The sequence below is a fragment of the Anianabacter salinae genome (genome assembly GCF_019061145.1).
Lineage (GTDB): Bacteria > Pseudomonadota > Alphaproteobacteria > Rhodobacterales > Rhodobacteraceae > Anianibacter > Anianibacter salinarum.
On the sequence record NZ_JAHQZS010000002.1, the window covers coordinates 507,641 to 563,097 of the forward strand.

Sequence of the window (55,457 nt, forward strand, 5' to 3'; positions counted from 1 at the left end):
CGCGGCGCTTTGATCCGGCCAGCCAGCGCACCACCGAGACGCTGCAGGCGGTCGAGTTCGCGCCGATGTCAGAGGTTATCCTCGACGATGCCGCGATCACGCGGTTCCGCCAGAGCTACCGGATAGAGTTTGGCGCGGCGGGCACCGACGATCCGCTGTACGAAGCGGTCAGCGCCGGGCGCAAGCATCAGGGCGTGGAGCACTGGCTGCCGTTTTTCCACGAGCGGCTGGAGACGCTGCTGGACTACCTGCCGGGCGCGACCGTGACGCAGGACGATCAGGTCACGCCCGCGCGCATCGCCCGCTGGGAGATGATTGAAGACCAGTACGAAACCCGCCAGCACGCCATGACGCAGAAGAACCGCGTCGACACCGTCTACAAGCCGTGCCCGCCGGGCCTTCTGTATCTGGACGAGGCGGCGTGGGACGCCGCCGTCGCGTCGCACCGGCTGCTGAAGTTCAATCCGCTGCCGCACGCCTCGGGCCCCGGCGTGATCGACGCCGGGGGGCGGATCGGGCGCAACTTTTCGCCAGAGCGGCAACAGGAATCGGTAAGCCTTTTCGGCTCGTTGGCCCAGCATATTGAGGCAATGCGCAAAGGCGGTCAGGTTGTAATCGCCAGCTATTCCGAAGGCGCGCGCGAACGGCTTTCGGGCCTGCTGGAGGATCAGGACATCGTCGGCGCGACCGAGATCTCCGACTGGCGCGATGTGCCAGACAGCAAGGGCGGTCTGTATCTGGCCGTCTGGGCGCTGGAGCATGGCTTTACCGCCAAGGGGCTGACGGTGATTTCGGAGCAGGACGTGCTGGGCGACCGGCTGATCCGGTCCACGAAAAAGCGCCGCCGCGCCGACAACTTCCTGACCGAGGCGCAATCGCTGTCGCAGGGCGACCTGATCGTCCACGTGGACCACGGCGTTGGGCGCTTCACCGGCCTCGAGGTCATCACGGCGATGGGCGCGGCGCATGAATGCCTTGTGCTGGAATACGCGGGCGGGGACCGGCTGTTCCTGCCGGTCGAGAACATCGAGCTTCTCAGCCGCTTCGGCCATGACGAGGGCCTTCTCGACAAGCTGGGCGGCGGCGCGTGGCAGGCCAAGAAGGCCCGCCTCAAGGAACGTATCAGGCAGGTCGCGGACAAGCTGATCCGCATCGCCGCCGAGCGCCTGTTGCGAAAGGGCGCGATCCTGGAGCCGCCCGATGGCATGTGGGACGCGTTCTCGGCCCGCTTTCCCTATCAGGAAACCGACGACCAGTTGCGTGCCATCGGCGATGTGCTGACCGATCTGGGGTCCGGCACCCCGATGGACCGGCTGATCTGCGGCGATGTGGGCTTTGGCAAGACCGAGGTTGCGATGCGCGCGGCCTTCGTGGCTGCAATGTCGGGCGCGCAGGTCGCCGTGATCGCGCCGACGACGCTTTTGGCCCGGCAACACCTGTCATCGTTCAGAGAGCGGTTTCGCGGCTTTCCCATCGAGGTGCGCGGGCTGTCGCGGTTCATCAGCCAGAAGGACGCCGCCGAGACCAAGAAGCGGATGGGCGACGGGTCTGTCGACATCGTCGTCGGCACCCATGCGCTTCTGGCCAAAGGCATCAGGTTCAAGAACCTGGGCCTTCTGGTCATCGACGAGGAACAGCATTTCGGCGTCACCCACAAGGAGCGCCTGAAGCAGCTGAGATCCGACATCCACGTGCTTACGCTGACCGCGACGCCGATCCCGCGCACGCTGCAACTGTCGCTGACGGGCGTGCGCGACCTGTCGATCATCGGCACGCCCCCGATCGACCGCCTGGCGATCCGCACCTACGTGTCCGAGTTCGACGCGATAACGGTGCGTGAGGCCCTGCTGCGCGAACATTATCGCGGCGGGCAGTCGTTCTATGTCGTGCCGCGCATCAGCGATCTGGCGGAAATACAGGACTTCCTGACCGAACAACTGCCGGAGCTGTCCTTTGTCACCGCGCACGGCCAGATGGCGGCGGGCGAGCTCGACGACCGGATGAACGCCTTCTACGACGGCAAGTATGACGTGCTTCTGGCGACGACCATCGTGGAATCCGGCCTCGACATTCCGACCGCCAACACCCTGATCGTGCACCGCGCCGACATGTTCGGGCTGGCGCAACTTTACCAGATCAGGGGCAGGGTGGGCCGGTCCAAGGCGCGCGCCTATGCCTACCTGACCACCAAGCCGCGCATGAAGCTGACGCCCGCCGCCGAAAAGCGCCTGCGCGTCCTCGGCTCGCTCGACACGCTGGGCGCGGGGTTCACCCTGGCCAGCCAGGATCTCGACATTCGCGGCGCCGGCAACCTTGTGGGCGAGGAACAGTCGGGCCACATCCGCGAGGTCGGATACGAGCTTTACCAATCCATGCTGGAAGAGGCGATCGCCAAGATCCGCTCGGGCGAGCTGGAGGGGCTGACCGACGATGACGGGCACTGGGCGCCGCAGATCAATCTTGGCGTTTCGGTCCTGATCCCAGAGGATTACGTCCCCGATCTTGATGTGCGCCTCGGACTCTATCGCCGCCTGTCGGACCTGCACACCAAGGTCGAGCTGGAAGGCTTCGCCGCCGAGTTGATCGACCGCTTCGGCAAGCTGCCGAAAGAGGTCAACACGCTGCTGCTGGTCGTGCGTATCAAGGAGATGTGCAAGCGCGCGGGGATCGCGCGGCTGGATGGCGGCCCGAAGGGCGCGACGATCCAGTTCCACAAGGACAAGTTCGCCAATCCCGCCGGTCTGGTCGAGTTCCTCCAGGATCAGAAGGGGCTGGCGAAGGTAAAGGACAACAAGATCATCGTGCGCCGCGACTGGGCCCGCGACAGCGACAAGATCAAGGGCGCCTTCGCCATTGCCCGCGACCTTGCCGAGAAGGTGAAGGAAGCAAAGGCGAAGGAGAAGGCCTAGGTGGCCTCGCTTTCAGTCTCGGGCACATCGCCGATCCGCCGCACCAGCAGCAGCGCCGCAAGGATCAGCACCGTCGTTCCGGCCATGATCGGCACTGGCGTTCCATCGAACAGCAGGCTGATCGGCGCGGCGAGGATCACCGCAACCACGGTCGAGATCGCGCCGATGATCGACGCGGCCATGCCTGCCAGATGTCCCAGCGGCTCCATCGCCAGAGCGTTGAGGTTCCCGACGGTCAGCTGCACCATGTAGAACAGGCACTGCGTCCAGACGATGTAGATCCAGAAGCTCCACGCGCCCGCCGCCGACCATGTCGCCGTGGCAACCACCGAGATCACCAGCGCGACGGTCAGCGAGATCGACACGACGCGGCGCATCCCCATCTTCTCGACGATCTGCGAGTTCAGGATCGATCCGGTCGCGGCTAGCAGGGCGATCCCCGCGAACCAGTAGGGAAAGACATCGTTCATGCCGTAAGTGCGGTCAAAGATCAGTTGCGTTGCCGAGATCGCGAGGAACAGAGCGGCGAAGACCATGGTGATGGCGATGATCGTCGTGACCGAGCGGCGGTTGGTGAGAACCTCGACGACGCCCTCGCGCAGGATCGCCGGGCGAAAGGCGCGGCGCTTGTCGGCGGGCAGCGTTTCGGCCTGGCGCAGCGTGATCCAGGTGACGGAAATCAGCGAGAAAACCAGGAACGCGCCGAAGATCGCACGCCAGGTGCCGGTGACGGCGATGATCCCCGACCCGATCAGCGGCGCAAAGGCGGGAAACAGGGTGAAGATCATCATGATGAACGAGACTATCTTGGCCATTTTCCGGCCCGAATACAGATCGCGCACGATGGCCAGCGCCACGACGCGCGGACCGGCGGCGCCCAGCCCCTGCAGGACACGGGCGACAAGGATCAATTCCAGCGATGGGGCGATCCAGGCCAGCGCGGCGCCAACGCAATAGACCAGCGCGCCGAAAATGATGATCGGCTTGCGGCCGAAGGTGTCGGACAAGGGCCCGGTGAACAGCGTGCCAACGCCCATCCCGAGGATGAAGCTGGTAATCATCAACTGCACCCGGTTGGGATCGTCGGGCGTCAATTCGGCGACGATGCCCGGAAAGGCGGGCAGCATCGCGTCGACGGAAAACGCGATCGTGGCGAACATCATCGCCATGACGGCGATGAATTCGGCCTGCGACAGTTGCTTTTTCGGCTGGGGCAGGGGCGAAGGGCTCATTGCTCGCCCGCCTGTTCACTCTCGGCGAGCATCTCGGCGATCACACCCGTCCAAAGCTCGGGTGGCTGCGCGCCGGGCACGGCATGGCGCTGGCCGACAACGAAGGTCGGCACGCCGGTGACGCCGCGCTCGCGCGCCCAGGCGTCGCGGGCGCGGATGTCCTCGATGTCGGCGTCCGATTCCAACAGGCGGTGGACCAGCGCCGCGTCCATCTCGATCCCGTCGGCGATGTCGGCCAGAACCTCGTGGGCGCCGATGTCGCGCCCGTCCTCGAAATACGCCTTGAACAGCGCCGAGACGGCGGCGGTCTGGCGCTGCTCGATCCCGGCCCAGTGGATCAGACGGTGTGCGTCAAGCGTGTTCGGCGTGCGCTCGATCTTGCTGAAATCTATCGACAGGCCAGCCTCTTGCGCGGCCTCCTCAATGCGGGCGTAGACCTGCACTGCCTGCGCCTTGCCGCCGAACTTGGCTTCCAGATAGGTGCGCCGGTCCATCCCTCCCGCAGGCATGTCGGGGTTAAGCTGGTAGGGATGCCATTCGATCACGAAGGGATGGTTCGGCTCTGCCATCAAGGCGGCATCAAGGTTGGCCTTGCCGATGTAGCACCACGGGCAGATCGGATCGGAGAGGATATCAAGCTTTGCCATGTTCGCATTCCCAGTTGTCCCGAAGCGCGCGGCGCAGGATCTTGTTGTTTGCGCCTTTGGGCAGCGCGTCGACCCGGCGATAGAGGCGCGGGCATTTGTAGCGGGCAAGGTTGCCGCCCGCGAATTCGTTCAACGCCGCCTCGCCCGGATCGGTTTGTGCGACATAGAACAGCGCGATCACCGTGGTGTCGGCCTTTACGGTCACTTCGGCGGCGGCGCATTCGGTGATGCCGGGATGGGCGGTCAGCACCTGTTCCACCTCGATCGGCGAGACGCGGTAGCCGCCGGCGTTCATCATGTCGTCGGCGCGGCCGAGATAGCTGATCGCGCCGTCCTCTGCCATCGACACGGTGTCGCCTGTCAGGAACCAGTCGCCGCTGAACCGCTCGGCGGTCGCCTCGGGGGCATTCCAGTAGCCCAGCATCAGGCCGGGATCGCTGCGCGCGACGGCAAGTGTTCCGGGGGTGCCACGCGGCACGATGCCGTCCTCGCCGATCACCGCAACGCGGCGGCCGGGCTGCGGATAGCCAAGGCTGCCGGGCGGCGCGGGCTGCGCCGGGCTGCCCGAGACGAAGGTCGAGCATTCGGACATGCCGAACGCCTCGAAGATCGGGGTTCCGGTGGCAGCCTGCCAGTCGCGGTGCAGGCGCTCGGGCAGCTTCTCGCCCGCCGACAGCCCGTGGCGCAGCTTGGGCAGGCCCGGCATCGGCGCGCGCAACATCTGCCGATAGACGCCCGGCGCAGCGGCAAAGATCGTCACGTCATGGCGGCGCAGCAGCAGCGGCAACTGGTCCGGCGTCACGCCCGCGCCGGGGATCAGCGCGGTAGCGCCCACCGACCACGGGTCCATCAGGCCGGTGCCCAGCGTGTAGGTCCAGTTGAAGGCGCCCGCGTGCAGCAGCCGGTCGCCTTCGCCAAGGCCGTACCATCCGTCCCACATCATCCGCCGCGCCCAGATCGCGCGGTGGGCATGGGTGACGGCGCGCGGCACGCCCGAGGTGCCGGAGGTATAGATGATATATCCGGGCCGTTCGGGGTCGCCCATGGCATACTCGGCGGGAGCAAGGGTTCGCATGGCGTGCAGGTCCGCCGTGGTCAGCACAGGCGCGGCGCAGTCCTCGGGCAGGGCGACGCCGTCACCGGACACGATCAGCGCCGGGGTGATCTCGGCCGCGATCTTGCCCACCTCGCGCACCGTCAGTTGTGCCGACGTCGGCACCGGGATCAGGTCGACAGCCAGCGCGGCGAGATAGGTGATCGGGAAGTCGACGGTGTTTCCAAGCCGCATGAGCACGCGCTCGCCCGGCTGTGCACCTGCGCGCAACAGGCCAGTGGCGGTGCCGCGCACGGCGGCCTCCAGCCGCCCATAGCTCCAGCGTTCGGCGCCCGCAGGCGTGACGACCGCCAGCGCGATCTTGTCGGCAAGCGCCTCTGCACGGCCAAGCACATGGGCTGCCATGTTGAACGGAGAGGGGCAGGCGGGCGGCGCGCCCGCATCGAATATCGCGTCCATGGCAGCGGGTTACGCCCGGCCCATGACAGTTGCAAGGCGCGGGGGCTTGTGCGTAGAAGAACGGCCATGTCCGACGACAACCAGCCCAGCCTGATCCGCCTTGCCCGCGCCAGCGACGGCAGCCCAGAGCCCGAGCCTCAGCCTCTCGATCTGGGTGTGCGGGTGCGCGAATTGCGCAAGGCGCGCAACTGGACGCTGGAACAGGCGGCAGGGCAGGCCGGTCTTGCCCGCTCGACCCTGTCCAAGATCGAGAACGGGCAGATGTCGCCAACCTACGAGGCGCTGAAGAAACTGGCGGTTGGGTTGGAAATTTCGGTCCCGCAGCTGTTCACCGCGCCGAAGAAACAGCAGGTCTCGGGCCGCCTGACCGTGACGCGGACGGGCGAGGGGCAGGCGCATCCAACGGCGACCTACGAGCACGAGTTGCTGGCCGGGGCGCTGACCAAGAAGGCGATGCTGCCCTACCGCGCCCGCGTGCGCGCCCGCCGGTTCGAGGAATTCGACGGCTGGGTGCGCCATGACGGCGAGGAATTCCTTTACGTGCTGACCGGCGCAATCCGGCTGATTACCGAATTCTACGAACCCATCGAGATGCGGCGCGGTGACAGCGCCTATTACGACGCGACGATGGGGCACAACGTGGTGTCGATCAGCGAGGATGACGCGACGATCCTGTGGGTGACAGCACTGGTCTGACGCGATCAGTCCCTTCGGCCTATGGGGGTTTCCGGCGTCTGGTCGTCACCGAACTTGGCGTCGTCGTCTGACGGGTCTTCGCCTTCCATCAGGTGCTTGCGGCTTTCGGCATAACCTTCGGCGTCCATTTCCTCGTCCATCCGAACGTCAGAGGGAATCGCTCCTTCCAGCCATTCCGCGATCTGTTCCTGCGCCTCGATCCGTTCGATCTGCTCGACGGTCGCGATGTAGTCGGTGAACGCCTCGCGGTCGCCGTCGATGCTGGCGATCTCGTCCTCGTCGGCATCGGGCCATGTCTGAAGGATCGGATCGACGAAGGCGGCCCAGTTGGCCTCGACACGGGTCCACTGCATCTGCGGTCTCCTGTTCATGCGGTTCTCGGTCAATGCGGGCGTGGCCAAGGGGTTCCCGCAGAATGAAAAAGGCCCGCCAGAAGGCGGGCCTTTCAGGGTCTCGGGGCAGGGGCGGTGCGCCCGGTCAGTCCTGCCACCACCAGACATTCGGCTGCCAGCCGATCCAGTCGCCGTAGATCGGGATCGTCTCGGGGAACTTCAGCTCTTTCGCGTGGGCGATCCGGCTGATGTTGAACTGGTAGATCGGGATCACGTAGCGCCCCGTGGTCAGCACCCGGTCAAGCGCCCGCGTCGCCGACACGAAATCCTCGTTCGAGCGCGAGTTGAGGATCTCGCCGATCAGCGCATCCGCGGCGGCGCTGTCGATCCCGGCAAGGTTGCGGCTGCCCGGTTCGGTCACGCCCGCCGAGTTCCAGTAGAGGTTCTGCTCGTTGCCCGGCGACAGCGACAGGCCGACCCGGTAATAGGTCATGTCGAAGTCGTAGGTCGTCGTGCGCTCCTTGTACTGGGCGCTGTCGATCACCGTCACTTCGGGGGCGATCCCGAGGCGCTTCAGGCTTTCGACATAGATGTCGATGATCGACTGGTTCTCGGACGATCCCTGTTGCAGCAGGATCTCGAACTCGAACGCTGCGCCGTCCGCGTTGCGCAAGACGCCGTCCTGTACCGTCCAGCCCGCGTCTTCCAGAAGCGCGGCGGCCTTGGCGACGTTGGCGCGGTTGCGCACCGTGCCGTCGCCGACCGGCAGGGCGTAGCCGTCCAGCGCCCCCGGCAGCAGCTCGTCTGCGAAGGGTTCGAGGTATTCGCGCACCCGGCCTTCGGCGGGACCGTCCCGCATCCCGAGGACGGAGTTCGAGAAATACGAGGTGATGCGCGGCTGCTCACCCCCCGTCTGGGTCTGGTTGATGAATTCGAAGTTGAAGGCGTGCAGCATCGCGTCGCGCACCCGCCAATCGGCGAAGATGTCCTTGCGGGTGTTCATCACAAAGCCGGTGATGCCGGACGGGCGCTGGTGAGCGATTACCGATTTCACGACATCGCCGCGGTCGATAGCAGGGAAGTCATACTGGCTGTCCCATGTCGCGGCGTTGAATTCGCGGTTCGAATTCAACTCGCCCGCCTTGAACGCCTCGAATTGCGCGGTGCCGTCGGCGTAGAATTCCAGCCGGATCTCGTCGAGGTTGGCCTGACCTTGCATGAATGGCAGGTCATTGCCCCAGTAGTCCGGATCACGCTTGAGCGACACGAAGCGGCCGGGCTGAAAGTCGTCGATGACGTAAGGCGCCGTGGTGATCGGGATGATGTCGAGGCCGGATTCGGCGAAATCCACGCCCTCCCACTGTGCCTTCTTGAGGATCGGGCGCAGGCCAAGGATCAGCGGCAATTCGCGGTCCTCGGTGTTGAAGGTGAAGCGCACGGTGCGCGGGCCGACCGCCTCGGCGGTTTCTACCTTTTGCCAGGCGCCCAGGTAACGCGGGTGGCCTTCGGTCCCCAGCGTCTCGTAGGACCACAGCACGTCCTCGACCGTCACAGGGCTGCCGTCCGAGAATCGGGCCTCTTCGCGCAGCGTGAATTCCACCCAGGTGCGGTCGTCATCCGTCTCGACCGATTCGGCCAGAAGGCCGTACAACGTGAACGGCTCGTCCCAGTTGCGGCCCATCAGGCTTTCCACCGCCAGATAGGGAAGCTGCCACGGCACGCTGCCCTTGCGGATGTAGGGATTGAGGCTGTCGAATCCCCCCACCTCGCCGGTAACGATTCGCCCGCCAGTGGGCGCATCGGGGTTGGCATAGGGAAGAGACACAAAATCAGGTGGAAGCGCAGGGTCTCCATACATAGCTATGCCATGCCGGGGCTCTGCCTGCGCCTGACACGCGACGAGTGCCGCCAGAAAAACAGCGATCATCCGCTGGATCGGGCCTGAACAGACTTGTTTCATTTCGGCAACAAACTCCCTGCGCCTTGTGTGGTTGACCCGAAGCGTAAGCGCGTTTGCCAACCTAATCAAACTTTTGGCTTGGACCCCGGCGCCGCACCGCGTATAAAGAGGGCACTGCTCGATAGGTTTCTTGCCTGTATGAAACCTGCCTCAATAACTTAACGCCCGCCTTGTGCGGGCGTTTTTTTTCGTCCCGGCGGAACCCCGCGTGTCATTGCTGCGCTTGCAGCATATATATCGGGCAGACGCAGCAACGGGGGCAGGCATGACGCTTTCAGGCAAGACGGCAATCATCACCGGATCGAACTCGGGCATTGGCCTTGGCGTGGCCGAGGAACTGGCGCGGCAGGGCGCAAACGTGGTCCTGAATTCCTACACCGACAGCAAGGATGACCACGCGCTCGCAGACAGGATCGCGCAGCAGTACGGCGTGACCGCGCGCTATATCAAGGCGGACCTGTCCAAGGGCGACGAGGCCCGCAAGCTGGTCGAGGACGCGGCCGCCTGCGACATCCTGGTGAACAACGCCGGCATCCAGCATGTCGCCCGGGTCGAGGATTTTCCTGCGGACAAGTGGGACGCGATCATCGCGATCAATATGTCGTCGAACTTTCACACCATCGCCGCCGCCATCCCGATGATGCGCAAGGCCGGGTGGGGGCGCATCATCAACGTCGCCTCCGCGCACGGGCTGCGCGCCTCGCCGTTCAAGTCGGCCTATGTCGCGGCCAAGCACGGGGTGCTGGGCCTGACCAAGACCGTCGCGCTGGAAACCGCAGAGGAAGACATCACCTGCAACGCGATCTGCCCCGGATATGTGCTGACCCCGCTGGTCGAGGCGCAGATCCCGGACCAGATGAAGACGCATGACATGGACCGCGATCAGGTGATCCGCGAGGTGATGCTGGCCAAGCAGCCGTCCAAGGACTTTGCGACCACCGGTCAGGTCGGCGGCATCGCGGCCTTCCTGTGCTCGCCCGCCGCAGACCAGATCACCGGCACGTCGATCAGCGTCGATGGCGGCTGGACGGCGCAGTAGCCCGGCATGACCAAGCGCATCAACCTCGCGCTTCAGGGCGGCGGCGCGCATGGCGCCTTCACCTGGGGCGCGCTCGACCGCATCCTTGAAGACGAGGATATCGAGATTGCCGCGATTTCCGGCACCTCGGCGGGCGCGCTGAACGGCGCGGCGCTGAAGGCGGGGCTGGTGCGCGGCGGGCGAACGGGCGCACGCGAAAACCTCGACTGGCTATGGGGCCGCGTCGGCGCGTCGAGCGGCGGCGTGTTCGGCGACTGGCTGCAATCGCTGGCTCCGACGCCCGCCATGTTCGCCTCTGCGCTCGGGAATTCCGCGCAATATGCGCTGGCGGATGCCACGATGCGGATGCTCAGCCCCTATGCCTACGGGCCGTTCTACCGCAATCCGCTGACATCCATCGTCGATCATTTCGACTTTGCCAGCATCTGCGCAGGCGAGGGGCCGCGTTTCTTTGTCGGGGCCACCAGCGTGCGGACCGGCAAGATCCGCGTCTTTTCCGGTGACGAGATCACCACCGACGCGATTCTCGCCTCGGCCTGCCTGCCGACGCTGTTCCAGGCGGTCGAGATCGACGGAGAGCCGTATTGGGACGGCGGCTATGCGGGCAACCCGCCACTGTTCCCGCTTTACGAGACCGACCTGCCCGACGACATCCTCGTCATCCAGATCAATCCGCTGGTCTATGAAGACACGCCTCGCTCGGCGATGGCGATCCAGAACCGGATCAACGAGATCAGCTTCAACGCCTCGCTCCTGCGCGATCTGCGGGCGATCAACTTCGTCAAACGCCTGATCGCGGACGGCACCATCCGCAAGGGCGCGATGAAGGATGTGCTGGTTCACATGATCGTCGACGACGCGTTGATGAACGCGTTGAACGTGGCAACCAAGGTGTCGCCGACGCCCGCCTTGCTGGGACAGCTCAAGGCGGCGGGGCGGCTGGCGGCGGATGCGTTCCTCGCGCGGCACAAGGACGATCTGAACGAACGCGCGACGGTCGATCTGCGGGCGATGTTCGCCTAGGCGCTGATCTTCTCGCGCAGCTTTGGTGGCAAATCCGCCGTGGGGATCGCGGGCGCGGTTCCGGTGGGATAGACCAGCCCCGCCGAGATCACCAGTTTCGCCGCATCCTCGATGGTCATGTCCAACTCGATCACGTCGCGCTTGGGCACGAACAGCAGAAAGCCGGACGTCGGGTTGGGCGTGGTCGGCAGGAACACCGTCATCACCTGATCGTCCTCGGGCAGCTTTTCCAGCACCTCGCCCTTGGCCGTGGTCGAGACAAAGGCGACGGCCCAGAGGCCGGGGCGCGGGTATTCGATCAGGCAGGCCTTTTCGAACGACGCCTCGGCCTGGCTGAACACGGTTTCCGCAATCTGTTTCAGCGCGTTGTAGACCGAGCGCACAATCGGCATCCGGTCGACCAGATGCTCGCCCCAGCGCAGAAGCGAGCGACCGATCAGCCCCTTGGCCAGCCAGCCGATCAGCAGCGTGAACAGCAGGAACACGACGACGCCGATGCCGCGGATGTTCAGCGGATAATCCACGCCGAACAGGGTCATGATGATGTTGTCGGGCTTGTAGGGCCCGGGCACCAGCGGCAGGACAAAGCCGTCGACCCAGCCAATCACCGTCCAGACCAGCCAGACGGTCAGACCGATGGGCGCAATAACCACCAGCCCGGTCAGGAAATTGCCGCGCAGGCGCAACAGCCAGGACGGCCGGCGCTTTGGCTCCGCGGAAGGGGTCGGATCGGATTTGGTCATGGTCAGGGGCAGCCCGCAGTCATACCGGACCAAGATAGACGCGCGCAGGCCGGTCCACAATGACCGCCGCGATCATCTTGCAGAGATGTCCCCCGAAGCGGCGATATGCTGTGCAATCTCTGCCGCAAGCCGCGCATTGTTGAGCACCAGCGCGATATTGGCCTCAAGCGAGCGGCCCTCGGTCAGGTGGTAGATGCGGTCGAGCAGGAACGGCGTGACGGCCTTGCCCGAGACATGGGTGGCGGCGGCCTCGGCCAGGGCGATCTCGACGATGCGGTCCATCTCGGCCTTGGGGATCTCGTCCGCCTCGGGCACCGGGTTCGCCACCAGTTGCCCGCCCGGAATGCCCATCGCGCCGCGCATCACATGGGCGCGTGCTATGGCGGCGGCACTGTCCATGCGCAGCGGCGCGGGCAGTCCGCTGTCCCGCGACCAGAAGGCCGGAAGCGCGTCCTGTCCATAGGCGATCACCGGGACGCCGAAGGTTTCCAGAACCTCCAGCGTTTTCGGCAGATCGAGGATCGCCTTGGCGCCCGCAGCAACGACCGTCACCGGCGTTTGCGCCAACTCGCGCAGGTCTGCCGAGATGTCAAAGCTGCTCTCCGCCCCCCGATGCACGCCGCCGATCCCGCCGGTGGCAAAGACCGCAATGCCCGCCAGCCGCGCCGCGATCATCGTCGCGGCCACGGTTGTCGCGCCTGTCCCGCCAGCGGCGATGCAGGCAGCGAAATCTGCGCGCGACAGCTTGGCGACGCCGGTGGCCTGTCCCAGCGCGTCCAACTCGTCCCCGGTCAGGCCGATGTGCAACCGCCCGCCGATCACCGCGATGGTCGCCGGCACGGCACCAGCGGCACGCACCGTTTCCTCGACCTGGCGCGCGGTCTCGACGTTCTGCGGAAACGGCATGCCGTGGGTGATGATCGTGGATTCGAGCGCGACCAGCGGCGTGCCGGTGTCGCGCGCGGCGGCGACCTCGGGCGAATAGGAAATATCGATCACAGCGAGGTTTCTCCAGATATGTAGTCGGCGGCGACGCTCAGCGCCCGGGCGAGCGCGTCCTGCGGCGAAGCGCCTTCGATTTCGGCGGTGACATGGGCGGCCATGAACGTATCGCCCGCCCCAGTGACGCGCGTCACCATGACCTCGGGCGGCGTGGCGGTGACCAGACCCTCGGGCGCCGCCACCGTCGCCGGGCGGCCGCCGTCCGTCACGCAGACCCGCGCCGCGCCGCGTGCGATCAGCGCCTCGGCGGCGGCACGCGAGCCGTCAAGGCGCTTGCCGGTCAGAAGCCCGGCTTCTTCGGTGTTGACGTAGATCGTCGCGTGCGGATGCGTCAGCAGCGGCAAAAGCCGTTCCGCCTTGCCGGGGCTTGCGGGCGCGACGCGCAGGTCTGCAGCGGCGAACAGCGGGCTTTTCGCGATTTCGGACAGCAGGTCCTCGGTCAGGTTGCCATCAAGCGCGATGGGGCCGGGGTAGGGTACGTCTGCCGTCCCAAGCCGACCATCCGCCAGCGGGCGCAGGATCTTGTCGCCCGCTTCTTCCAGCGAATGGGCGTCGGCGATGGCGGCGATCAGCCCGTTCGCGCCCTCGATGGCCATGTAGATGTCCGTCGGCAGGTCTTCCGAGCGATAGAGATGCTGCGTCAGCAGCCCCATGCGTCCGCAGCGTTCGATCAGGTCATCGCCCTCGGCATCGCGGCCAACGACGCTCAGCAGCGCGGGCCGCATCCCCAGCCGCCGCAGCGTCATCGCGATATTGAGCGCGACACCGCCCGGCACGCGGCTGATCCGGCCCGGAACGTCGGACCCCACGCGCATGTGGCTTGCGGTGCGGCCGATCACGTCCCAAAGGACAGAGCCGATGCACAGGATGTCGGGGGCTTGCGTCATGCGTGCCTTCTGGCGCGAGGCCGCGGCGCTGGCAAGGGGGGCAATGCGGGCAGGGGGGTTGCCAACCCCCGCGACATGCTCTAACGCCACGCACACTTCACAGGCGGGGTTGGGCCCTGCGGGGAGACATCCCGCAAAGGTCCGCCGGTTGTCCCGGATATCCATCCGGGATGAGACCCCCGCCGAGGCGCAAACCGGAAAAGGAACATTGGACATGGCGCTCCCCGAATTCTCCTTGCGTCAGCTCTTGGAAGCTGGCGTTCACTTTGGCCACCAGACGCAACGCTGGAACCCCCGCATGGGCGAGTTCATCTATGGCGAGCGGAATGGCATCCACATTCTCGACCTGACGCAGACCGTCCCGATGCTCGACAAGGCATTGAACGTGATCCGCGACACCGTCGCCAAGAACGGCCGCATCCTGTTCGTCGGCACCAAGCGTCAGGCGCAAAAGCCCATCGCCGACGCCGCCGAGCGCTGCGCGCAGTATTACATGAACCACCGCTGGCTGGGCGGCACGCTGACCAACTGGAAAACCGTCTCGCAATCGATCAACCGTCTGCGGTCGATCGACGAGCAGATGGAGCAGGGCGCCGAAGGCCTGACCAAGCGCGAGCGTCTGTCGATGGAACGCGACCGCGAGAAGCTGAACGCCTCGCTGGGCGGCATCCGCGAAATGGGCGGCCTGCCGGACCTGCTGTTCGTGATCGATGTCGGCAAGGAAGACCTTGCCATCCTCGAAGCCAAGAAGCTGGGCATCCCGGTCGTCGCGATCGTCGACACCAACTGCGCGCCCGACGGCATCGACTATATCATTCCCGGCAACGACGACGCGGCCCGCGCCATCGCCCTGTATTGCGATCTGGTGGCCCGTGCGGCGCTTGACGGCATGTCGGCGCAGATGGAATCGGCCGGTGTCGACGTTGGAGCCTTCGAAGAAGCGATCACCGAAGACGCTGTCGCGGAAGAGCCCACCGAGAACGCCTGACCGGCCGTCCTGCGGACTGATATGAAACCGACATGAAATGGTTACCCGGCGCGTCTAGGGACGCGCCGGACAAGACATAATCCTGAGGAGAGCCAAGAGATGGCAATCACGGCTGCACAAGTGAAAGAACTGCGCGATTCCACCGGCGCGGGCATGATGGACGCCAAGAAGGCGCTGACCGAAACCGATGGCGACATGGACGCCGCGGTGGACTGGCTGCGCACCAAGGGTCTGGCGAAGGCCGCCAAGAAATCCGGCCGCACCGCCGCCGAGGGCCTTGTCGCCGTCGCACTGGACGGCACCACCGCTGTCGCCGTCGAGGTGAACTCGGAGACGGATTTCGTCGCCAAGAACGCCGAGTTCCAGGACATGGTCGCTAGCTTTGCCAAGGCTGCGCTTGGCGTCAAGGACACCGCGGCGCTGGTCGAGACCGAGATCGACGGCAAGAAGATCAAGGACATCATCACCGACAAGATCGCCAAGATCGGCGAGAACATGTCGGTGCGCCGGATGGCCCGCGTCGAGGGCGAGACGGTCGTGTCCTACGTCCATAACGCCGCTGCGGACGGCATGGGCAAGATCGGCGTGCTGGTCGGCCTGAAGGGCACCGACACCGGCATCGGCCGCCAGATCGCGATGCACATCGCGGCAGCGAACCCGGCAGCGCTGGACGCGGCTTCGGTGGACCCGGCACTCCTCGAGAAGGAAAAGCAGGTCCAGATCGAGATCGCGCGCGAGTCCGGCAAGCCCGAGCAAGTGATCGAGAAGATGATCGAAGGCAGGATGAAGAAGTTCCTCGCCGAGATCACGCTGACCGGTCAGCAGTTCGTGGTGAACCCCGACGTGACCGTTGCCGACGCGGCAAAAGAGGCTGGCGTCGAGATCAGCGGCTTTGCACGCCTCGAAGTCGGCGAAGGCATCGCACGCGAGACCGAGGACTTTGCGGCAGAGGTTGCCAAGGTCAGCCAGGCCTGACACTGCGCCACGGTGCAGACATTGCGATATGCAAAGCGGGCCCCAAGCGGGGCCCGTTTTCGTTTTGTGCACAAAGGGATGCCAGCGCGTATTGAACCAAAGGTTCAACGGATACACCCCTTCATAATTTACATAATACTGATTATGCGATAATTGGATCCGACCGCGGCACAGCGCAAAGCGCCCCTCAGATCAACGGCAGAACCACCGAGAACACGCTGCCCCGACCCTTTTCGCTTTCCACTCGGACGCGGCCCCGATGCCGGTTCACGATGTGCTTGACGATGGCGAGCCCAAGCCCGGTGCCGCCCATCTCGCGCGACCGGTGGCCGTCGATGCGGTAGAACCGTTCCATCAGACGCGGCAGATGCAATTCGTCGATGCCCTCGCCGTTGTCCGTGACATCGATCCGCGCCGCCGGTCCCCGGATGCTGCCGTCATAGTCGCGCGCGGACACCGTGATCGTCACCAGATCACCACCGTATTTCACCGCGTTCTCGATCAGGTTCGAGAACACCTGCAACAGCTGGTCGGCATCGCCCGTCACCTCGAACCCCGGCGCCGCGCCCGCGATCTCGACGCGCGAGCCTGCCCCGTCGATCAGAGGCTGAAGCGACAGCACCGTGCGTTCGATCAGCGCGCCCAGATCGACGGTGTCCGTCGGGCGCATCCGTTCCTCGCTTTCCACGCGGCTGAGCGACAGCAGGTCCTGCACAAGGCGGTTCATCCGCCGCGCTTCGTGGTCCATGATCTCAAGGAACCGCTCGCGCGCGGCTGCATCCTCTCGCGCCGGGCCGCGCAAGGTTTCGATGAACCCGGTAAGTGCGGTCAGCGGTGTCTTCAACTCGTGGCTGACATTGGCGATGAAGTCGCGGCGCATCTGCACGGCGTCCTGCATGTGGGTCATGTCTTCGAGATAGACGACGACTCCCTGCTGACCGGCGCCCTCGACCGGCGCGGCAACGACGCGGTACGTCACCTCGCGCCCAGCGTCCGAGGTCAGGAACTGTCCGCTCGACACCTGGCGGTCCCGCAGCGCCGCCTCGACGCAGTCCAGAAGGTTGGGTTGCCGGAAGACGGTGATGTAGTGCCGCCCGATTATGCCCTGCCCGAACAGCCGCATTGCGCCGTCATTGACAAAGGCGACACGCTCGTCACGCTGGACATGAACCGCAGGAAGCGGCGCCGCGGACAGAAGCGACGCAAGAAGATCCTGTCCCATGACTTGCTCCCCGGGCCCTGCCCCTACTCGGCGATGGCCAGGCCGTCGCGGAACCGCCGCATGTTCTGCTGGTAATGCTGCGCCGAGGCGCGCAGCCCCTCGATCGCGGCATCGTCCAGTTGGCGCACCACCTTGCCGGGCGTGCCCATGACAAGGCTGCCGTCGGGGATTTCCTTGCCCTCGGGGATCAGCGCGCCCGCGCCGATCAGGCAGTTCCGTCCGATCACCGCGCCGTTGAGGATCGTCGCCCCCATGCCGATCAGCGTCTCGTCGCCTATGGTGCAGCCGTGCAGCATCGCCTTGTGCCCGATGGTGCAGTCGCGCCCGATGGTCAGCGGATAGCCGATATCGGTGTGCATCACGACGTTTTCCTGCACGTTCGTGCCCTCGCCGATCACCAGTGGATCGTTGTCGCCGCGCAAGGTGGCGCCGAACCAGACCGAACACCCCTCGCCCAGCGTGACATCCCCGATGACGTTGGCGTCGGGTGCGATCCACAGATCGCCCGAGGTGGGCAGCTTGGGCTTCTTGCCGTCGAGCATGTAGATCATGCGTCCATCTCCTCGAATTCGCGCTGCAGCGCGCGCACATGGTCGACAAGCTGCGGCTGCTGGACGCGGCGCATCCTCTCGGCCTCGATGATCGTCTTCAGCTTGGCCTCGGTCGCGTCGAGATCGTCGTTGACCAGCACGTAATCGTAGCCGCCCCAATGGCTTATCTCGTCCCAGCTTTTCTGCATTCGCTTTGCGATGATGTCATCGGTGTCCTGCCCCCGGCTGATAAGCCTGCGGCGCAGCTCGTCTATCGAGGGCGGCAGAACGAAGATCGACAGCACATGGTCGGACAGCCGCGAGTTGCCGATCTGCTGCGCGCCCTGCCAGTCGATGTCGAACAGCACGTCCCGCCCGGCCTTGATCGCCGCCTCGACCGGGGCCACGGGAGAACCGTAGAAGTTGCCGAAGACATGGGCGTGTTCCAGCATCTCCTCGTCCGTGACCATGGCGCGGAAGTCTTCTTCAGAAACGAAGTGATAGTGATCGCCGTCGATCTCGGCGGCGCGCGGCGCACGCGTGGTGGCCGACACCGAGAACCGCAGCGTCGGGTCCCAGTCCATCAGCCGACGGGCCAGCGTGGATTTTCCAGCGCCCGAAGGCGAGGACAGGATAATCAGAAGGCCCCGGCGTGTCATGGCGGTCATGGGCCTACTCCACATTCTGGACTTGCTCGCGCATCTGATCGATGACGGTCTTGAGGTCAAGGCCGGTGCGGGTCAACTCGGCCGAACCTGCCTTGGAACACAGCGTATTGGCCTCGCGGTTGAATTCCTGCGTCAGGAAATCGAACTTGCGCCCGATCGGGCCGTCCTCGGCCAGCAGCACCCGCGCCGCCTCGACATGGGCCCCCAGGCGGTCGATTTCCTCGGTCACGTCGGACTTCACCACCAAGAGCGCAAGCTCCTGCTCCAGCCGCCCCGGATCGACCTTGTCGGCGCTGTCCATGACCTTGGCCATGTTGGTGCGCAGGGTTTCGGCCTGTGCTCCGCGCCTCTCGTCCGCAAGCTGGGCCGAGTGTGCGGTCAGCTCTGCGATGCGGGCGATCTGCGCGCCGATCACGTCGGCCAGCGCCGTGCCTTCGGCATCGCGGGCCGCATCGAAGGCGTCCATCAACGGCGCAAGATCGGCCAGCACGGCCTTGGCCAATCCGCCCATGTCCCGTTCCTCGGCGTTGCCGCGCATCACACCAGGCAAGGCCAGCACATCGGCGGCGGTCACGGGCGCAATGGAAACGCCAGCACTTTCAGCGGCTTCAGCGACGTTCCTCAGGCGGTCCAGTGCGCGGGTCAGCGCTTCGGGATCAAGCGCGCTATCGTCGGCGGCGGCATCGCGCTGCAGCTTGAGCGAGACGGTGACCGATCCGCGCGCGGCGCGCTGCGAGACGTGTTTGCGGACGGCCTGTTCCAGACCTTCGATCCAATCGGGCATGCGAAGGCGGATGTCGAGCCCCCTGCCGTTGACCGACCGGATGTCCCAGGACCAGCTCCACCCCTCGTGTCGCCCGGCGCGCGTGGCGAAGCCGGTCATCGATTTGGTCATCGTCATTTACCCTTTAACGGAAAATCAACGGCGTTCGGGCGGTCCCTGTGCCATATTAACACTCGGGTAACGATCCCGAAGCTAGGGTTAACAGAGGGTCACCACGCGGGCAACGCGGGTGACGGAACAGCGATGACACAGACCAGCGACCAGACTGCACAGGTGATCCGCCTCATGGACCATGCCCTGCCCCGCCGGTATCCGGCCATCGCCATCGTGGATGCCTATTGGGAGGCGCTGCGCGGCACCCGTGCAATGCCTGAACGCCACGAGATCGATCCGCGCGGGCTGGACCGCGCGCTGCCCAACGCCTTCATCCTCGACCGTGTCGCGCCGGGCGTTGCGCGCTTTCGCCTTGCAGGCATGCACCTCGCGGATGTCATGGGCATGGACGTGCGCGGCATGCCGATCACCGCCCTGATGTGCCCCGAGGCGCGGATGGCCATCGCCGACCTGATCGAGGAAGCCGTGTGCCGCCCCGCGGTGGCGACGCTTGCGCTGACAGGCGAGACAGGGTTCGGCCGCCCGGCGCTGGTCGGCCGTATGCTGCTGGCGCCGATGTCGTCCGAGGATGGTGCGGGCAGCCGCCTGCTGGGGGCTGTCGAGATGCACGGCGAGATCGGTCGCACCCCGCGCCGCTTTTCCGTGTCCGAAGTCGCGCTGCGCCAGATCGAGGCGCCGGGCTGGGCCGGGCCCGCGCTGCGGACCCGCACGCCAGCGGCGCCGATGGCCGCGCATGGCATGGCCGAGGCGCAGGCCGCCTACACGGAAACGCCGCGCGTGACCGGGGAGCGCCCCAAGCTGCGCCTGATCAAATCGGTATAGAAAAAGGCCCCTTGCGGGGCCTTGTTCACGTTGGACTTTCAGAGGGTCAGGCGTTCGCGGCCTGACGGTTCGCTTCGCGCCGCGACGACAGTTCCTCTGCCACAAGAAACGCCAGTTCCAGCGCCTGGCTCGCGTTGAGGCGCGGATCGCACGCGGTGTGATAACGGTCCGACAGATCCTCGTCGGTGACGGCCCGCACGCCGCCGGTGCATTCGGTCACGTCCTGGCCGGTCATCTCGAAATGAACGCCGCCGGGGATCGTGCCTTCGGCGTTGTGGACCGCGAAGAACTCACGCACCTCGCGCAGCACTGAATCGAACGGCCGCGTCTTGTAGCCCGAAGACGACTTGATCGTGTTGCCATGCATCGGATCGCAGGACCACACGACATTGGCGCCCTCTTCCTGCACCGCCTGGATCAGGCGCGGCAGATGCTCGCCCACCGATCCTGCGCCGAAGCGTGCGATCAACGTCAGGCGCCCGGCCTCGTTGGCAGGGTTCAGCTTGGCCATCAGCGCCTTGAGGTGGCCGCTGGTCATCGTCGGGCCACACTTGAGCCCGATGGGGTTCTGCACGCCGCGCGCGAATTCGACATGCGCGCCGTCAGGCTGGCGGGTGCGGTCGCCGATCCAGATCATGTGACCCGACCCCGCAAGCCATTTGCCCGAGGTGGAATCGACGCGTGCCAGTGCCTCTTCGTATTCCAGCAGAAGCGCCTCGTGCGAGGTGTAGAAATCCACCGTCGAGATTTCGGCGTTGGTGTCGCTGGTGATCCCGGCTGCCGTGATGAAGTCGAGCGCGTCGGAAATCCGGTTGGCGAGATCGCGGTATTTCTCGGCCTCGTCGCTTTCGGTGAAGCCAAGCGTCCAGGCGTGCACCCGGTGCACATCGGCGAAACCACCCGTCGAGAAGGCGCGCAACAGGTTCAGCGACGCGGCCGCCTGGGTATAGGCCTGCAACATCCGCGCGGGATCGGGGATCCGCGCCTCGGGCGTGAAATCGAAGCCGTTGATGATGTCGCCGCGGTAGCTGGGCAGCTCGGTCCCGCTGATCGTTTCCATTGGCGCAGAGCGCGGCTTGGCGAACTGGCCTGCCATCCGGCCGACCTTGACCACCGGCACCTTGGCGCCAAACGTCAGCACCATCGCCATCTGCAACAGCACTTTGAAGGTGTCGCGGATGTTGTCGGCGGAAAACTCGGCAAAGCTTTCGGCGCAGTCGCCGCCTTGCAACAGGAACCCCTCGCCGCGCGACACTGCCGCCAGTTCCGTCTTCAGCTTGCGCGCCTCACCGGCGAACACCAGCGGAGGATACTTCGACAGCTGCGACTCGACGCCCTTCAGGGCGGCTTCGTCAAGATACTCGGGCATCTGGACCCGGGGCAGCTTGCGCCAAGCGGATTTGTTCCAGTCGCTCATATCGGTTCTCCGGCGGGTTAGCGGTATCGCCCGAGGCTTATAGGCAAGGGCAACGTCGCACGCAAACCCCCGATTGCCGGAAAAGCGCGAATCGTCGTGCGGCGGTCCGCATTGCGCACGTCACTCCTTGATCCCTGCCCCCTTTCCTGCCAGCGTCCTCGGCCAAACCGGATACCCCGCACATGCAACTGAATCGCCAGATCGTCGAAGTCGACACCGTTCCGCGCAAGCCGCGCCGCTTTGTGTTCGTGCTGCTCGAGAATTTCACCATGCTGTCCTTTGCCTGTGCGCTGGAGGCGTTGCGGATCGCCAACCGCATGGCGGATGCGCGGCTTTATGACTGGCGGCTGATCGGCGAAGGCGGCGAAACGGTGCGCTGCTCGGCCGGGGTGGCCTATCCGTTGCAAGGCGATCTGGACGAGCTGGACCGCGAGGACGTGATGATGCTGTGCAGCGGCATCGACGTGCAGGCGGCCACGACGCGGCGGCTTTTGAACTGGGTGCGGCGCGAGGCACGGCGCGGCGTCGTCATCGGCGGGCTGTGCACGGCGGGATATTCGCTGGCCAAGGCGGGCCTTCTCGACGGCAAGAAGGCGACGATCCACTGGGAGAACGCCGACAGCTTCGAAGAGGAATTCGAGGACGTGACGCTGACCAAGTCGGTGTTCGTCGTCGATGGCAACCGGATGACGACGGCGGGCGGAACGTCGTCCATCGACCTGATGCTCAAGATCATCGCCGACGACCACGGCGAGGAACTGGCGAACGCGGTGGCGGACCAGTTGATCTATTCCTCGATCCGGACCGACCAGGACACCCAGCGGCTGTCGACGCCCACCCGGATCGGCGTGCGACATCCCAAGCTGTCCTCGGTCATCCAGGCGATGGAAAAGAACATCGAAGAACCGGTGAGCCCCGCGCTTCTGGCCCGCAACGTCGGCATGTCGACGCGGCAGCTGGAACGCCTGTTCCGGCGCTATCTCAACCGCTCGCCCAAGCGGTATTACATGGAACTGCGGCTGCAAAAGGCGCGCAACCTCTTGATGCAGACCGACATGAGCGTGATCAACGTCGCGCTGGCCTGCGGCTTTGCCTCACCGTCGCATTTCTCGAAATGCTACCGCGCCCATTACCAGACAACGCCCTACCGCGAGCGCGGAAGCCATGCGGCGCGGCTGTCGGTCTGATCGCCCGGCGGTGCGCTGGCGGAGAGGACGGCGTTTGCGTATTTTGACAAAGAAGAACCGGGGCGCGGCGTGACCCCGGCGGTGCTGCTTCTGGCGGCGGGGGCGTCGTCGCGGATGCGGGGCGGCGACAAGCTTTTGGAAGAGGTGGACGGCATGCCGTTGCTGCGGCGGCAGGCGGCGGCGGCGCGTTCTGTGTGTGAGCAGGTCTTCGTGACCTTGCCGGTGCCGGGGGCGGCGCGGCGGGCGGTGCTGGACGGGTTGGATGTGGTTTGCGTCGATGTGCCGGACGCAGCAGAGGGCATGTCAGCCTCGATCCGGGCGGGCGCGGCTGCCCTGCCCCATGACGTGACGCATCTCGTGCTTCTACCCGCCGACATGCCCGACATCGGAGCGCGGGAACTGGCGACGATGCTGGCGGCGGCAGAGGCCGCGCCCGGTGCGGTCCTGCGGGGCACGGCAGAGGGGTCGGACGTTCCGGGCCATCCTGTCTTGATCCCGGCACGGCTGTTTTCAAGCTTGGCGACGCTGTCGGGAGACGACGGCGCGCGCGGTGCGCTGCGCGGCGAGACGGTGACCGGCGTGCCGCTTCCGGGGCGCGCCGCGATCACCGATCTCGACACGCCCGAGGACTGGGCCGCCTGGCGCGCACGGCTATAGAAGTGACGGCAACCACAGCGTCAGCGCCGGGAACACCAGCAAGAGGATCACGCGGAAGATCTCGGCGCCGAAGAACGGCATCACGCCCTTGAACGTTTCGATCATCGGGGTGTCCTTGGCCATCGCCGAGATGACGAAGACGTTCATCCCCACGGGCGGCGTGATCAGACCCAACTCGACCACGATCAGCGCCAGCACCCCGAACCAGATCTTCAGATCCTCGGTGGACATGCCAAAGCCCGAGCCTTCGGCGGGCATGTAGAGGCCGCCGTTGATCTCGACCAGCACGGGCCAGAAGAACGGGATCACCAGAAGGATCATCGACAGTGAATCCATCAGGCAGCCGAGCGCGATCAGCGCGACCAGCAGAAGCACCATGACCGTCATCGGCGCGAGGCCCGAAGCGGCGATCCACTCGGCCGCTTCCTGCGGCAGGCGCACGCGGGACATGAAGATCTTGACCAGTTCGGCGCCGAACACGATCAGGTAGATCATGCCGGTGGTTCCGGCGGTTTCCTTGAGCGAATCGATCAGATCGCGGGTCTTCACGGTGCGGGTGACGATGCCGTAGATCCAGACCAGCGCCACACCCACGGCGGCGGCAGGCGTCGGGTTGAAGAACCCGCCATAGATGCCGCCCAGCACGATTGCAAAGATCACAGCGACCGGCACCATGCCAAGGGTCGCCGAGACGAATTCCTTGCGGTCGGCGGCGCCGCCCTTGGGGCCCGCGTCGGGCCAGATCAGGACGTAAAGCGCGATGGTCAGGATGAACAGGATCACGGCAAGGATGCCGGGGATCATCGCGGCGGCGAACATGGTGACGATGTTCGCCTCGACGATGATCGCGTAGATGATGAGCACGACCGAGGGCGGGATCAGGATGCCAAGCACACCGCCCGCCGCCAGCGATCCCGTCGCCAGCGCGCCAGAGTAGTTGTAGCGCTTGAGTTCCGGCAGCGCGACCTTGCCCATCGTGGACGCGGTCGCCAGAGACGAGCCGCAGACCGCGCCAAAGCCCGCACAGCCCGCGATGGCGGCCATGGCGGTGCCGCCGCGCATCCAACCCAGCCAGGCGTTGGCGCCGCGGAACAGTTGCTGAGACAGGCCCGCGCGACTGGCGATCGCGCCCATCAGCACGAACATCGGCACCACCGACAGGCCATAGTTGGAAAAGATACCCCATCCCAGCGTCTTGAGCTGGCTCAGGACCGGCAGCCATCCGTTTATCAGCACGGTGCCGATGCCGCCCACAAGGATCATGGAATAGGCAATAGGCACCCGGATCGCGATCAGCGCAACAAGAATGACAAGGCTGATAAGGCCAAGCGTGACAGGATCCATTAGCGGCGTCCGAACATGTCAGAGAGCGCGTCGGTGACCGAAGCGAAAGAGGCGAGCGCGAGAAGCGCAAGCGAAATGAGGCACGGCGCATAGCCCCACCACAGCGGAATCTGCAAAAGCGCGGTGGTGCTGTCGTATGTCCGGTGATCCAGCATCCCGGCATACATCCGCCACAGAAGCACGACGCCGAAGATCAGTGCGACGGTCGAGCCAAGCAACGAGAACACCGACAGCCAGAACCGGTTCGCCCCGGAGGTGAAGATGTCTGCGGTCACGTTCAGCCCGGCAATCTGGCAATAGGGCAGAAACGCGAAGACCGCGATTGCGACGCCGATTTCCGTCAGTTCAAAGTCACCGCGGCACAATATCTCGAAGGTAAACTGCATCGTTTCCGACGCGTCGGCCCGTCTGGTGCACAGGCCGGGCGCGAGAATATCGATCACGATCGGGATCACGTTTATGATGATGACCCCAAGCAACACGAAGCCGCCCAGAACAGCCCAGGCGGTGCATATACGAAGGACGAGGTCGTGAAACCTCGTCCCGCTGGTTGCAGTTGCAGCCATGTTTACTCGGCGGCCGTCGCGATTGCGGCCTGGGCTGCCTCGACGAGCATGGCGCCGTCGACGCCGTCGCCGGTCACCTGGTCGACCCAGCGCTGTTGCACCGGCTCGAGCGCGTCGATGAAGACCTGGGTTTCTTCCTCGGTCAGCATGACGTGGGTCTTGCCCGCGTCGGTTGCCATCTTGATGCCGAAGTCGTCACCAGCGCGCCATGCGTCGGCGACCTGGCCCCACCATTCGCGGCCCGACGCGTCACGGAAGATCTGCTGGATGTCTTCCGGCAGGCCGTCCCAGCGCGTCTGGTTCATCGACACCTGGAAGGTGGTGGTGCCAAGACGGGTGTTGTCATGGCCTTCGATGAAATAGTCGATCTGGTTCTGCAGCTTCAGCGGCGGGATGATCTCCCACGGCAGAAGCGTCGCCTCCATCACGCCTTTCGACAGCGCCGAAGGCACCTCGGGGACGGGCATCGCGATCGGCGACGCGCCAAGCGCCTCGATCACCCATGCGCCGGTGCGCGACGGGATACGCATCTTCATGCCTTCGACATCGGCGGGCGAGCGGATTTCCTTGTCGACCGCCATGATCGCCTGACCGGCATGGACATGCAGCCACATCACTTCGAGGCCGCGGTAGTCGTCCGCCAGGTATTCGTCGAACATGTCGTACATGGCGAGGTTGGTCGCCTTGATGTCATTGAGGAACACGCCCGGAAGCTCGAACACTTCGGTGCGGGGGAACTGGCCGGGGGTATAGCCGTTCACCGTCCAGATGATGTCGACCACGCCGTCGCGCGCCTGCTGCACCAGTTCCGGCGGGGTGCCGCCCAGCGACATGGCCGGGAAGATCTCGATTTCAACGCGTCCGTCCGATGCCGCTTCCACGGCCTCGACCCAAGGTTCCAGCATGCCGGTCTGAGCGGGCGCCTGCGCGCCAAGCATGTGGTGCAGACGGAACGTGTATTCCTGCGCGAAGGCGCCGGATGCCGCCACCAGCGACAACGCGGATGCCGCGAGGGTCGTCTTGAGTGTGTTCAACTTCATGGTCGGTCCTCCCAAACCTATTGCGGGTTCGTTTCCGTGGAAACAAACATATCCGATACTCAACCGATACCGCGCCGGATTTCCAGACGCAATTTCATTGTCTCGGACCAGCATTCAAATAAGCTTGTCATTGGCGCGCAAATCCTGTGCACGCAGGCACGAAACGGCAACCCTCAGTTGACTTGCCTATACCAATGGGTAATCGCCGCGCGTTCCTCGGGCGAGATGAAGGTGATGTTGCCGGGCGGCATGGCGTGGCTGATCCCGGCCTGAACGTAGATCGCCCGCGCCTGGCCCGCGATGTCGGCGCGGGTTTCCAGCAACACACCCTTGGGCGCAGAGGCGATGCCGTCCCACACCGGCTCGCGCGCGTGGCACATCGAGCAGCGGCCAAGCACGATGTCATGCGCCTCGTCAAAGCCGCCCGCCGCCGCAAAGCGCGCCTCGACCGGCGACAGCGCGCGCGCCTCGGACTCTTCATAGGTGTCGAACATCGGGGCCGAGGACAGCCAGGCCACAATGATGAACAGAACCACCGTCACCGCCCAGGTCCACCATGGCATCCCTTTCTTCATGTGCATGGTGTTGAAGAAATGCCGGATCGTCACCCCCATCAGGAACACCAGCGCCGCGATGATCCAGGCGTGGGGCGTGGCGAACGACAGCGGATAGTGGTTCGACAGCATCAGGAAGATGACCGGCAGCGTCAGGTAGTTGTTGTGGGTGGATCGCAGCTTGGCGATCTTGCCGTATTTCGGATCGGGCTTGCGCCCCGCCTTCAGGTCCGCGACCACGATGCGCTGGTTCGGCATGATGATGAAAAAGACGTTGGCCGTCATGATCGTGGCGGTAAAGGCGCCCAGATGCAGCATCGCCGCGCGCCCCGTGAAGACCTGGTGATAGCCCCAGCTCATCGCGACAAGGATTCCGAACAGGACCAGCATCAGAGCCGTCGGCCGATCGCCCAGCGGCGACTTGCACAAGAGATCGTAGAGAACCCAGCCTACCGCCAGTGACGCCGCCGACACCGCGATGGCCTGCCAGACGGGCCAGTCGATCTTGGTGTAGTCGATCAGGTACAGCTCTGCCCCGGCCCAGTAGACCACCATCAGCAGCGCCGCGCCCGACAGCCAGGTCGAATAGCTTTCCCATTTGAACCAGGTCAGGTGCGCCGGCATCGCCTCGGGCGCGACGAGATACTTCTGGACATGGTAGAACCCGCCGCCGTGGACCTGCCATTCCTCGCCGTCCGCCGGTCCGTCGATGTTGCGATTGAGCCCGAGATCGAGCGCAATGAAGTAGAATGACGAGCCGATCCAGGCGACCGCCGTGATGACGTGCAGCCAGCGGATGGCGAATTCCGCCCACTCCCAGAGGATCACCCAGTCGCTCATCGCAGTCCCTCGCGTTTTCCCGACTGATAGCGTGCTCGGCCCCCCGGGTGAATCGGAAAACGTGCGAAATGGGTCACCAGCCTTGACTTGCCCGGCCGGAAGGCGCATTTGCCGCCTACTGACGTCCTTTTGCCGCGTGAGCGAGATTTCGGGCAGCGCCAAGCGCCGCCTACCAGGACGCCGGACAGGGTTCCCACCATCACGCAGGGGTGCCGACGCGCCAATGGCAGACGGGCAAGCGGCTCTCTGGCAGTCCCCGGCGCGCAACCTCGATGCGCTCCGCGGCCCGTTTCGGGCCTGCGGCACACCCGTTTTCATGCGCCCCAATGCGGCGCAACAAGGATACCACATGAGCTTTGACCAGTTCGGCCTCGCGCCGCGCCTCTCCAAGACACTTGCCGACCTCGGCCTGACCGAACCAACCCCGATCCAGATCAAGGCGATCCCGCACGCCATGGAAGGCCGCGACGTGATGGGCCTTGCCCAGACCGGCACCGGCAAGACCATGGCATTCGGCCTGCCGCTTCTGAACGCCCTTATTGGCATGGGCACGAAACCCGCCGCCAAGACCGTGCGCGGCCTGATCCTTGCGCCCACGCGCGAGCTGGCCAGCCAGATCTGCGACAGCCTCAGCGCCTTCACCCGCGACACGCACCTGCGTGTCACGCTGGTTGTCGGCGGCGCGTCGATGAACGCGCAGATCGGCAAGCTGTCTCGCGGGACCGACATTCTTGTCGCCACCCCCGGCCGTCTGATCGACCACCTCGACCGCAAGACCGTCCGTCTGGACGAGGCACGGTTCCTGGTGCTGGACGAGGCTGACCAGATGCTCGACATGGGCTTCATCCATGCGCTGCGCCAGATCGCGCCGTATCTCGCGCCCAAGCGCCAGACGATGCTGTTCTCGGCCACCATGCCCGCCCTGATGGAAGAGCTTGCAGGCACCTTCCTTGACGATCCGATCAAGGTTCAGGCCAACCCGCCCGGCCAGCCGGTCGAGAAGATCGCGCAAGAGGTGCATTTCGTCAGCCAGGGCGACAAGCCCGACCTTCTTATGGCGCATCTGCGCAAGGACCCCGACGCGCAGGCGATTGTCTTCGCGCGCACCAAGCACGGGTCCGAGCGGCTGATGAAGTCGCTGGTGAAGGCCGGTTTCGTGGCGGATTCGATCCACGGCAACAAATCCCACGGCCAGCGCACCCGCGCGCTCGACGCGTTCCGCTCGGGCGAGATGAAGGTGTTGGTGGCAACGGATGTGGCCGCGCGCGGTCTCGACATTCCCGAGGTGCGCTACGTCTACAACTACGACCTGCCGAACGTGCCCGAGAACTACGTTCACCGCATCGGACGCACCGCGCGCGCGGGCCGCGAAGGCACCGCGATCGCCTATTGCTCGGCCGACGAGATGGACCAGCTGCGCGACATCCAGAAGGTCATCAAGCGCGACATCGAAGTCGCCGGTGGTCAGCCTTGGGGCCCGTCCCGCAGCGCGCCTGCACCCAAGCGCGGCGGCAAGCCGGGCGGCGGATCGCGCGGCAAGCCGCAAGGGCAGCGCAGCGCCAAGCCCGGCGCCGACAAGGCCCAGCAGCCGCGCAAGCCCGCCCACCAGGGTCAGCGCAAGGCCGGTGACGACGCGGGCGCAGGCGCACAGCCGCCGCGCCGCCGCCGGTTCAAGGCCGGAAAGCCCAAGCAGGCGGCGTAAGCCGTTCAGCTGCCGCGATAGGTGGAATAGCCGTAGGGCGACAGCAGGAGGGGCACATGGTAATGTGCCCCTTCGCTCATTCCAAAGCGGATCGGCACCTGGTCAAGGAACAGCGGCTCTGCCGTGACCTGCCCCGTGCGGCGCAAATAGTCGCCTGCATGGAACACCAGCTCATACGTCCCGATCTCGAATTTCGCCTCGGGCAGGATCGGCCCGTCGGTGCGCCCGTCGGCGTTGGTCACGGCCTCGGCGATCTTGCGGTGACTGTTGCCGTTGACCCGGTAAAGCCAGATCGCGATCCCGTCCGCCGGGCATCCACGCGCGGTATCCAGAACATGCGTCGTAAGCCAGCCTGCCATCAGTGTCCCCTTTGATGTCTTTCCCCCGACCGAAGCGCGGATTATCACGAAACACAAGCACCCACGGCAAAAGGCGGCGCAGATGAACCGTTATCCCCGCGATCTGATCGGCTATGGCCCGAACCGCCCCGACCCGCAGTGGCCCGGCGGCGCGAAGATCGCCCTTCAGATCGTGCTCAACTTCGAGGAAGGCGGCGAGAACAACATCCTGCACGGCGATGCCGCGTCCGAGGCGTTCCTGTCCGAGATCACCGGCGCCGCGCCCTGGCCCGGGCAGCGGCACTGGAACATGGAGTCGATCTATGACTACGGCGCCCGCGCCGGGTTCTGGCGGCTGCACCAGATGCTGTCGGGACTGCCGCTGACGGTCTACGGCGTTGCCACCGCGCTTGCACGCGCGCCCGAACAGATGCGCGCCATGCAGGACGCAGGCTGGGAGATCGCCAGCCACGGGCTGAAATGGGTCGAGCATAAGGACATGCCCGAGGAGGTCGAGCGCGCGCAGATCGCCGAGGCGATCCGTCTGCACACCGAAGTCACCGGCGCGCCGCCGCGCGGCTGGTATACCGGGCGCTGTTCGATGAACACCGTTCGCCTGGTCGCGGAGACGGGTGTTTGTGATTATATATCGGATGTTTACGACGATGACTTGCCATATTGGATGAGCCTTGGCGGGCGGGACCAACTGATGATCCCCTACACGCTTGACGCCAATGACATGCGCTTTGCCATTCAGGCAGGTCATCCCGACGGGGCAAGCTGGGAGCGGTACCTGACAGACAGCTTCGATTGCCTCTACCGCGAGGGCACCGAGGGTCGTCCCGCGATGATGTCCATCGGCCTGCACTGCCGCCTTGCGGGCCGTCCGGGCCGGGCCGAGGCGCTGCGCCGGTTCCTTGCGCATGTGCGGGGCCATGACGGCGTCTGGATCGCCACCCGCGCCGAGATCGCGGCGCATTGGGCGAAAACCCATCCGCCTGCGCAGCGCCTGCGCCCCTCGCAGATGCCGCGCGACGAATTCGTGGCGGCCTTTGGCGGCATATTCGAGCACTCTGCATGGATCGCCGAGGGCGCCCACGCGCTGGAGCTTGGCCCAGCCCATGACACCGCGCCTGGCCTGCACAACGCGCTGGCGCGCATCTTCCGGTCGGCCAGCGAGGACCAGCGCCTTGGGGTTCTCACCGCCCACCCAGACCTTGCGGGCAAGCTGGCAGCGGCGAAGCGGCTGACGAACGAGTCGACTGCCGAGCAGGCCAGCGCGGGCCTCGATGCGCTGAGCGATGCCGAACGGGCGGAGTTCGAGCGGCTGAACACGGCCTATGTCGACAAGCACGGCTTTCCGTTCATCATCGCGGTGCGCGACCATGACAAGGCGGGCATCCTGTCCGCGTTCCGCCGCCGCATCGACAATGACCGCGCCGCCGAATTCGCGGAAGCCTGCAAGCAGGTGGAACGGATCGCCGAATTGCGCCTGATGGAAAAGCTGGGATGAGCCGCGACATCGCCATCCGCCCGATGGATGCGGCAGCCTTCGCGCTGTTCGGCGATGTGCTGGACACGGCAGGTGCGCCGGACAGGATCATCAACGCCGGGCTGTGCGGGCGCTACCATGACCGCGCGCGGCTGGATTTCACGGAGGGCCGCGCCGGGCTGAGCCTGTTCAAGGCAGAGCCGCGCACCCTGCCCCTGTCGCTCGATCTGGTGGAACGGCACCCGGACGGAAGCCAGTGCTTCGTGCCGATGTCGATGGACCCGTTCCTTGTGATCGTCGCGCCGGACGAGGACGGCCTGCCCGGCACGCCGCTGGCCTTTCGGACCGCGCCGGGACAGGCGATCAACCTGCACAAGGGCACGTGGCACGGCGTGTTGACGCCCCTGCATGCGCCGGGCCTGTTCGCCGTGATCGACCGCATCGGCGACGGGGCCAATCTTGAAGAACACCGCTTCGACACGCCCTATACGGTGCGCAACTAAAGCTGCGGCAGCCGGTTCACGTCCTTGTAGAGCAGATAGCGGAACGGCCCCGGCCCGCCCGCGTAACAGGCCTGCGGGCAGAACGCGCGCAGCCACATGAAATCGCCCGCCTCGACCTCGACCCAGTCGCTGTTCAGCCGGTAGACGCCTTTTCCCTCCAGAACATAAAGCCCGTGCTCCATCACATGGGTTTCAAGGAACGGAATGGCCGCGCCGGGCTGCAGCGTGACGATGTTGAGGTGCATGTCGTGGCGCAGGTCCGCGGGGTCGATGAAGCGGGTGGTGGCCCAGCGGCCCTCGGTGCCCGGCATCTCGACCTTCGGCGCGGTCGCGTCGGATGACGTGAAGAACTCCGGGCGTTCCAGCCCCTCGACCGCCTGATAGGCCTTGCGCACCCAGTGGAACACGGCACGCGCCGCGCCGGTGTTGCGGATTGTCCAGGCGGCACCAGCGGGAAGATAGGCAAAGCCGCCAGGCTCAAGCGTGGCCTCGGCGCCGTCACAGGACAGCGAAACCGTGCCTTCGGTGACGAACAGGCAGGCTTCGGCGCGCGGGTCCGTCTCGGGGCGGCCCGACCCGCCACCGGGGGCAAGTTCCATGATCGTCTGGCTGAAGGTTTCCGCGAACCCCGACAGGGGCCGTGCCAGAACCCAGCCGCGCGCACCGTCCCAGAATGGGAACGCGTTGGTGACGATGTCGCGCATCACGCCGCCCGGGATCACCGCATAGGCGGCGGTGAACACGGCGCGCCCGGTCAGAAGCTGGTCCTGCGACGGGTGCCCGCCTTGGGGGGAATGATAGCGCGTCATGGGGTCCTCCGTCTGCTCGCGGCGCGACTATGCGCGATCGCAGCGCGCGCCGCCAGCGGCCTCAATCCTCGCGCAGCGCATGGGCCAGATAGTCCGCCACCGGTTTGAACAGAAAGGACGCGGGCGTGCGGGCATCGGTGCGGATGAACGCCTCGACCGGCATGCCCGGCACCAGCCGGTTGCCGCCAAGCGCCTCGACCGCGCCGGGATCGAGGGACAATTCCACGGTGAAGAACCGCCGCCCCGATTGCGGGTCGGCCATCGCATCGGCTGAGACGGTGCGCACATGGCCGTCGACCTCGGGCGTGGTGCGGGCGTTGAAGGCGGGAAAGCGGAGCCGCGCCGCCTGCCCCACCGACACGCGGTCGATCTGGCCAGGCTCGACCTCGACCGACAGGACCAGCGGCACGTCGGCGGGGATGATCGACGCGATCTCGTCACCCGGAGAGATGACGCCGCCCACGGTGAAGGCGCGCAGCGCCAGCACGGTGCCGGTCATCGGCGCGCGCAGGACAAGCCGCCCGATCTCGGTTTCGATCACCCGCAGGCGTTCGGCCAGTTCCGCCTCTTTCGGCTGCAGGCTGCGCAACTCTTCCTGCGCCGCCTCGCGGAATTCGGCCTGCAGGCGCAGGCGTTCCACCTCGAATCCGGCGATCGAGCTTCTGGCTTCGGCGATCCCCGCCTCCAGCTCTCCGATCCGGCCCTCCAGCGCGGCGGCGTCCCGGCGCAGCACCGTCACCCGGCTCGATTCGGTCAGGCCCCGCGCCAGCAGGTCCTCCAGACCTTGCAGCTCGTCCGCGATCAACGCGCGCTGGGTGATCGACGCATTGCGCTGCCGGGTGCGGCCGCGCACCACGGCTTCGGTCTGGACCTTGCGCTCGGACAGCTGCGCGACGGTCTGGGCCAGGGTGTCGCGGCGGGCGGTGAACAGCGCCGTCTCGTCCGCCAGCAGCGCGGCGATGTCCGGCTCTGCCTTGGCCAGATCCAGCAGCCGCGCGCGGTAGGTCACGGTGTCGGCAAGCAGCACCTCGGCCTTGAGCCTGTCGATCCGCGCGGTGGTTTCCACCATGTCGCGGGCGACCAGCGCGCGGCGGGCCTGCAGTTCGGTGCCGTCAAGCGTCAGGATCGGCGCGCCCGCCTCGACGCGGTCGCCCTCGCGCACATGGAGCGCCGAGACAAGGCCGCCGTCCGGGTGCTGAACCGCCTGCCGCCGCGCTTCGACCGTGACAGAGCCAGCGGCGACCACCGCGCCGTCGATCTGCGTCGTCACGGCCCAGGCTCCAAAACCGCCGACCCCGAAGGTCAGCACAAGCATACCCAGCCAGAGGTGGCGTGCGGGGGACCAGTCGGACATCTCTTTTACCCCTTCACTTGCGCGGGCGGCGTCGCAAGCCGGACACCCGGCGGCGTGCGGGTGTATTTCGTCAGAACGTCGTCGCGCGGTCCCATCGCGCGCAGCCTTCCGCCTTCAAGGAGGATCACGAGGTTGCACTCGGCCAGCGCCGAAGGGCGATGCGACATCACGAACACGATCTGCCCCGCCGCGCGCGCCGCCGCGATCGCGCGGTTGAGCGCGATCAGTCCCGGCTCGTCGAGGTTGGCGTTCGGCTCGTCCAGCACCATCAGCACCGGATCGCCGAAGAAGGCGCGCGCCAGACCGATACGCTGGCGCTGCCCGCCGGACGGCCGCCAGCCGCCCGGCCCGACGCGGGTGTCATAGCCATCGGGTAGCGACAGGATCAGATCATGCGCGCCCGCGACCTGCGCCGCCGTGACGATGGCGGCGGGTGCGGCGGCGGGATCGAAGCGCGCGACGTTCTGCGCGACGGTGCCGGGGAACAAGGTGACGTCCTGCGGCAGATATCCCAGCGCTCGGCCCAGCGTGTCGCGGTCATACTGCACCACTTCCGCACCCGACAGCCGGATCTCGCCCCGCCGTTCGTGCCAAAGGCCCGCAAGCGCCCGCGCGAGCGACGACTTGCCAGACCCGGACGGACCGATGACCGCGATGGCATCGCCGGGTGCGGCGCTGAAGCTGCCGGCACTCAGGATCGGAGCACCGCCGCCGTTCGGCAAAAGGTAGAGGTCCTTGACGTCCAGCCGCGCCTCGGGCGGAGGCAAGGGCATCGGGGCCGCGCGCTGCGGATGCCGGTCAAGCAGGGCGCGCAGCTGCGACCAGCCGCGCCGCGCCCTCTCGATCTGCGGCCAGTGGCCCACCGACTGCTCGATCGGCGCCAGTGCGCGGCCCAGCAGGATCGACCCCGCGATCATCGCGCCGGGCGTCAGATCACCGCGCAGCGCCAGCAGCGCGCCAAGCGCCAGGACCGCCGATTGCAGCCCCATGCGGATCGTCTTGGTCGCCGACGCGATGCCGCCGCGCCCGTCGGCGGCACGCATTGCCGCGCTCAGCGCTCCGCCGCGCCTGTCGTGCCAGGTGGCGGCCAGCGGTGCGTTCATGCCGAGGCCGCGCACCGTCTCGACCGCTGCGCGGGCAGTCTCGGCCCGCGTTTCGGCGTCTTGGGCATGCTCGGCCGCTTCGGCCAGCGGACGGCGCGTGCGGGCCTGGCTCCAGAGGGCGAGGATCAGCACCAGGGCTGCCCCTCCGACCGAGAACCAGCCCAACCACGGGTGCAGGATGAACATCACCGCGATGAACAGCGGCGCCCAGGGCAGATCAAAGATCGCGCCCATCGCGGGCGATGCAAGGGCCGTGCGCAGCGCGGTCAGGTCGCGCAGCGCGGTGGTGCCCGGTCCTTGCGTCTCGGCCTCGGTCAGGCTGGCATCGTAGATGCGCGCCTCGAGCCGCTGCTCGACGCGGGCGCCGACGCGCGCCAGCACCCGGCCCCGGACATGATCGAGAAGGCCCATCATGGCGTAAAGGAACAGCACGATGGCGAACAGCACCAGAAGCGTGGCCGAGGACCGGCTGGCCAGCACGCGGTCATAGACCTGCAGCATGAACAGCGGCCCGGTCAGCATCAGCACGTTGATGACCGCGCTGAACAGCGCGACCCCGATCAGCGCGCCGGAATTGCGCGCCAACGCGTTTCGCAGTTCCGTCCGTCCCGATTGCCGCATCCGCGCCACCACATCACCAACCCGGCGACGGTTCTAGCGGTTTGCAGGGGGCGTGGCGACAGTTCTCTGCGCGTCAGGTCCGCTCTGCCGGGAACACGATGCCGAGCATCAGCTTTCGTGCGGTGCGCAGCACCTCGGTCCTTGCTGCAGCGCCCTGCCCGTCCAGATGCACGATCACGGTCATCTCGCCGGTCGGATGCTCGATCGACAGGGGCCGCACCGCGCCCTGCCCCGCGACCGCCAGATCGGCGCCCACCGCCCCCGGTGTCAGGCAGGCGGTGGCGACGGTGACCGCGCCCAGCACGCCAACGCTCTGGTGACAGCGGTGCGGGATGAAGGTGCGGGTGGAGATCGCGCCGCCCGCTCGGGGGGCGGACACCATCGTCATCTTGGGAACCGATTTGTCCGCCACATCGCCAAGGTTCATCAGCGGCCCCGCCTTGAGGCGGATCGCCTCGAGCCGGGCGCGCAGGGGGGCGTTCGCCTCCAGCGCCTCGGGGGGCTCGCTGCCGTCGATGCCCATGTCAGAGGCGCGCAGGATCACGCAAGGCATGCCGTTGTCGATCAGCGTCACCTCGGTGCCGTCGATCACGTCGGTGGCGTTGCCCGTGGGCAAAAGCGCGCCGCAACTGGACCCGGCGGTATCCTGGAACGCGATGGGCACCGGCGCAGCGGTGCCCGGCACCCCGTCGATCCGCGCCGATCCTGCGTAGGTCACGGTGCCGCCCGGCGTCTGCACGCGCGCCGTGGCCGTCTGGCCGGTGTTCACCATGTAGATGGTCACGGGGGTCTCGCCGTCCTGCGCCGCGACCAGCCCGCGCTCGATGGCGAAGGGGCCGACGCCCGCGAGGATGTTGCCGCAGTTCTGCGCGTCCGTCACCACGGCCCGGTCGACGAAGACCTGCAGGAACAGGTAATCCACGTCGACACCCGCACGGTGCGACGGTGAGACCACCGCCACCTTCGAGGTCAGCGGATCGCCTCCGCCCATCCCGTCGATCTGCCGCGGATCGGGCGAGCCCATGACCCCCAGCAACAGCGCGTCTCGGGCCGCTGGATCGGCGGGCAGGTCAGAGGCAAGGAAATACCCCCCCTTGGACGTGCCGCCCCGCATCCACATCACGGGCAAGCCGTCAGACATATTTCAGCCCCTTGGCGGCAAGGCCCGGGCGCATGTCGTAGATGTCGAGACCAAGCTCGCCCGAGGCAAGGCGCAGCCGCTTCGCCTCTTCGGCGTCGAGGCGCGTCTGCGCGGCGGCGGCGACAGCCTCGGCGTCTGCACGCGGCACCACGCACACGCCGTCATCATCCGCAACGATCACGTCGCCCGGATTGACCAGCGCGCCCGCGCAGACGATCGGCACGTTCACCGAACCCAGCGTTTCCTTGACCGTGCCTTGCGCGGACACGGCGGTGGACCAGACGGCAAAGCCCATCGCCCGCAGATCGCGGGTGTCGCGCACTCCGGCGTCGATCACCAGCGCGCGGCAGCCCCGCGCCATTGCAGAGGTCGCCAGAAGATCGCCGAAATAGCCCATGTCGCAGGGGGATGTCGGCGCCAGCACAAGGATGTCACCCTCTTGCAGATGCTCGATAGCGACGTGGATCATCCAGTTGTCGCCCGGCGGCGCCGAGATCGTCACCGCAGAGCCTGCGATGGCGGTGTCCTGCTGAATCGGGCGCATCCGCGACGCCATCAGCCCGCTGCGCCCCTGCGCCTCGTGCACCGTGGCCACGCCCGCCGCGCCAAGCCGAGCGATCACATCTGACCCCGCCCGCGCGATGGTCTGAACCACGACGCCGCTCATAGCGCGTCCACCGTGCGCGGATAGACCGACTGGAAGCCTTCGGCATACTGGCAGTCGCGCCCGCCGGACATACCGCCCGAGTTGCGCTTGAAGTGGTTGGCGCGCTGCTGGGCGACGCGGGTGTAATAGTCCCACAGATGAACCTGCCCGTTCATCTGTTCCATCGCGGCGCGCTTGCGGTCCCAGACCGGCGTGATGTCGAGGAAGGTGTCGGGTTTCCAGCCCATCTGCTCGGTCTGATGCGGCTCGAACAGGTAAAGCTGCGGCGCGCCCAGCACCTTTTCACCGGGATTGTGGCCCCAGGCCTGCGCGATCATCCGGCACTCCATCACCACCTGCGTCGTGTACATGTGATCGGTGTTGTAGGGGTCATACTGGCTGTGGCTCAGCAGGAAGGACGGCTGCACCTTGCGAATGAGATCAACCAGCCGGTCCTTGTCGCCGCGATCTAGGTGCAGCGGGTAGTCACCCAGATCGAAGCATTCGAGCGCATGGACGCCAAGCGTCTCTGCCGCCGCCTCGGCTTCGGCCCGGCGGATCGCCTTGACCTCGTCCAGCGATTTGCCCTCTTTCCAGAGCCGCGCGCTTTCCCCGCGCTCGCCGAAGGACAGGCAGGCCACTGTGACCTCGACCCCCATTTCGGCATGCAGGGCAATGGCGCCGCCGCAGCGCCAGACAAAATCGGCGGCATGGGCCGAGATCACTAGGGCGGTCTTTGCGTCGGTCATCGGGACTCCTCCTGCGGGGCAAGCTCATGGCCTAGCCCATTGGTCGCCCTGCGCCGCCCGGAATGCCAGTTCGTTTGCAGGTGCGCGTCATTGCGGTTTGCTATAAGCCCGCGCCCATGACCATCGCGGCGCCCCGATTCAACCTGCGGCACCTTCATGCCTGCCTCGCCGTTCGGGATCATCGCGGCGTGTCGGCGGCGTCCGGCGCCATTCACCTTTCGCAACCCGCGATCACCCAAGGCATCGCAAAACTGGAAGAGCAGCTTGGCGCGGCGTTGTTCGACCGCACGTCGTCGGGGATGCTGCTGACAGAGCCCGGCGCGCTGTTCACCGCCCGCGCCGAGCGGGCGCTGGATCTTCTGCGCGGCGGGCTGGACGAGGCGGCGCGCGGCCGCCGCCTGCCAGACGGAGCGGTGTCGATCACCCAGTTGCACGCGCTGGTCGCGCTGGGCGATCACGGCACCTTCACCCTTGCCGCACGGGCGCTGGGCATCGCGCAACCGTCGGTTCACCGCGCGGCCCGCGATGCCGAGGCTGTCGTCGGCGTGCCCTTGTGGACACGCTCGCCCACCGGCGTGACCCTGACCCGTGCCGCCCGGCAGATTGCCCGTGCCGCGCGGCTGTGTTTCGCGGAACTCGATCAGGCGCGACAAGAGATCGCCGCATGGCGCGGCGAGGAAGCGGCGCGCCTGACAATCGGTGCGCTGCCGCTGGCACGCAGCACGGTCCTGCCGCTGGCGCTGTCGGAGCTGGCGGCGCAGCGCCCCGGGATGCGGCTGCGGGTCGTCGACGGACCCTATGACGACCTTCTGGCGGCGCTGACCAGCGGCGGCATCGACGTGATGGTCGGCGCGCTGCGCGATCCCGCCCCGCCCGGAGACGTCGTGCAAGAGCCGCTGTTTCAGGACCGCCTGGGAGTCTTTGCAGGGCCCGGCCACCCGCTGGCGGACGGCAGCGCCAGCCGCGATGCGCTGCTGGCCTGTCCGTGGATCGTGCCGCGCCCCGGCACCCCGACGCGCGCGATCTTTGATCGGTTCATGGACGGCGCGGTGCCGCCGAACCTGATCGAGACCAGTTCGATGGTGCTGGTGCGCAACCTGCTGCAGCAGGGCACGCACCTTACCATGCTGTCGATCAACCAGATGCGGCTGGACGCGGACCATGGGCTTGTCGTGCGCCTGCCCGCCCCCCTTGACGATCCGCCCCGCACCATCGGCCTGACCCTGCGCCGGGGCTGGAGGCCGACCGGCGCACAGGCCGAGGCGCTGGGCATCCTGCGCATCGCCGCGCGCGGCTTTGGCAGCGTCTAGATCGAAACGCTGGCCAACAACCTGTCCCGGTCGAGCGCGGCCTTGCCGGTCTCGTAGCTGACCGATCCGCGGTTCACGACGACGAAATGGTCGGCCAGCCCGACGGCGAAATCGAAATACTGCTCGACCAGCACCACCGCGATCTCGCCCTCGTCGCGCAGAAGCGCGATGACCTTGCCGATCTGGGTGATGATGTTGGGCTGGATGCCCTCGGTCGGCTCGTCCAGAAGTAGCACCTTGGGCCTGGTAATCAGCGCACGCGCGATGGCAAGCTGTTGCTGCTGGCCCCCCGAAAGATCACCGCCGCGCCGGTCCTGCATTTCCTTGAGCACGGGGAACAGATCGAAGATGCGCTCGGGGATGCCGCGATCCGCCACCGGAAGGCAGGCAAAGCCGGTCGTCAGGTTCTCGCGCACGGTCAGCAGCGGAAACACCTCGCGCCCCTGCGGCACGTAGGCGATCCCGGCCTTGGCGGCGCCGTACGCGGTGGGATGGCCCAGATCGCGCCCGTCCAGCCGGATGCTGCCATCGCGGAACGGATGCCGCCCCGCGATCGCCTTCAGAAGCGAGGTCTTGCCGACCCCGTTGGTGCCCATCACCGCCGTCACCTGCCCCGGCTTTGCGGTCAGGGAAATGCCGTGAAGGATCTGGCTTTGGCCATAGCGCAGGGTCAGGTTGTCGACGGTCAGCATGGTCTAGCGCCCCAGGTAGACGTCAATGACGTCCTTGTTCTTCGTGACATGGTCAAGCGAGCCTTCGGCCAGCACCGACCCCTCGTGCAGCACCGTCACCTTGCAGTTCAGGCGGCGCACGAATTCCATATCATGCTCGACGACCACGACCGCGCGGGTCTGTGCGGCGCGCTTGAGTAGATCCGTGGTATGCTCACGCTCGGCGGGTGTCATCCCGGCGGCGGGTTCATCGACCAGCAACAGCCGTGGGTCCTGGGCCAGCAGCATCCCGACCTCGAGCCATTGCTTCTGCCCGTGGCTAAGCTCGCCCGCGCGGCGGCCAAGGGCTTCGGTCAGGCCGATCTCGGCGGCAATCTCGTCGATCCGGGTCTCGTCGTCGGGCTTGCCGCGCGCAAGCAGCACGTCGAACGGACCGCGCGGGTTCTTGAGCGACATGCGCAGGTTCTCGCGCACCGACTGGGCCTCGAACACCGTGGGTTTCTGGAACTTGCGCCCGATGCCCTGCCGCGCGATCTGGCTTTCGGACAGGGACAGCAGCGAGACGCTTTTCTCGCCCCACAGCACACGCCCCTCGTCGGGCCGTGTCTTGCCGGTGATGATGTCCATGAAGGTCGTCTTGCCCGCGCCATTGGGGCCGATCACCGCGCGCAACTCGGGCTCGGCGATCTGGATCGACAGGTTGTTGATCGCGCGGAACCCGTCGAAGCTGACCGACACGCCAGACACTTCAAGAAGCGTGCTCATTCCTCGCGCCCCTCTTCCTTGCGCCACGCCCCGTCGTTCGGGCCGTAGTCCCCGGTGCGGTCCGGCGTGCGCCGTTCCGCGATCAGGTCGAACAGCCCGCCGATGCCCTTGGGCGCGAACAACGTGACCCCGACAAAGGACAGGCCCAGGAGGATCAGCCACCAGTCGGTCCACTGGATGCGATAGAAGCCCAGGTTGATCGCAGGTGCGCCACCGCCGGTGAACCAGCTCGACAGAAGCGACACGAACGCCGCTCCGATCACGGCACCATAGAGGCGCCCGCGACCGCCCACCGCGACCCAGACCGCAAGGTAGATCGAGGCGATGGGCGCAAGCTCGGCCGGGTTGATGATCCCGGCCTGTGGATAGTAAAGAGCGCCCGCGATACCGGCCACGACCGCCGTGAGCGTGAAGATGAATAGCTTGTAGCTTTCAACGTGATAGCCAAGGAACCTCACCCGCGCCTCGTTGTCACGGATGCCGCGCACGACGCTGCCCATCTTGCCCGACACGACCCAGGCGAACAGCACATAGCCAAGCGCCAGTGCCAGCGCCGAGGCCCAGAAGAACGCGATCGAGATGACGTCCTGCGATGTCTCGCCATATCCGGGGATATTCTGCAGCCCCGAAAGCCCATTGTTGCCGCGCAACCCGCTGTCGTTCTGGAACAGGTACAGCGCCAGCGCCAGCGTCATGGCTTGGGTGAGGATCGACAGGTAAACCCCTGCAACCCTTGTGCGAAAGGCCAACCAGCCGAAGACGAGCGCCAACAGTCCCGGCACCGCGACGACCATCAGAAGCTGCAGCGGCAGGCTGCTGGCAAATCCCCAGACCCATGGGAATTCGGACGCGCCCACCACGCCGAAGATCTGGCTTCCGATGGCATCGCGCACTTCGTCCGGCGTTGGCGGTATCACCGATGCGGCAAGGCTTTCGGCGACGATGATCTCGGTGCGGGCGTACATCAGCCACATGCCGATCGCGTAGCCGCCGATCCCGAAGAACGCCATGTGCCCCAGCGACAGGATTCCGCAGTAGCCCCAGACCACGTCCATCGCCACCGCGACTAGGCACAGGCACAGCGTCTTGCCCAGTGTCTTGACGAAGGAGGTGGACAGGAACCCCACGCCCGTCGCCTCGGACAACAGCGTGACGCCCAGCGTGAACACCGCGAGCGCGGCAAGGAAATACATCACCGACGGGTTGCGCAGGATGAACGGGCGACGGTCCGGCGCGGGGCGAAAGCCGGGTCCGGCCATATCAGTGGTTGCCATGGATCACGCCTCTGCCGCGCGGCCCTTGAGGGCGACGATGCCCTTGGGCCGGAACTGGATGAACAGGATGATAAAGAGGATCATGTAGGTCTGCGCGGCAAGGGTGTTCGACGGGTTCATCCACTCGATCCCCTTCTGCAGAACGCCGATCAGTGCCGCGCCCGCAAGCGTGCCCCAGACGTTGCCGACGCCGCCCACCACGACGGTCATGAAGGACTGCACGATGTAGTCCTGTCCCATCTCGGACGTGACCTTGGCATACAGTCCGATGGCGACGCCCGCGATCCCCGCGATGCCAGAGCCAAGGCCGAAGGTCAGCATGTTGATGCGGTCGGGGTTGATCCCCATCGACGCCGCCATCCCTGCGTTCTGCGTGACCGCCCGCACCTCGAGGCCGAGGCGGGTGCGGTTCAGCACCAGAAGGATCAGGCCCAGGAACACCAGCGCCAGCACGAAGATGGCGATGCGAATATAGGCGATCGACACGACCTCGTTGATGACCAGAGCGCCGTCTAGCCAGCCGGGCGAGGTGAGCGGACGCGCCTGCGTGCCGAAGATGTTCTTGGCAAGCTGTTGCAGCGCAATGGAAATCCCGAATGTCGCCAGCAGCGATTCCAGCGGGCGGTGATAGAGCCAGCGGATCACCAGCCGCTCCATCGCGACGCCCGCGCCAAAGGTCACGGCAAAGGCCAGCGGCAGCGCGACGACCAGCGACAGCGTGTAATCGGGAATGAACAGCTGGACGACATAGCCGGTGTAGGCGCCCATCATGATGAACTCGCCATGCGCCATGTTGATGACGCCCATCACGCCGAAGGTGATGGCAAGCCCGATGGCGGCCAGGAAGTAGATCGACGCGAGCGACAGCGCATCGAGGGACAGGTCGATGGTCTGGTTCACGGCGACAGCGGTCTCGATGCGGGTCAGCATGGCCTGTGCCGCTGTGGTCACGGCCGCGTCGGGCTCGTCGTAGACCTCGTAGAAGACGTGCGAGTCGAGGGCAGCGGCAACCTCGTCCTCGGTGACGCGCGGGGGAACAAAGCCGCGCGCGGCAAGGCTGTCATAGGCGACAAGCCGGGCTGCAGGATCGCTCAGCCGTTCGACCAGAACGCCGCCGACCTCTCCGCCCGACAGGTTCGCGGCCAGCGCGTCCCGGATCGCAGTGGGCGAGATGCGCGGCGGGGCAAGATCCGCCTCGACAAGCTGGGCATAGGCGGCGTCCGGGGTCAGGTCCTCGCCCGGTTCCAGAACCCGCGCGATGTTGGCGTCCGGCAGATCGGCGGCCACCCCGGCGCGCAGGGTCAAGGTCTGGTTCAGCGTCGCGCGCGCGTCGAGCGACAGGCTGCCAGAAAGGCTTTCGATGGCTGCGACACGCTCTGCGGTATCATCGCCGAAGCGGACCGTCAGCATCGCCACAAGCTGCTCCTTGCGGACACGGATCGTGTCGTCCGGCTCGCCTTCGATGGACGCGGCCAGCGGTTCGATCTGGTCGGCGTCCGGGCTGCGCGCGATGGCATCAAGCGCGGCGCGGCGGCTGGCGATGTTCGGGTCGGAGAGCTGGAAGCGCACCAGCGCCCCCGCGATTTCGCGGCGCACGCCGCCGTTGGGCCGGATTTCCGACACGGCGCCGGCCGGAGCCTCGGCCGCCGGTTCTGCGGTCTCGATGTCCAGAAGCTGCACGGTGTCGCCGGTCTTGCGGCCAGCGTAGTAGAACAGACCGTCCTCGGCGTTGCGCACCACCTGCCGGTCCTGCCAGCGCTCAAGGAACGTCGAGACGGCGGGATCGCCCGAGGCGATCAGCGTCTCCAGCAGCGCGCCCACAGTGCTGCGCCCGGGGTCCGCGACCTCGTCTGCATTGTCCTGCAGAAGTGTCTGGAAATCCTGTGCCGCGGCGCGTTGGGCGCCCGCCATGCACAGCACGGCCAGCACGATCGTCAAAAGGATGCGGCGCATCGTTTATCCCTGGTCTGGAAAAGGCGGCGGGGCGCGTTGGCGCCCCGCCGGTGCTCGCGTCAGTAGTTCGAGGTCAACTGCACGCAGGTCGCGGTCTCGGTGTTGTACATCCCGCAGCCGAGGTCTTTCCAATCGGACTCGAGCACTGCCGATTCCGGCAGGAAGTCGGTCCAGGCATCGCCCGGCACCGGCTCGGTCGAGCTGATGATATCGAACTGGCCATCAGCGCGGATCTCGCCGATCAGGACTGGCTTGGACAGGTGATGGTTGGTGCCCATCACCGCCATGCCGCCGGTGAGGTTCGGATATTCCTGCCCCCACATCGCCTCGCGCACGGCATCGACGTCGGTGGTTCCAGCAGCCGTGACCGCGTTCACCCACATGTTGAAACCGATGTAGTGGGCTTCCATCGGGTCGTTGGTCACGCGCGCCTCGTCGCCGATGAAGGCGTGCCATGCGGCGATGAATTCGGCGTTCGCGGGCGATTCAGCCGACATGAAGTAGTTCCACGCCGCGAGGTGCCCGACGAGGTTCGAGGTGTCGAGGCCCGAAAGCTCTTCCTCGCCGACCGAGAAGGCGACGACGGGAATGTCGTCTGCCGACACGTTCGCTGCCGCCAGTTCCTTGTAGAAACCGATGTTGGCGTCGCCGTTGATGGTGGAGATCACGCCGACCTGCTTGCCGTCCGCACCCAGCGCAACGACATCGGACACGATGGTCGCCCAGTCGGAATGGCCGAAGGGCGTGTAGTTCACGAAGATGTCCTCGGCGGCAATGCCCTTGTCCTGAAGGTAGGATTCAAGGATGTTGTTGGTCGTGCGCGGATAGACATAGTCGGTGCCGAGCAGCGCGAATTTCTCGACGCCAAGCTCTTCAAGGAAATAGTCGACCGCCGGGATCGCCTGCTGGTTCGGCGCGGCGCCGGTGTAGAACACGTTTTTCGACGATTCCTCGCCCTCGTACTGCACGGGGTAGAACAGAAGGCCGTTCAGTTCCTCGATCACCGGCAGGACGGACTTGCGCGACACCGAGGTCCAGTTGCCGAACATTACGTCGACTTCGTGAACGGTCAGCAGCTCGCGCGCCTTTTCGGCAAAGAGCGGCCAGTCGGACGCCGGGTCGACGACGACAGCCTCAAGCTCGCAGCCAAGAACGCCGCCCTTGGCATTCTGCGCGTCGACCAGCATCAGCATGGTGTCTTTGAGCGTGGTTTCGGAAATGGCCATCGTGCCGGACAGCGAGTGCAGCACACCCACCTTGATCGGGCAGTCCTGGGCCAGCGCCGCCCCTGCGGACAGGGCGAGCGATGTAGCCGTGGTGGCAAGCAAGGACGCAGATTTCATGGATAGTATCCCCTGTGTTGTCTGCGTGCCCGCCAAAGCAGCCCGGCCAGGTTTTCACCGGCCGCGGCGCCGTGTAGAACAGTCACGCAGCTTCATGTTGCAGACGTGCGGGGGGATGGCAGTTTTCCAGGACAGCACCCCCCCGTGCGTCACCTCCGCAGATGCGGAAGCTGACGCCATTAACGCCGAGTTATCGGGGGAACGGCAGAGCGGCGCGGATGCAGGTGCAGCATTCGCGAGGGTATGCACAATAATGTTGCAGGTTTTCGGGGCGACGCCCGCTTGATGTGCACCTGATCCAGTCGGGATCGGGCGCCGGTTTTCCCGGCGCGCCGAGTCTCGGCTCAGGTGGCGGTGCGCGACTGCCTGCTGCGCCACACACCCGCGAACAACGCCAGCGCCGCCGCCGCGTCATCCACGATCAGCAGATACAGCAGCGGATCGGGGATCGGGCTGCCGCCGAGGCGCGCAAGGCTGACGCCGATCGCAACGATGACCACCAGAAGCGTGATCCAGGCCAGCCAGCGCCAGCCGCGCCAGATGCCGACCGCAGCCAGAGCCGCCGCGATGGCGACGGGCAACTCGCCCGGACCGACGAAGGCGACGAACACCAGGTGCAGACCGGCGGCCACCAGCAGCAAGAGCGCGCCAAGGCGCAGCGGGGTCAGGGTCATGCGGCTCACTCCTCGTCGGTCGCGCAGGGAAAGCCCGCGACGCCCCAGATCAGCAGATCGTCGATATGCTCTTGCACGGAATAGGGCGCAGGCTCTCGCCCGCCACCGGGGGTCCAGCCCCATTGCACAAGCGCGCTGTGCTGGATGTGCTCGGCCAGCCCCATCAGGTCATGGCCAAGGTTGCGTTCGGGGTCGCGCAGCTGGGCGCAGATCTCGGTCGAGGATTTTCCAAGCCACTGGGTCTCGACCGGCGCCAGCGCCCATGTCTCGGCCACCTGCGGCGCCATGTGGGGCGCATCGTTCGCCCCTTCCTCGCGGTAGGCGTGGCAAGCCTGGCACGGGACGTATTCCGCGCCGATCCGGCTTTCCCCGCCGTTCACGTTCATCCCGTGGGGCATGGTGCCGCCATAGCTTGGCCCCGACCAAAGCGGGATGTTGTCCTCGCCGACATGGCAATTGGAACAGCGCGGGTGCGACGTGACCTCGTAGATGCGGTCCCACGCCTCCAGTCCCGCCGCGCGGCTGACCGAGCCTTCGGGGGGCATGTCGATGGTGAACTCCTCGCCGGCAGCAAGGGCGAGCGTCGCCGTGCCGCAAGCGAACAGGATGGCAGCGGTGCGGATCATGCGAACGTCACCTCTCGGTCAAAGGGCATCTCTCGCAGGCGTTTGCCCGTCGCGGCAAAGATCGCACCCGCAAGCGCAGGCGCGGCAGGCGGCACCATCGGCTCGCCGATGCCATGCACCGTCGCGCCGTTCTCAAGTCCGCGCACCGTGATCTCGGGGCACTGGCCGATGCGCATGCCCTCAAAGGCGTGATAGTTTGTCTGCTGCGCCGCGCCGCCGCGATAGGTGATCTCGCAGTTCATCGCGTGACCAAGCGCAAAGACGATGCCGCCCTGCACGAGGTTCTCGAAGTTCACCGGATCGACCACCCGGCCCACCTCTGCCGCGCACCAGACCTTGTCGATGCGGATGCCGCGATCCGTTTCGGTGACCTCGATCACCTCGGCGCAAGGGACCCCGAAGCTGGTGGTCAGCGCAACGCCCCTGCCCCGGCCATTGCCCAGCACCCCGTCCCAGGACGACATTTCGGCCACGGCTTCCAGCACCTTGCGGGTCAGATCGTCCGAGGCAAGCCGCAGCCGTTCCTCCATCGGATCGGCCCCGGCGGCGTGGATCAGATCGTCGAGCGCGGCGTTCCAGAAGAAGCCGTTGGTCGACGCGCCGACAGACCGCCAAGAGCTGATCGGCGCCAGTTCCGGCGCGCGGTAGCCGGTGACGCGGTGATGCGGGATGGCGAAAGGCGCGTTCCAGGCGCCCGCGACGATCTGGCTGTCGGGGCCCGGAACCGCCTGCCCTTGCCGCCCGAGTTGCGAGCCCATCACGGACGGCATCGCGATGCCAAGGTCCAGCCCCTCGACCCGGCCATCCGCCACGCGGCCGCGCAGGCGGGCCATGGCGATCTGGCGCGGAAAGTCGTGGGTCATGTCCTCTTCGCGCGAATAGGTCAGCTTGACCGGCGTGCCCTTCATCGTCAGCGCGATCTCGGTGGCCTGCTTGACGACTTCATCCTCAAGCCGGTGGCCAAAGCTGCCGCCCATCATCAGCACGTTCACCTTGACCGCATCAGCCGGGATCCCGGCGATGCGCGCGACGTTCTGCTGGACAAAGCGGGGGATCTGCGTGCCCGTCCAGACCTCTGCCGCGCTGTCGGTGACGCGGACGATGGCGCTGATCGGCTCCAGCGGGGCGTGCGCGAGATAGGGCGCGCGGTATTCAGCCTCGATCACCTCGCCTGCGCTAAGCGCCGCCTCGACATCGCCGTCCTCGCGGTTGCGGCTGTCGAGGCTGGCCTCGACGAAACTGTCCGACAGCGCCTGCCAATGGGCGTCCATGTCGGCGGGATAGGCGGCGTCTTCCCACTCCACCTGCAGCGCCTCGGCGCCGCGAAATGCGCGCCAGGTGTTGTCGGCCACCACCGCGACACCGCCCCGCACCGGGATCACGTCGGTCACGCCCCGCAGCTTCAACGCCTCCGAGGCATCGAAACTGCGCACACCGCTGCCGTTCGCCGGGTTCAGGCGCACGGCGGCGTGCACCATACCGTCGACGCGGGCATCAATGCCATAGTCCTGCGTGCCGGTGCACTTGGCGACCATGTCGATGCGCTGCATCGGCTTGCCGATGTAGCGCCACTGGGACGGCTCGCGCAGCGCCACGTCCTGCACGGGCTCCATCCCCGCAACCCTTGCGGCAAGGCTGGTATAGGGCACGGCGGACCCATCCGGCAGGATCACCTGCCCCGCTTCGGTGCGCAGCTGGTCCACCGAAACGCCCGCCTGATCGGCTGCCGCGCGCTTCAGCGTCTCGCGGGCCGAGGCTGCCGCCGCGCGCAGCTTGACGAACTGGTCGGGCACCGTGGTGGACCCGCCGGTGATCTGCATCCCCATGACCTTCATCACGCCGCCCACCGTCGTCTCGAGCGCCGAGCGCATCGCGCCCTGCGCCGGGATCACGAACTCCGCCGCTTCGGCGGACAGCGCGGTGTTCCAGTAGGCGGGGCTGGGCGGGCCGGGATCGACGCGCACCTGATGAAGGTCCACGTCCAGCTCTTCGGCCAGAAACGCGGCCTGAACGTGGTAGGCGCCCTGCCCCTTGTCGGCGCGAGGGGTGATAAGCGTGATGCCTTCCGCGTCGATGCGCACGTAGGGTGTCAGCGCTGCCTCGCCGTCGCCAAGCGCAGGTGTCAACGGGTTCGCGTGCGGCTTGCCCACGGTGTAGACGCCAAAGGCGACGCCGCCGGCGACGGCTGCCGATCCGACAAGAAAGGTGCGGCGGGTAATGGTTCCCAGACGGCTCATAGCTTACGCCTCCTTCATCTTGGCGGCGGCGCGGTGGATCGCGGCGCGAATGCGCGGATAGGTGCCGCAGCGGCACAGGTTGCCGCCCATCACGATGTCGATGTCCTGATCGCTGGGCTCGGGGTTCACCTCGAGCAGCGCGGCGGCCTGCATGATCTGGCCGGACTGGCAGTAGCCGCATTGTGCGACCTGCTCCTCGATCCACGCGGCCTGCACCGCGTGAAGGTTCTCGGGGCTGCCCAACCCCTCGATGGTGGTCACCTGCGCGCCGTCCGCGACCGAGGCCGGGATCTGGCAGGACCGGACGGCCATGCCGTCCATCTGCACCGTGCAGGCCCCGCAGCGCGCGATGCCGCAGCCATACTTGACGCCCGTTACGCCGATCTCGTCCCGCAGCACCCACAGAAGCGGCATGTCGGGTTCGACATCCACGTCATGCGTCGTTCCGTTCACGGTCAGTTTCATGGCGGCCTCCGGTGGCTGGCATCGTCGCTTCGATCTGGCTGCGGGCGTCAAGACCCACGCTACACCGAACAGTTTAGTTTTGCGACGGGTTTCGAAAAGGGATCAGTGGCGCATTTCGCAAGAAAACATGACCCAGGGTCAGGACGCGCCGCGTTGGCCAAGACCGATGCGTGCCCGGCAAGTCCTTTGAACCACTGCGACAACCTTGCCGATGCAGCGCCAAGCTGAAACGAATGGGTTTGCCCTGCATCAACCCTGAAAGCCGCGCCATGCCCCGCCCCCGCCTCGACAATCGCAGCGCACGGCGCCTGTTCCTCGACCGGCACCTTCTGCTGCGTCCGGGCGCCGGGCCGGGCAGCGCGCAGGATCTGGAGGGCGTGCTTGACGCCCTGGGGTTTGTGCAACTCGACAGCGTCAACACGCTGGCGCGGGCGCATGATCTGATCCTGTGGTCGCGGCGCGGGCGCTACCGGCCGCGCGCGCTTGAGGCACTGGTCGCGCGCAGGCGCAGCGCCTTCGAGCACTGGACCCACGATGCCGCCGTGATCCCGATGCAGTTCTACCCGATGTGGCGGCTGAAATTCGCACGCGACGAGGCGCGGATGCGCGCGCGTTGGCCCGCATGGCAGCGCAACGGATGGACGGACGAGTTGGACACCGTCCTGCGGCACATCTCTGACAATGGCCCGGCCTGTTCGCGCGATGTCGGCGGCGACGAGGCAAAGGGGTCGTCTGGCTGGTGGGACTGGCACCCGTCCAAGACGGCGCTCGAATTCCTGTGGCGGTCAGGGCGGCTGGCGGTGTGCCACCGGCAGGGCTTTCAGAAGCACTATGACCTGTGCGAGCGGGTGATTCCGCCCGAATACCTGAACGCGCGCGTCCCGGACGCCGAGATCATCGACTGGGCGATGACGCAGGCGCTGGAGCGACTGGGATTTGCCACCAGCGGCGAGCTGGCCGCCTTCTTTGCCATCGTGAGGCCAGATGAGGCCAAGGCATGGTGCGCCGAGGCGCTGGCGGACGGCCGCCTGATCGAGATCGACATCGAACTTGCGGACGGCGCGCTGCGCCGTAGTTTCACGACCGAGGCGATGCTGGACAGTGTCGCAGGGCTGCCTGCGCCCTCGTCGCGCCTGCGCCTCCTAAGCCCCTTCGATCCTGCCTTGCGGGACCGCGCCCGCGCCGAGCGGCTGTTCGGCTTTCACTACCGCATCGAGATCTTCGTGCCCGAGGCGCAGCGCAAATATGGCTATTATGTCTTTCCGGTGATGCAGGGCGACCGGATCATCGGACGGCTGGACGCGCGGCGCAGCGAGGGCGCGATCGAGGTGCAGGCATTCTGGCCCGAGAGGGGCCGGAAGGCGGGCAAGACCCTGACCACGAGCCTTGAGCGTGAACTGACTCGCGTTTGCGCGTTGGCCGGAACGGACGCGGTGCGCTTTGTAGGCGGCTGGCTGCGAGCTTGATGCGGGCTTGATTTGGGCCTTCACATCCCCGTGGCTCGCGGTTTTCAATCGCGCGTGATGCACCATACTCTGACGTGAAACAGCGTGACCGACCGCACAACAGACCCAAGAGGAGGGCACCAGATGACCAAGGCCCCTCAAAGCCGCCGCCGCTTCATCGTCGCCGGGGCAGCGATGCTCGCCGCCCCCGCGCTGATCCGGCCCGCCCTGGCGCAAGACCTTGCGCCGACGCAGACCATGCGCGGCGGGTCGAACAACTACCGTCCCGGCGCCCCCATCGTCGAGCGCATCGGCGGCGGCGGGTTCCAGATGACCGGCACCGTGCGCCGCGCCGGGGACGGCGCCCCGCTGGAAGGCATCCGCATTCAGATCTGGGCGCACACCACCGAAGGACACGAGCGCGACCCTCATAGCCACGGCGCGACGCTGACCGGGGCGGACGGGACGTTCCGCATGGACATGCCGCAGATCGTCCCGGCCTTCGGGCAGCCGCACGGGCATCTGGCCTATGACGCGGATCATGACGGGAACGGCTTTCGCACCGTGTTCCTGCGGCCGGTCATGTCCAGCGCCCGCGACACCGGCCTGAGCGCGGACTTCATCCTTCAACCGGCCTGATCGTGCCGCCGCGCCTGCGTGCCGTCCTGGTCTGGTCCGCCCTGATCCTGGTGCTGGCCTTGCCGCTGGCGGTAGCAGCGTCCAGCCCGCTGCTGGCGTGGCGCGGCCCGGTCTATATCGCGGCGGGGTTCGCGGGCGTGGTGGCGATGGCGCTTCTGCTGCTGCAACCGCTGCTGGCGGGCGGATATCTTCCGGGGCTTCGCGCGCGAGGGGGGCGCGGCGTTCACCGCCGCGTCGGCGGCGTGCTTCTGATCGCGGTCGCTTTGCACGTCGGCGGTCTGTGGCTCACCAGCCCGCCCGACGTGATCGACGCGCTGACCTTCACATCGCCCACACCGTTCTCGGCCTGGGGCGTGGTGGCGATGTGGGCGATGCTGGGCGCGGCGGGGTTCGCCCTGCTGCGCGGTCGGCTGTCGCGCTGGCCGCGCGCGTGGCGCATCGGGCACCGCCTGCTGGTGGCGATCGTGGTCGTCACCAGTGTGGTTCACGCGATGCTGATCGAAGGCACCATGGGCACGCTGTCCAAGGCGGTCCTGTGCGCGGCGGCGCTTGCCGCGACGATCAAGGTGCTGCTCGACCTGCGCACATGGGCCCTGCTGCGCGGCGCCCGAAAGCGTCAGGCGTAGGATCGCAGCAGGCTGGCCTCGTGCTTTTTCAGGCAGGGGCGCGCGGTCGGACCATAGGTCTCGGGATGGCTGCGCAGTTCGGGAAAAAGTCCGAACAGCTCGTCCCGGCTCGGATCGGACAGCGCCGACAACCCGACGCTGCCGACATGGAAGCTTTCGGTCGCAGCGCCGTCGGCATAGATCACCTCGTGGCGGTCGAACATGACGTGGATATACGTCACCTGCGCCTGCGGAACGGCGACCACGTCGCGCCCGTCGATCAGGTGCCGGGCGGCGACCAGGACCTCGTCGCAGCCGAACAGCAACTCCGCCTTGTAGCCGGTGAACAAGAGACGGTGCTGCGGCGAGACCAGAAGCGGCGCGCGCGCGCCGTCCATCACATGCGCAGCCACGCGGACAGGCGCAAAAGCGTCGACGCCGGGCACAGTGCGGCTGCCGACCCAACGGATCGGTTGCACGCCGTTGTCGCGCGTCACCACCAGATCGCCGATGCGCAGAGTCTCGACGGCGCACAGGCCATGCGGCGTGAGGATGCCCGCGCCGGGGGTGAAACAGATGATGTTCTCGATTTCCGAGAAGCTGACGACGGTGCCGTCCGACAGCGTGTAAGAGCCGGAGAACCCGCCCGCAGCGTCGTCGGTGTTGGTGAAGGTGATGTCGTCTTCGGTGATCCCGTCCGACAGATACAAGGTGTCGCCGTCAGTCTCGTCGCCCTCGCCGCCGACGATGGTGATGGTCCCGGTTCCGGTCTCGGTGGGCGTCTGGACCGTGAACGTGTCGTCGCCGTCGCCGCCATAGGCCGCGTCGTTCTCGCCCACCAGCAGCGTGTCGTTGCCGCCTTCACCATAAAGGGTGTCGGCCCCGGCGCCGCCGTCGAGCGTGTCGTCGCCTGCGATTGCGTCATTGCCGACGATCAGCGGGCTTGTCGCAAGATCCTCGGGCGATCCGCCGGGCGGCGTCACACGGCCCGACAGCACGTTGCCGCCCGCGTTCTCCCAGTAGCGCACCTCGATGGTGTAGCTCTGGCCTTCCTGAAGCGTGACATCCCCGAAGCGCGCTGTGGGCCCCTGGTGGAAGTCGTTGTTCATGTAGTTGAGATTGCCGCCCGTCTGGTTGGCAAAGGTCAGCGGGTTGCCCTGGCTGTCGAGGATGCGGATCGTCGAGCCGTCGTCCGACGTTGTCTCGAAGCGGAAGACGCCCGTGTCCGAGGCAACCAATTGCGACGTGTAGATGACCCCGAAGTCTTCGGGGTTGGACCCGCCCCGCGCCTGGATGCCGTGGGCCGTCACGTCGAACTGCGACGATGTCCCCGATGCCGCCAGCGTGCCGCTCTCGATGGTGAACGCCTGGCCGTTCGCGCTGGTGAAGTCGCGGGTGTAGACTTCGTAGGACCAGCGTTCGGCCGTTCCGCCATCGCCATAAAGCGTGTCGGACCCTGCGCCGCCCTGCAGCTCGTCATTGCCCTCGCCGCCGGTCAGGGTGTCAGTGCCACCGCCGCCGTCCAGCTGATCGTTGCCCTGCCCGCCGCTGAGCGTGTCGCTGCCGCCTTCACCGAACAGCTGGTCGTTGCCTGCCTGGCCCTGGAGGTTGTCAGCACCTGCGCCGCCGGACACGACATCATCGCCTGCCCCGGCGAGAACCGTGTCGTTGCCGCCGCCTGCGTTGATGACATCGTCGTTGAACCCGGCCCCGGTCAGGCCATCGCCGTTGTCGACGCGGTCGGACCCCGAAGCGATCGGTTCCACATAGCTGGCGTCGATCACGTCGGCGCCGCCGGTGCCGTCGATCACCCCGTCGTCCCAGCCCTGCTGCGCCCGGTCCGCGCCGAGGTTGGTGTTGGTGCTCGACACGACTTCGTCCAGCGTGATCGAGACGATGGGACCGGCCTCATATGCGGTCAAATCGGCGTTCGCACTGATCTCGGGGGCAAGGAACAACTCGCCCGATGTCGATTGCGCGATGACGGCCGAAACCGTCGCCGTGGTCCCGTTGGCGTAAGTGATCGTTGCGTTGAAGACTGTCAGGCCGTCGAACGTGAACGTCTGGACCCCGCTGCCGATGTCGGTCGTGAACTCGTCATTGGTCGTGTCGTTGTTCATGTCGAGCGCGGTGGCAGAGCCGCCGTTGTCGATCGTCGTCACGCTGGTGATGTGCTGGTAAAGCGGATCGCCCGGAGTGCCATAGGTCTGGTTCTCGAACAGTGCCGCGTTTTCGGCGTTACTGTTGCCTTCGGTCGGGTCGAGCGCCGTTGCCGAATTGCCGAGATGTATCCAGTTGAAGGTCGTTGGCATGAATCCGAACCCTTTGTTTCCCAAGGAGGTACAAAGGGGGTGCGGCGCGAATGGGTAAAGATTGTGGCAAGATCAAGGCGGGATTGAAGGGGGAATGCGGCAGCCGGTGCAAGACTGTCCTCGGCCCGTGCTTTGGCGTGCCGAAACCGATGCTGCCCGACCTATCGCGCGCCGCGCGCTCCCAGCTCGGTGTCGTCGCCGAACACCCGCCGCCAGCCCACCTTGATGACGGCGCGCATGGCGTCCTGCGCCGCGGCGGTGTCGCGCGCCGCGATGGCATCGACGATCAGTTGGTGATTGTCGCAAATCTTGATCTGCTGGTCCGGGTTGGGATCGGGAGAGGACCGCCGCAGAAGCGACAGCAGCGCCGCGCCGACCAGCGACACCACCGAGTAGAAGAATGCATTGCCCGCCGCATCGAAGACGGCGCGGTGAAATTCGAGATCCGCCAGCGAGAACGCGGTTTCGTCTTCGGCCCGGCGCATCGCGTCAACGCAAGTGCCCATGCGCGCGATGTCCCGGTCGGTGGCATTGCGGGCGGCAAGGCCTGCCGCATGCGGCTCGAACGCCAGCCGCATCTCGAACAATTGTTCATAAAAGCTGTCGCTCGGCTCTCCGTCGAGATGCCAGCGCAGGACCTGGCTGTCGAACATGTTCCATTCGTGGCGCGGCCGCACCCTGGTTCCGACCCGCGCCTTGGCGACGATCATTCCCTTCGCGGCGAGAGTCTTCATCGCCTCGCGCAGCACGGTCCGAGAGACGCCGAACACCTCGACCAGTTCCTCGTCGCGCGGCAACAGCTCGCCCGAGGGCGGATCACCCGCGACGATCGCCCGGCCAATTCCCTCGACGACACGACCGTGGTTTCCGCTGCTTTCGCGCAGTCTGGGATCGATCCGATCGAGGAATTGCTGCATGTCAGGTTCTTTGCTGTTGTTGCCCCACCACAAGAAGGCCCTTCTGAAGCAAGATAAACAGAAGGAGAAGCA

Annotated in this window: 52 protein-coding genes (2 of these 52 running past the window's edge); 16 read left to right on the forward strand and 36 right to left on the reverse strand. The window is 66.3% G+C overall.

What is annotated here, in order from left to right; all coding sequences use genetic code 11:
* Nucleotides 1-2,909 carry the 3' portion of a transcription-repair coupling factor gene (mfd, locus tag KTJ87_RS07055; protein WP_267138394.1) on the forward strand. 553 nt of this gene lie to the left of the window's left edge, so 2,909 of the gene's 3,462 nt are visible here — the last part of the coding sequence; its start codon lies beyond the left edge, outside the window; its stop codon occupies nt 2,907-2,909.
* On the opposite strand, the gene KTJ87_RS07060 is transcribed toward mfd, so the two are convergent.
* The 3 genes from KTJ87_RS07060 to KTJ87_RS07070 are packed head-to-tail and all read right to left on the reverse strand — an operon-like array spanning nt 2,906 to nt 6,301.
* Complete coding sequence (locus tag KTJ87_RS07060; protein WP_267138395.1) at nt 2,906-4,141, reverse strand: multidrug effflux MFS transporter; 1,236 nt, start codon at nt 4,139-4,141, stop codon at nt 2,906-2,908. The genes mfd and KTJ87_RS07060 overlap by 4 nt on opposite strands.
* Nucleotides 4,138-4,788, reverse strand: a complete 651-nt coding sequence (locus tag KTJ87_RS07065) for a DsbA family oxidoreductase (RefSeq protein WP_267138396.1) — start codon at nt 4,786-4,788, stop codon at nt 4,138-4,140. Before KTJ87_RS07065 ends, KTJ87_RS07060 begins: the two co-directional genes overlap by 4 nt.
* On the reverse strand, nt 4,775-6,301 hold the full coding sequence (locus KTJ87_RS07070) for a class I adenylate-forming enzyme family protein (protein ID WP_267138397.1): 1,527 nt from the start codon (nt 6,299-6,301) through the stop codon (nt 4,775-4,777). Before KTJ87_RS07070 ends, KTJ87_RS07065 begins: the two co-directional genes overlap by 14 nt.
* Nucleotides 6,302-6,367: 66 nt before the next feature.
* Here KTJ87_RS07070 and KTJ87_RS07075 point away from each other — a divergent pair, with 66 nt between their 5' ends.
* Nucleotides 6,368-6,997 (forward strand): helix-turn-helix domain-containing protein, encoded by a 630-nt coding sequence (locus KTJ87_RS07075; protein ID WP_267138398.1) that lies wholly within the window; start codon nt 6,368-6,370, stop codon nt 6,995-6,997.
* Between the two features lie 5 nt (nt 6,998-7,002).
* On the opposite strand, the gene KTJ87_RS07080 is transcribed toward KTJ87_RS07075, so the two are convergent.
* Together KTJ87_RS07080 and KTJ87_RS07085 are read right to left on the reverse strand one after the other, a co-directional pair.
* The gene (locus KTJ87_RS07080; protein WP_267138399.1) at nt 7,003-7,350 is read right to left on the reverse strand and encodes a hypothetical protein; all 348 of its coding nucleotides are present in this window, start codon (nt 7,348-7,350) and stop codon (nt 7,003-7,005) included.
* 124 nt (nt 7,351-7,474) lie between these two features.
* On the reverse strand, nt 7,475-9,256 hold the full coding sequence (locus KTJ87_RS07085; protein WP_267138751.1) for an extracellular solute-binding protein: 1,782 nt from the start codon (nt 9,254-9,256) through the stop codon (nt 7,475-7,477).
* Nucleotides 9,257-9,554: 298 nt separating this feature from the next.
* On the opposite strand from KTJ87_RS07085, the gene KTJ87_RS07090 reads away from it, so the two are divergent.
* Together KTJ87_RS07090 and KTJ87_RS07095 are read left to right on the forward strand one after the other, a co-directional pair.
* A complete protein-coding gene (locus KTJ87_RS07090; RefSeq protein WP_267138400.1) occupies nt 9,555-10,328 on the forward strand; it encodes a 3-hydroxybutyrate dehydrogenase in 774 nt (257 codons plus the stop codon).
* A gap of 6 nt (nt 10,329-10,334) precedes the next feature.
* On the forward strand, nt 10,335-11,351 hold the full coding sequence (locus KTJ87_RS07095) for a patatin-like phospholipase family protein (RefSeq protein ID WP_267138401.1): 1,017 nt from the start codon (nt 10,335-10,337) through the stop codon (nt 11,349-11,351).
* Here the strand turns inward: KTJ87_RS07095 and KTJ87_RS07100 are convergent.
* From KTJ87_RS07100 to KTJ87_RS07110, 3 genes are all read right to left on the reverse strand, one after another.
* Nucleotides 11,348-12,094, reverse strand: a complete 747-nt coding sequence (locus KTJ87_RS07100) for a DUF502 domain-containing protein (RefSeq protein ID WP_267138402.1) — start codon at nt 12,092-12,094, stop codon at nt 11,348-11,350. The genes KTJ87_RS07095 and KTJ87_RS07100 overlap by 4 nt on opposite strands.
* Before the next feature lie 72 nt (nt 12,095-12,166).
* On the reverse strand, nt 12,167-13,093 hold the full coding sequence (locus KTJ87_RS07105) for a pseudouridine-5'-phosphate glycosidase (RefSeq protein ID WP_267138403.1): 927 nt from the start codon (nt 13,091-13,093) through the stop codon (nt 12,167-12,169).
* Nucleotides 13,090-13,983: a PfkB family carbohydrate kinase gene (locus KTJ87_RS07110; RefSeq protein WP_267138404.1), complete on the reverse strand. Its 894-nt coding sequence runs from the start codon at nt 13,981-13,983 to the stop codon at nt 13,090-13,092. The genes KTJ87_RS07105 and KTJ87_RS07110 overlap by 4 nt, the downstream gene beginning before the upstream one ends.
* 214 nt (nt 13,984-14,197) lie before the next feature.
* On the opposite strand from KTJ87_RS07110, the gene rpsB reads away from it, so the two are divergent.
* Nucleotides 14,198-14,971, forward strand: a complete 774-nt coding sequence (gene rpsB, locus KTJ87_RS07115) for a 30S ribosomal protein S2 (protein WP_267138405.1) — start codon at nt 14,198-14,200, stop codon at nt 14,969-14,971.
* 99 nt (nt 14,972-15,070) lie between these two features.
* Nucleotides 15,071-15,946, forward strand: coding sequence for a translation elongation factor Ts (gene tsf / locus KTJ87_RS07120; RefSeq protein WP_267138406.1), 876 nt, complete (start codon nt 15,071-15,073; stop codon nt 15,944-15,946).
* A gap of 187 nt (nt 15,947-16,133) precedes the next feature.
* Here the strand turns inward: tsf and KTJ87_RS07125 are convergent, their stop codons facing one another.
* From KTJ87_RS07125 to KTJ87_RS07140, 4 genes are read right to left on the reverse strand one after another with little or no spacing between them, the layout of a single operon-like run.
* The gene (locus KTJ87_RS07125) at nt 16,134-17,168 is read right to left on the reverse strand and encodes an ATP-binding protein (protein WP_267138407.1); all 1,035 of its coding nucleotides are present in this window, start codon (nt 17,166-17,168) and stop codon (nt 16,134-16,136) included.
* A gap of 23 nt (nt 17,169-17,191) precedes the next feature.
* Nucleotides 17,192-17,719: a gamma carbonic anhydrase family protein gene (locus tag KTJ87_RS07130; protein WP_267138408.1), complete on the reverse strand. Its 528-nt coding sequence runs from the start codon at nt 17,717-17,719 to the stop codon at nt 17,192-17,194.
* Nucleotides 17,716-18,357: a guanylate kinase gene (gmk, locus tag KTJ87_RS07135; protein WP_267138752.1), complete on the reverse strand. Its 642-nt coding sequence runs from the start codon at nt 18,355-18,357 to the stop codon at nt 17,716-17,718. The genes KTJ87_RS07130 and gmk overlap by 4 nt, the downstream gene beginning before the upstream one ends.
* Before the next feature lie 13 nt (nt 18,358-18,370).
* A complete protein-coding gene (locus KTJ87_RS07140; RefSeq protein ID WP_267138409.1) occupies nt 18,371-19,261 on the reverse strand; it encodes a YicC/YloC family endoribonuclease in 891 nt (296 codons plus the stop codon).
* Between the two features lie 132 nt (nt 19,262-19,393).
* Here KTJ87_RS07140 and KTJ87_RS07145 point away from each other — a divergent pair, with 132 nt between their 5' ends.
* The gene (locus KTJ87_RS07145; protein ID WP_267138410.1) at nt 19,394-20,086 is read left to right on the forward strand and encodes a PAS domain-containing protein; all 693 of its coding nucleotides are present in this window, start codon (nt 19,394-19,396) and stop codon (nt 20,084-20,086) included.
* A 46-nt stretch (nt 20,087-20,132) separates the two neighbouring features.
* Here KTJ87_RS07145 and KTJ87_RS07150 read toward each other — a convergent pair whose 3' ends face one another.
* Nucleotides 20,133-21,503: a class II 3-deoxy-7-phosphoheptulonate synthase gene (locus KTJ87_RS07150; RefSeq protein ID WP_267138411.1), complete on the reverse strand. Its 1,371-nt coding sequence runs from the start codon at nt 21,501-21,503 to the stop codon at nt 20,133-20,135.
* A 182-nt stretch (nt 21,504-21,685) separates the two neighbouring features.
* Here KTJ87_RS07150 and KTJ87_RS07155 point away from each other — a divergent pair, with 182 nt between their 5' ends.
* Complete coding sequence (locus tag KTJ87_RS07155) at nt 21,686-22,690, forward strand: GlxA family transcriptional regulator (RefSeq protein WP_267138412.1); 1,005 nt, start codon at nt 21,686-21,688, stop codon at nt 22,688-22,690.
* Nucleotides 22,691-22,759: 69 nt separating this feature from the next.
* A complete protein-coding gene (locus tag KTJ87_RS07160; protein WP_267138413.1) occupies nt 22,760-23,347 on the forward strand; it encodes a nucleotidyltransferase family protein in 588 nt (195 codons plus the stop codon).
* Here the strand turns inward: KTJ87_RS07160 and KTJ87_RS07165 are convergent.
* From KTJ87_RS07165 to KTJ87_RS07180, 4 genes are all read right to left on the reverse strand, one after another.
* Nucleotides 23,342-24,691 (reverse strand): TRAP transporter large permease, encoded by a 1,350-nt coding sequence (locus tag KTJ87_RS07165; RefSeq protein WP_267138414.1) that lies wholly within the window; start codon nt 24,689-24,691, stop codon nt 23,342-23,344. The two genes, KTJ87_RS07160 and KTJ87_RS07165, sit on opposite strands and share 6 nt — an antisense overlap.
* Complete coding sequence (locus tag KTJ87_RS07170; RefSeq protein ID WP_267138415.1) at nt 24,691-25,257, reverse strand: TRAP transporter small permease; 567 nt, start codon at nt 25,255-25,257, stop codon at nt 24,691-24,693. Before KTJ87_RS07170 ends, KTJ87_RS07165 begins: the two co-directional genes overlap by 1 nt.
* Nucleotides 25,258-25,259: 2 nt before the next feature.
* Nucleotides 25,260-26,297: a TRAP transporter substrate-binding protein gene (locus tag KTJ87_RS07175; RefSeq protein WP_267138416.1), complete on the reverse strand. Its 1,038-nt coding sequence runs from the start codon at nt 26,295-26,297 to the stop codon at nt 25,260-25,262.
* Between the two features lie 173 nt (nt 26,298-26,470).
* A complete protein-coding gene (locus KTJ87_RS07180) occupies nt 26,471-27,691 on the reverse strand; it encodes a urate hydroxylase PuuD (protein WP_267138417.1) in 1,221 nt (406 codons plus the stop codon).
* Nucleotides 27,692-28,040: 349 nt separating this feature from the next.
* Here KTJ87_RS07180 and KTJ87_RS07185 point away from each other — a divergent pair, with 349 nt between their 5' ends.
* A complete protein-coding gene (locus KTJ87_RS07185; RefSeq protein WP_267138418.1) occupies nt 28,041-29,393 on the forward strand; it encodes a DEAD/DEAH box helicase in 1,353 nt (450 codons plus the stop codon).
* A 5-nt stretch (nt 29,394-29,398) separates the two neighbouring features.
* Here KTJ87_RS07185 and uraH read toward each other — a convergent pair whose 3' ends face one another.
* Entirely contained in the window at nt 29,399-29,752 is a 354-nt protein-coding gene (uraH, locus tag KTJ87_RS07190; protein ID WP_267138419.1) for a hydroxyisourate hydrolase, read from the reverse strand.
* 82 nt (nt 29,753-29,834) lie between these two features.
* Here uraH and puuE point away from each other — a divergent pair, with 82 nt between their 5' ends.
* Nucleotides 29,835-31,244: an allantoinase PuuE gene (puuE, locus tag KTJ87_RS07195; protein ID WP_267138420.1), complete on the forward strand. Its 1,410-nt coding sequence runs from the start codon at nt 29,835-29,837 to the stop codon at nt 31,242-31,244.
* Nucleotides 31,241-31,726 (forward strand): ureidoglycolate lyase, encoded by a 486-nt coding sequence (locus KTJ87_RS07200; RefSeq protein ID WP_267138421.1) that lies wholly within the window; start codon nt 31,241-31,243, stop codon nt 31,724-31,726. The genes puuE and KTJ87_RS07200 overlap by 4 nt, the downstream gene beginning before the upstream one ends.
* On the opposite strand, the gene KTJ87_RS07205 is transcribed toward KTJ87_RS07200, so the two are convergent.
* The 6 genes from KTJ87_RS07205 to KTJ87_RS07230 form a co-directional block, all read right to left on the reverse strand.
* Nucleotides 31,723-32,535: a bifunctional allantoicase/(S)-ureidoglycine aminohydrolase gene (locus KTJ87_RS07205; protein WP_267138422.1), complete on the reverse strand. Its 813-nt coding sequence runs from the start codon at nt 32,533-32,535 to the stop codon at nt 31,723-31,725. The genes KTJ87_RS07200 and KTJ87_RS07205 overlap by 4 nt on opposite strands.
* 61 nt (nt 32,536-32,596) lie before the next feature.
* Nucleotides 32,597-33,889, reverse strand: a complete 1,293-nt coding sequence (locus KTJ87_RS07210) for an HlyD family type I secretion periplasmic adaptor subunit (RefSeq protein WP_267138423.1) — start codon at nt 33,887-33,889, stop codon at nt 32,597-32,599.
* A gap of 5 nt (nt 33,890-33,894) precedes the next feature.
* Nucleotides 33,895-35,613, reverse strand: a complete 1,719-nt coding sequence (locus tag KTJ87_RS07215) for a type I secretion system permease/ATPase (protein WP_267138424.1) — start codon at nt 35,611-35,613, stop codon at nt 33,895-33,897.
* A 73-nt stretch (nt 35,614-35,686) separates the two neighbouring features.
* Nucleotides 35,687-36,754, reverse strand: a complete 1,068-nt coding sequence (locus KTJ87_RS07220) for a 4-oxalomesaconate tautomerase (RefSeq protein ID WP_267138425.1) — start codon at nt 36,752-36,754, stop codon at nt 35,687-35,689.
* Complete coding sequence (locus KTJ87_RS07225) at nt 36,747-37,421, reverse strand: 4-carboxy-4-hydroxy-2-oxoadipate aldolase/oxaloacetate decarboxylase (protein WP_267138426.1); 675 nt, start codon at nt 37,419-37,421, stop codon at nt 36,747-36,749. The genes KTJ87_RS07220 and KTJ87_RS07225 overlap by 8 nt, the downstream gene beginning before the upstream one ends.
* Nucleotides 37,418-38,149 carry a PIG-L deacetylase family protein gene (locus tag KTJ87_RS07230; RefSeq protein WP_267138427.1) on the reverse strand — a complete coding sequence of 244 codons (732 nt, stop codon included), beginning with the start codon at nt 38,147-38,149 and terminating at the stop codon, nt 37,418-37,420. The genes KTJ87_RS07225 and KTJ87_RS07230 overlap by 4 nt, the downstream gene beginning before the upstream one ends.
* A 116-nt stretch (nt 38,150-38,265) precedes the next feature.
* Here KTJ87_RS07230 and KTJ87_RS07235 point away from each other — a divergent pair, with 116 nt between their 5' ends.
* The gene (locus tag KTJ87_RS07235) at nt 38,266-39,459 is read left to right on the forward strand and encodes a LysR family transcriptional regulator (RefSeq protein ID WP_267138428.1); all 1,194 of its coding nucleotides are present in this window, start codon (nt 38,266-38,268) and stop codon (nt 39,457-39,459) included.
* Here the strand turns inward: KTJ87_RS07235 and urtE are convergent.
* The 9 genes from urtE to KTJ87_RS07280 all read right to left on the reverse strand — a co-directional run bounded on the left by urtE (nt 39,456) and on the right by KTJ87_RS07280 (nt 49,467).
* Nucleotides 39,456-40,151 (reverse strand): urea ABC transporter ATP-binding subunit UrtE, encoded by a 696-nt coding sequence (gene urtE / locus KTJ87_RS07240; protein WP_267138429.1) that lies wholly within the window; start codon nt 40,149-40,151, stop codon nt 39,456-39,458. The two genes, KTJ87_RS07235 and urtE, sit on opposite strands and share 4 nt — an antisense overlap.
* A gap of 3 nt (nt 40,152-40,154) precedes the next feature.
* Entirely contained in the window at nt 40,155-40,895 is a 741-nt protein-coding gene (gene urtD, locus KTJ87_RS07245; protein WP_267138430.1) for an urea ABC transporter ATP-binding protein UrtD, read from the reverse strand.
* A complete protein-coding gene (gene urtC / locus KTJ87_RS07250; protein WP_407650481.1) occupies nt 40,892-42,154 on the reverse strand; it encodes an urea ABC transporter permease subunit UrtC in 1,263 nt (420 codons plus the stop codon). Before urtC ends, urtD begins: the two co-directional genes overlap by 4 nt.
* Before the next feature lie 18 nt (nt 42,155-42,172).
* Nucleotides 42,173-44,122, reverse strand: a complete 1,950-nt coding sequence (gene urtB, locus KTJ87_RS07255; RefSeq protein WP_267138432.1) for an urea ABC transporter permease subunit UrtB — start codon at nt 44,120-44,122, stop codon at nt 42,173-42,175.
* A gap of 59 nt (nt 44,123-44,181) precedes the next feature.
* Nucleotides 44,182-45,465, reverse strand: a complete 1,284-nt coding sequence (gene urtA, locus KTJ87_RS07260) for an urea ABC transporter substrate-binding protein (RefSeq protein ID WP_267138433.1) — start codon at nt 45,463-45,465, stop codon at nt 44,182-44,184.
* A gap of 344 nt (nt 45,466-45,809) precedes the next feature.
* Nucleotides 45,810-46,139, reverse strand: coding sequence for a hypothetical protein (locus tag KTJ87_RS07265; protein WP_267138434.1), 330 nt, complete (start codon nt 46,137-46,139; stop codon nt 45,810-45,812).
* A gap of 5 nt (nt 46,140-46,144) precedes the next feature.
* On the reverse strand, nt 46,145-46,765 hold the full coding sequence (locus tag KTJ87_RS07270) for a hypothetical protein (protein WP_267138435.1): 621 nt from the start codon (nt 46,763-46,765) through the stop codon (nt 46,145-46,147).
* A complete protein-coding gene (locus KTJ87_RS07275) occupies nt 46,762-49,002 on the reverse strand; it encodes a xanthine dehydrogenase family protein molybdopterin-binding subunit (protein WP_267138436.1) in 2,241 nt (746 codons plus the stop codon). Before KTJ87_RS07275 ends, KTJ87_RS07270 begins: the two co-directional genes overlap by 4 nt.
* Before the next feature lie 3 nt (nt 49,003-49,005).
* Nucleotides 49,006-49,467 (reverse strand): (2Fe-2S)-binding protein, encoded by a 462-nt coding sequence (locus KTJ87_RS07280; RefSeq protein WP_267138437.1) that lies wholly within the window; start codon nt 49,465-49,467, stop codon nt 49,006-49,008.
* 269 nt (nt 49,468-49,736) lie between these two features.
* Between KTJ87_RS07280 and KTJ87_RS07285 the strand changes: the two genes are divergently transcribed.
* The 3 genes from KTJ87_RS07285 to KTJ87_RS07295 all read left to right on the forward strand — a co-directional run bounded on the left by KTJ87_RS07285 (nt 49,737) and on the right by KTJ87_RS07295 (nt 52,177).
* Nucleotides 49,737-50,933, forward strand: a complete 1,197-nt coding sequence (locus KTJ87_RS07285) for a winged helix-turn-helix domain-containing protein (protein WP_267138438.1) — start codon at nt 49,737-49,739, stop codon at nt 50,931-50,933.
* A gap of 123 nt (nt 50,934-51,056) precedes the next feature.
* A complete protein-coding gene (locus KTJ87_RS07290) occupies nt 51,057-51,551 on the forward strand; it encodes a peptidase associated/transthyretin-like domain-containing protein (RefSeq protein ID WP_267138439.1) in 495 nt (164 codons plus the stop codon).
* Between the two features lie 2 nt (nt 51,552-51,553).
* A complete protein-coding gene (locus KTJ87_RS07295; RefSeq protein ID WP_323371674.1) occupies nt 51,554-52,177 on the forward strand; it encodes a ferric reductase-like transmembrane domain-containing protein in 624 nt (207 codons plus the stop codon).
* On the opposite strand, the gene KTJ87_RS07300 is transcribed toward KTJ87_RS07295, so the two are convergent.
* The 3 genes from KTJ87_RS07300 to yjfF all read right to left on the reverse strand — a co-directional run.
* Nucleotides 52,168-54,468, reverse strand: coding sequence for a Hint domain-containing protein (locus tag KTJ87_RS07300; protein WP_267138440.1), 2,301 nt, complete (start codon nt 54,466-54,468; stop codon nt 52,168-52,170). The genes KTJ87_RS07295 and KTJ87_RS07300 overlap by 10 nt on opposite strands.
* Nucleotides 54,469-54,629: 161 nt before the next feature.
* Nucleotides 54,630-55,385: a FadR/GntR family transcriptional regulator gene (locus tag KTJ87_RS07305; RefSeq protein WP_267138441.1), complete on the reverse strand. Its 756-nt coding sequence runs from the start codon at nt 55,383-55,385 to the stop codon at nt 54,630-54,632.
* A gap of 1 nt (nt 55,386) precedes the next feature.
* Nucleotides 55,387-55,457, reverse strand: partial view of a galactofuranose ABC transporter, permease protein YjfF gene (gene yjfF / locus KTJ87_RS07310; RefSeq protein ID WP_267138442.1) — the 3' end only. 895 nt of this gene lie beyond the right edge of the window; the window shows 71 of its 966 coding nt (coding positions 896-966); its start codon lies beyond the right edge, outside the window; the stop codon is at nt 55,387-55,389.

What these genes read in the sequence shown, in the direction of transcription:
- KTJ87_RS07060 (WP_267138395.1), bottom strand. Translation starts at nt 4,141, where the DNA reads ATGAGCCCTTCGCCCCTGCCCCAGCCGAAAAAGCAACTGTCGCAGGCC.
- KTJ87_RS07065 (WP_267138396.1), bottom strand. Translation starts at nt 4,788, where the DNA reads ATGGCAAAGCTTGATATCCTCTCCGATCCGATCTGCCCGTGGTGCTAC.
- KTJ87_RS07070 (WP_267138397.1), bottom strand. Translation starts at nt 6,301, where the DNA reads ATGGACGCGATATTCGATGCGGGCGCGCCGCCCGCCTGCCCCTCTCCG.
- KTJ87_RS07075 (WP_267138398.1), top strand. Translation starts at nt 6,368, where the DNA reads ATGTCCGACGACAACCAGCCCAGCCTGATCCGCCTTGCCCGCGCCAGC.
- KTJ87_RS07080 (WP_267138399.1), bottom strand. Translation starts at nt 7,350, where the DNA reads ATGCAGTGGACCCGTGTCGAGGCCAACTGGGCCGCCTTCGTCGATCCG.
- KTJ87_RS07085 (WP_267138751.1), bottom strand. Translation starts at nt 9,256, where the DNA reads ATGATCGCTGTTTTTCTGGCGGCACTCGTCGCGTGTCAGGCGCAGGCA.
- KTJ87_RS07090 (WP_267138400.1), top strand. Translation starts at nt 9,555, where the DNA reads ATGACGCTTTCAGGCAAGACGGCAATCATCACCGGATCGAACTCGGGC.
- KTJ87_RS07095 (WP_267138401.1), top strand. Translation starts at nt 10,335, where the DNA reads ATGACCAAGCGCATCAACCTCGCGCTTCAGGGCGGCGGCGCGCATGGC.
- KTJ87_RS07100 (WP_267138402.1), bottom strand. Translation starts at nt 12,094, where the DNA reads ATGACCAAATCCGATCCGACCCCTTCCGCGGAGCCAAAGCGCCGGCCG.
- KTJ87_RS07110 (WP_267138404.1), bottom strand. Translation starts at nt 13,983, where the DNA reads ATGACGCAAGCCCCCGACATCCTGTGCATCGGCTCTGTCCTTTGGGAC.
- rpsB (WP_267138405.1), top strand. Translation starts at nt 14,198, where the DNA reads ATGGCGCTCCCCGAATTCTCCTTGCGTCAGCTCTTGGAAGCTGGCGTT.
- tsf (WP_267138406.1), top strand. Translation starts at nt 15,071, where the DNA reads ATGGCAATCACGGCTGCACAAGTGAAAGAACTGCGCGATTCCACCGGC.
- KTJ87_RS07125 (WP_267138407.1), bottom strand. Translation starts at nt 17,168, where the DNA reads ATGGGACAGGATCTTCTTGCGTCGCTTCTGTCCGCGGCGCCGCTTCCT.
- KTJ87_RS07130 (WP_267138408.1), bottom strand. Translation starts at nt 17,719, where the DNA reads ATGATCTACATGCTCGACGGCAAGAAGCCCAAGCTGCCCACCTCGGGC.
- gmk (WP_267138752.1), bottom strand. Translation starts at nt 18,357, where the DNA reads ATGACACGCCGGGGCCTTCTGATTATCCTGTCCTCGCCTTCGGGCGCT.
- KTJ87_RS07140 (WP_267138409.1), bottom strand. Translation starts at nt 19,261, where the DNA reads ATGACCAAATCGATGACCGGCTTCGCCACGCGCGCCGGGCGACACGAG.
- KTJ87_RS07145 (WP_267138410.1), top strand. Translation starts at nt 19,394, where the DNA reads ATGACACAGACCAGCGACCAGACTGCACAGGTGATCCGCCTCATGGAC.
- KTJ87_RS07150 (WP_267138411.1), bottom strand. Translation starts at nt 21,503, where the DNA reads ATGAGCGACTGGAACAAATCCGCTTGGCGCAAGCTGCCCCGGGTCCAG.
- KTJ87_RS07155 (WP_267138412.1), top strand. Translation starts at nt 21,686, where the DNA reads ATGCAACTGAATCGCCAGATCGTCGAAGTCGACACCGTTCCGCGCAAG.
- KTJ87_RS07165 (WP_267138414.1), bottom strand. Translation starts at nt 24,691, where the DNA reads ATGGATCCTGTCACGCTTGGCCTTATCAGCCTTGTCATTCTTGTTGCG.
- KTJ87_RS07170 (WP_267138415.1), bottom strand. Translation starts at nt 25,257, where the DNA reads ATGGCTGCAACTGCAACCAGCGGGACGAGGTTTCACGACCTCGTCCTT.
- KTJ87_RS07175 (WP_267138416.1), bottom strand. Translation starts at nt 26,297, where the DNA reads ATGAAGTTGAACACACTCAAGACGACCCTCGCGGCATCCGCGTTGTCG.
- KTJ87_RS07180 (WP_267138417.1), bottom strand. Translation starts at nt 27,691, where the DNA reads ATGAGCGACTGGGTGATCCTCTGGGAGTGGGCGGAATTCGCCATCCGC.
- KTJ87_RS07185 (WP_267138418.1), top strand. Translation starts at nt 28,041, where the DNA reads ATGAGCTTTGACCAGTTCGGCCTCGCGCCGCGCCTCTCCAAGACACTT.
- uraH (WP_267138419.1), bottom strand. Translation starts at nt 29,752, where the DNA reads ATGGCAGGCTGGCTTACGACGCATGTTCTGGATACCGCGCGTGGATGC.
- puuE (WP_267138420.1), top strand. Translation starts at nt 29,835, where the DNA reads ATGAACCGTTATCCCCGCGATCTGATCGGCTATGGCCCGAACCGCCCC.
- KTJ87_RS07200 (WP_267138421.1), top strand. Translation starts at nt 31,241, where the DNA reads ATGAGCCGCGACATCGCCATCCGCCCGATGGATGCGGCAGCCTTCGCG.
- KTJ87_RS07205 (WP_267138422.1), bottom strand. Translation starts at nt 32,535, where the DNA reads ATGACGCGCTATCATTCCCCCCAAGGCGGGCACCCGTCGCAGGACCAG.
- KTJ87_RS07210 (WP_267138423.1), bottom strand. Translation starts at nt 33,889, where the DNA reads ATGTCCGACTGGTCCCCCGCACGCCACCTCTGGCTGGGTATGCTTGTG.
- KTJ87_RS07215 (WP_267138424.1), bottom strand. Translation starts at nt 35,613, where the DNA reads ATGCGGCAATCGGGACGGACGGAACTGCGAAACGCGTTGGCGCGCAAT.
- KTJ87_RS07220 (WP_267138425.1), bottom strand. Translation starts at nt 36,754, where the DNA reads ATGTCTGACGGCTTGCCCGTGATGTGGATGCGGGGCGGCACGTCCAAG.
- KTJ87_RS07225 (WP_267138426.1), bottom strand. Translation starts at nt 37,421, where the DNA reads ATGAGCGGCGTCGTGGTTCAGACCATCGCGCGGGCGGGGTCAGATGTG.
- KTJ87_RS07230 (WP_267138427.1), bottom strand. Translation starts at nt 38,149, where the DNA reads ATGACCGACGCAAAGACCGCCCTAGTGATCTCGGCCCATGCCGCCGAT.
- KTJ87_RS07235 (WP_267138428.1), top strand. Translation starts at nt 38,266, where the DNA reads ATGACCATCGCGGCGCCCCGATTCAACCTGCGGCACCTTCATGCCTGC.
- urtE (WP_267138429.1), bottom strand. Translation starts at nt 40,151, where the DNA reads ATGCTGACCGTCGACAACCTGACCCTGCGCTATGGCCAAAGCCAGATC.
- urtD (WP_267138430.1), bottom strand. Translation starts at nt 40,895, where the DNA reads ATGAGCACGCTTCTTGAAGTGTCTGGCGTGTCGGTCAGCTTCGACGGG.
- urtC (WP_407650481.1), bottom strand. Translation starts at nt 42,154, where the DNA reads ATGGCCGGACCCGGCTTTCGCCCCGCGCCGGACCGTCGCCCGTTCATC.
- urtB (WP_267138432.1), bottom strand. Translation starts at nt 44,122, where the DNA reads ATGCGCCGCATCCTTTTGACGATCGTGCTGGCCGTGCTGTGCATGGCG.
- urtA (WP_267138433.1), bottom strand. Translation starts at nt 45,465, where the DNA reads ATGAAATCTGCGTCCTTGCTTGCCACCACGGCTACATCGCTCGCCCTG.
- KTJ87_RS07265 (WP_267138434.1), bottom strand. Translation starts at nt 46,139, where the DNA reads ATGACCCTGACCCCGCTGCGCCTTGGCGCGCTCTTGCTGCTGGTGGCC.
- KTJ87_RS07270 (WP_267138435.1), bottom strand. Translation starts at nt 46,765, where the DNA reads ATGATCCGCACCGCTGCCATCCTGTTCGCTTGCGGCACGGCGACGCTC.
- KTJ87_RS07275 (WP_267138436.1), bottom strand. Translation starts at nt 49,002, where the DNA reads ATGAGCCGTCTGGGAACCATTACCCGCCGCACCTTTCTTGTCGGATCG.
- KTJ87_RS07280 (WP_267138437.1), bottom strand. Translation starts at nt 49,467, where the DNA reads ATGAAACTGACCGTGAACGGAACGACGCATGACGTGGATGTCGAACCC.
- KTJ87_RS07285 (WP_267138438.1), top strand. Translation starts at nt 49,737, where the DNA reads ATGCCCCGCCCCCGCCTCGACAATCGCAGCGCACGGCGCCTGTTCCTC.
- KTJ87_RS07290 (WP_267138439.1), top strand. Translation starts at nt 51,057, where the DNA reads ATGACCAAGGCCCCTCAAAGCCGCCGCCGCTTCATCGTCGCCGGGGCA.
- KTJ87_RS07300 (WP_267138440.1), bottom strand. Translation starts at nt 54,468, where the DNA reads ATGCCAACGACCTTCAACTGGATACATCTCGGCAATTCGGCAACGGCG.
- KTJ87_RS07305 (WP_267138441.1), bottom strand. Translation starts at nt 55,385, where the DNA reads ATGCAGCAATTCCTCGATCGGATCGATCCCAGACTGCGCGAAAGCAGC.